This window comes from Flavobacterium sp. HJJ (assembly GCF_015351475.1).
Taxonomy (GTDB): Bacteria; Bacteroidota; Bacteroidia; order Flavobacteriales; family Flavobacteriaceae; genus Flavobacterium; species Flavobacterium marginilacus.
Genome location: NZ_JADKPR010000005.1, coordinates 115,343 through 173,013, shown reverse-complemented (window position 1 = coordinate 173,013; position 57,671 = coordinate 115,343). Strand labels below are relative to the sequence as shown.

The following is a 57,671-nucleotide window of genomic DNA, read 5'->3' as shown; positions in this document are numbered from 1 at the left end:
CTATTTACCTGTTCTGCAAAAACGTCGCCTTTAATTTTAAAAAGAGATTGTCCTTTGGTAACAAACTGGCCTTCTTTTACATAAATTGCTTCAAGGTAACCAGATACCTGAGCTTTAATATCGACGTTTACGCTTCCTTCGATACTACCTGGATATTTTTTTTCTACTTCAGCTGTAATTGACTGCGCCTGAAAAAAATCAACTTCTGGTTTTGGAGCTCCATATCCTGCTTCAGCTCCAGGATCTTTTTTTCCACACGCGGAAAGAAGTCCGAAAATTAATAAAACAACTAGCTGTTTCAGCGGTATATAATTTTGATAAAATTGTTTTGCCATTTTTCTTTTATTTAATTAAATAGATAGAATTTGATGGCAAAATAACAGTGAAAACGCTTAGGCGGATATCGAAAACTTACCCAAGCGTGTTTATTGAGGACTGAAACGAAGAATAGCACAACTCAAGATTTTACTGAATTGTTTTGTATAAAAATCGAAGAATATTTAATTTATTCTCTTGAAAAGACAGCAGTATTTTTCAACAGAAACTTATAGTCTATATTATTAACGATCCATCCAAACTTTAAAAAGTGATGCTTTTTCCCTGCTAATAATAACTTCCTGTTGTGGCGCTCTTTTTAATTCTATTTTGAGTTTAGAATTAAAGTAATTCGAAATAGACTTTATACTCTCTGCACGGATCAAAAACTGTCTGTTGGCTCTAAAGAAAATATCAGGATCCAATTCTTCATCCAATTCTTCCATGGTATGGGCAACCGGAATAATTGTCGTATCCTTTAGAAACAGATGTGAAGTTTTGAATTCTGAATACACAAAATCAATATCTGAAACATTTACACTCTTGTAACCGTCTCGATAATTGACTAAAAACCGTAACCTGTAAGAAGGTTTATTTATAAAGCCTTTTAAAATTTCGGAGATATCATTACTATTTTGAGTTTTAGGTAATGCCTTAAATTTTTCGAGAGCCGTTTTCAATTCATTCTTTTCAATAGGTTTCATCAAGTAATCAATACTATTTACTTTAAAAGCCCTAACCGCATATTCGTCATACGCTGTGGTAAATATCACGGGACAGGTAACTGCCGTTTTTTCGAAAATAGAAAAACTGATTCCATCAGCCAGACGAATATCCATTGTAATTAAATCGGGCATTTCATTAGATTCCAGCCAAGCGACAGATCCATCAACGGTATCGATAATATTAACAATCTCGCAAACCGGTTCCAGTTCGAGTAGTAATCTTTTCAGACGGCTTGCGTTGATACTCTCATCTTCTACTATTAAAATTCTCATACTATATTATATTTAAGGGTAGCTGCACGATATAAAAACCATTCGTCTCTGAAAAGACCGGTTCCCGATTAAATAAAATTTTATATCGGAATATGATGTTTTTCTGCCCGATTCCTGTTGAAGCCAGACTTTTTCCTGTAGTCATCTGTAATGCATTTTTGACAATAAGATTATTTCCCTCCGAATAAATAAAAATTGTAAGAGGTCTAGATTCTGTGGCTACGTTATGTTTTACTGCATTTTCTACTAAAAGCTGCAATGTTAAAGGAGGCAGATGAAATTCTAAATGATCTGAATTTACATCCATTTTCAATTCAATTTTACTGCCCATTCTTTTCTTTAAAAGATAAAAATAAGAGTTCAAAAAATCGATTTCTTCTTTGATCGTTATGGTATTTTTATCAAGATTAGAAATCATATAACGATAGACTTTTGTAATATTTTCTAAAAAAGAAGCCGCTTCATTTTGATCTTCGTGAATTAACTCTGTGAGCGTGCTGAAATTATTAAAAACAAAATGCGGATCGAGCTGTAAACGCAATGATTCCAGTTCAGATCTGGTTACCGCTTCCTGAAGCTGAGATGCTTTAACCTTTAACTCTGCTGCCTCTTCGGAAGTAACACGCCAGCGGTTCAGCAGAAAAATACCGGTATGTATAAAACTTATAAAAAAAGACAAAATCGCTGCCATCACGTTAGACTGCCATACCATTACAAGCTCACTTTCGTTGAGAGGCTTCCAGGAATAAAGGTATGCCCATAAAAAAGAGAATAAATAATTCAATAATATATTCCCAACAATGATAGACAAGAACTGCAGAAAAGCCCTAAAAATTGGTTTCTGATCCCAGCTGATCCAGTAATTAAGACTCCGTCCTACAAATAAACTCAACTCTGTCAAAATTGCACAATATGCTAACAACAGAAAAACATCAAATGTCCAGCCCAATACAAGCAGGGTATCTTGTTCACGATTCTTATAAGGATTCAGCAGGTAGTAAGTAGAAAGATATACCAGAAATACAATAGGTATTACTACAATCCTGTAATATTTGTAAAAGAAATTTTTTCCTGATTGTTTTCCAATGTTTGAATCCATGGGTTAATTTACTATATTTTTGCGAAAGTAGAAAATTCTAAGACAAACACTCCGCAGACTGCAATTGATTTACTTTAGATTTTTCGTTTTTCCGCCTTCGCATAACTCCCCATTTTATACAGGCAGCTCCCCAGGAAAATCCAGCACCAAAGGTAGTAATCAATATATTTTGTCCTTCTTTAAAATCATTTTTAAAATCCCAAAGACATAACGGCACTGTCGCCGATGTTGTGTTACCGTATTTTTCAATATTGACTTTTACTTTATCAAAATCGATATTTAGATTATCGCTTACCGCCTTAATAATCCTCAAATTAGCCTGATGTGGCACTACCCAATCTATATCTTCTTTAGTCCATTCATTTTCCTGCAATACTTCATTGCACACTTCACTCATTGAAGCAACTGCTTTCTTAAAAACATACGATCCGTCTTGATAGATAAAATGCTTTTTATGAAGAATACTGACCAAACTTGCAGGATTCTTAGAACCTCCTGCTGGAACGAGTAATGAATCTGTTCCGCTGCCATCTGTTTTTAATATTGTTTTTTGTATTCCATATCCTTCTACTGCCTTTTCAATAAGTACCGCACCAGCTCCGTCCCCAAAAAGAATACAGGTATTACGATCTTGATAATCTACAATCGAACTCATTTTATCAGCACCAACTATAATTATTTTTTGATAGCGTCCGCTTTCAATCATAGTAGCACCCATTTCAAGAGCAAACAAAAAGCCACTGCAAGCCACATTCATATCGAATCCAAAAGCATTAAGCAGTCCGCTTTTCTCACAAATTTTACTGGCAGTAGGTGCAAGTATATAATCTGGAGTAGCAGTAGCAAGAATTAAACCTTGAATTTCAAGCGGATCAACTTCATAACTCTGTATCAAATTTTCGATAGCCGCAACAGCCAGATAGGAAGTAGAATGATCATCATTTTTAGCTATTCGTCTTTCTTTTATTCCTGTTCTTTTTTCAATCCAGTCAGAAGTTGTATCAACCATTGCTGTAATTGCATCATTATTTAATATATAAGATGGGACAAAGCCTCCTACAGCCGTAATTGTTGCTTTCATTTTAAGTGTATTTTTTTATTTATAAGCTTTAATTTAGTGTTTAAAAGTTGCATTGAATGCTCGCTATCACACCGAATGACTAATCTGAAATGACAGATTAGTCTTTTAGATCAAATTTGATTTATACTCGCTTAAATTACTTTTGAGAAGCTGGGTATGACAACAGAGGGATTTCGAGTCCAGCGGCCATGATTCTGGTTTTACTTTTGTGAACAAGGGAATCCCAAAAGCCGTATTTTTGAGGAACCATTACAAGAATGTCTGCACCGTATGATTTTATCTCTTTATGTATCTCATCAATAACAGTATTGCTTCTTACACTTTTATAAACATATTTTATCTCCTGCAGATCTTCATTAGCAATCGATTTTAGTAATTTTTCGCTTTGCTCCTCTTTTAAAGTGCTTAATTTTTCTTCAACACTGAACAATTCAATCTCAATATCAAGACTGCCAACTAATTTATACAAACCACTGAATTTCTTTATTGTTGTCAAACTTAAAGTATCACAAGCATACAAGATTTTTTTTGCATTCTGAAAACGAGCATTCTTAGGGACAGCTAATACCGGAATTTGCAGATTTTTTATTACAGAAGTGGTAGTGTTTCCAATTAAATCCTGCTCTAGCGAACGTTCTGCCATCCCCATAATTATAAGTTCCGCATTAGTTTTATCTATAATTTCTTTAAGATAATCTTCTACAAATGAAAAACTGCAATAGGTAGTCACCTCAATAGCAAATAATTTAGAAAGATCATTTCCTAAAACTTTAAGCCTTTCCGTATTTTTATCAATTTGCTTCTGCATTGACTCAGCTGAAATCTGTGCATTTGCACTATGAATACTTAAAGAAAAAGAATTAAAAAGAATTAATTTTGCTCCTGCGGCTTTTGCCAGTCCAGCGGCATAAGTGACAGCATTATTAGCTGTTTCAGAAAAATTTGTAGCCACTATGATGTTTATTGGATGAGTCATAAAAAATACTATTAAAAGATTTAAAGAATGTAAAATTGTTCAATAAATCTCTTTAATAGTATAAAAGTTGACTGTACTGTCAATTTTAAGTTCTCAAACGGAATTATTCAATGCTGAAAAAAAATTGCCACTATTTAAAAAAATAAGCTGCTATCGATCATATTACCACTGCTGATAATGTCTTTTTTTTTGCCACAAAAAAAGTAAAAGTAGTTTTCTTTGATTGTGAAAATTTTACTTGGGCAAAATTCATTCTAAAGCGGACATTTGATTTTACATTATATTTTTAATCAAATTTGATTTTTTTGATTTGTTCAGTAAGGACTTGCTTTTCAAATTTGTTTTTGGTTAATCTAATGGCTATTTCAAAATGTTTTACTGCCATTGCTTTATTGTCATTTTTATAAAGATAACCAAGTAAGCTGTGGTAATAGTTATTTTCCAATAGATTAATTTTTTTTGCATCAATTAAAGCTTTTTCTGAGCCATAAACTTTTGAAAAAGCAAAAGTCCTGTTTAATGCAGCCATTGGAGAATATTCAAATAATAAAAGTTGGTTATATAATTTCAGAATATGTTCCCATTTATTTTCGTTTGTGTTTTTTGTGGTATGCCAATAGGCGATTCCTGCTTCAAAGTGATATTTAGAAATTTCATTTCCTTTGTAAGCATTTGTTAAGTAAATGTTTCCTTTCTCAATAAGTGCTTTATCCCATAAATCTATATTTTGATATTCAAATAAAATAATTTCATCATTTTCGTTTTTTCTTGTATCTAAGCGTGAACTTTGATAACACATCAAAGCAAGTAAAGCATTGGTTTTAGGTAAATTGGTTAGCTGATTTTCGGTAAGAATTAAAGTTAGTCTAATTGCTTCGCAACAAAGTTCTTTTCTTATAAGTTGATCTTTATTCTTAGAATAATAGCCTTCATTAAATAACAAATAGAGTGTTTCTAAAACAGTTTCTATTCGTGCTACTATTTCGGGTTCTTCAACAATCTTTATCTTAAAATTATCTTTGCGAAGAGCCGCTCTTCCTCTATGAAGTCTTTTTTTTATTGTTTCAGTTTTGCTTAAGAATGCGTTTACAATTTCTTCCACACTAAATCCGCAAAGTATTTGAAGTGCAAGTGAAATTTGTGTTTCTTTTGAATTTATAGGATTGCAAACAGCAAAAATCATCGCTAATTGACTGTCTATTATTGATTCATCGTTAAATTCAAAATCTTCATTTATTTCAGAATCTTTGCTGATAATTTGTGGCTTAACATTTTCTTCAAAAACTCTATTATGTTTTAAATAGTCTTTTGTTTTGTTCTTAGCAACTGTATATAGCCAAGCTTTTGGATTTTCAGGTATACCGTTTATAAACCAACTTTCTGAAGCCTTTAGGAAGGTGTCGCTAACAATATCTTCAGCTACTTCAATATGTTGTAAGCCAAAATGACGACATAAAACTGCCGTCATTTTTACAGATTCTTTTCTAAAAAGATTTGGGATAAGTTTGTCCTTATTCTTTTCGTTAATTATTGTCATCTGGAGTTACAATTGCTCTTACTTCTACATTTCCGCCAATTTTTAGAATTGGGCATTCTTTAGCTATTTCAATCGCATCGTCAATAGTGTCAGCTTTTACGATAATATAGCCATTTATGAATTCTTTTATTTCAGTAAATGGTCCGTCAGTAATTGTATTATCTGATCTAACCGTTTTTGCCTCTGACATAGAAAGTCTATTTCCTTTATCAGCTAATTTGTTTTGGGCAGCAATACTCCCCATCCAATTCATCCAATCTGTCATTACCTTTTTCATTTGCTCAGGTGAAGGTTTTGTGTCACTGTTTACACTGTTTCTAAAAATTAACGCAAATTCTTTCATTTTTATAATATTTTAAAGTTATATGTTCAAGACGATTAATTATTATGGATGGGGACAAAAAATGATTTTATAATGTAAAATTAATTTTTTATGCGAATAAATAATTTCATTTAATACAGATTAGGCAAATTGTGTTTTAAAACGGGCATAAGTAGGTTTTAAGAGAAAATAAAATTTAATTGATTGCTTTGAGTTTGCTTTTACAAGTTAAAAATTTATCTCTCAAAATTTGCATATCCTCACTCACTTTTTTATCTAAAATTTTTGCATAATGCTGGGTAGTCTGTATGTTTTTATGACCAAGCATTTTGCTTACAGTTTCAATAGGTACTCCATTTGTAAGGGTTACAGAGGTTGCAAAAGTATGTCTTGCCATATGGAAAGTAATTTCTTTTGAAATATCACATAAATCCCCAATTTCTTTTAAATAAGCATTCATCTTTTGATTAGTCAAAATTGGTAAGATTCTATCTTCATTTAAGCATTTTGGATGGTTGGCATATTTTTCAATGATTTCTTGGGCAATTGGCAATACCGGAATTTTTGACTTGGTATCGGTTTTTTGACGATTTTTAAAAATCCATTTTTCGCCATCAATACCTATTGCTATATGGTCTTTCTTTAGACCTTTTACGTCAACGTAAGCCAATCCAGTATAGCAGGAAAATATAAAAATGTCTTTCACTATTGTCAATCGCTCTGATGAAAATCGTTTGTTGTAAATTCTATTTAGTTCTTCTTCAGAAAGAAAATCTCGTTCCACTTCTTTCATTTTTCCTTCGTAGCGACTGCAAGGATTTTTATCTAACCAATCGTTATCTAAGCAAATCTTAATTATTTTCCTTAAATTTCGAACATATTTTACAGCAGTATTGTTGTTGCATTTTTTAACGCTTCTCAAATAGAATTCAAATTCGGTTATAAAGGCGTAATCAATTTTATTGATGCTGATGTCTGAAACATTGTATTTCCATAAAATGAATTCTTGTAGGTGTTTCAAAGATATTTTGAAGCGTTCTAATGTTCCATAAGCATAGCCATTACCAATAAGTTCTTCTATTTTATCATTGTGATTTTGATAAATTGGAATTATCATTCGCTCTCGCTGATGGGTTCCTAAAATTCTTGATTTGAAATTCTCCAGAGATAATTCTTCGTTTTTATGGATAAGTTCTATTTGAATATCAAAAACTTTAGATTTTATTAAATCGAGATAGTTGTTTATTGTTCTAGCTTCTTCTGAGTTGCCTTTCATTTTGGATAATTCCGGAGACCATTTCGATTTTTCAATGAATTTTTTGGAACTAAACTCGAAACGTTGTCCGTCAACCGTTAGTCGAATATAGATTGGTAATTGTCCTACTGCATTAGCTTTTGTGGTTTTCGCATAAATGTGTAAAGTGATTTTTGCTTTCATAATGGTGACCTTTTAATTAGTATTCAATTTAATTTTCTAAAGAATAGCAAACAAGATGTACATATTCTGAACAAGCATTAAACTGGTTGTTAGTACGACTATTTGCAAGGATTGAGACCATTTAGCGAGACCCTAAATTGTAAAATTTTCAGAGTCTCGATTTTGTTCCTTTTCCATTAAGATTGAATGAATAATTTGAGATATGCCCAAAAGCAAAAAGCCGATAAATCATAAGATTTATCGGCTTTTGAAACCATTTGTTGTTAAACTTGTGGGCTGTCAGGGACTGCAATCGAACACTTGATACCTATTTTGACATTTTTTGAAAATATAAAATAGGTTGCCTTGCGCTTCGAATCCCAGTTAGACTAACGCTCTCAATCTTTTGGCTTATGTATATGAGGCTTTAAAATAGGATGTTTTGGCTGATTTGGTGGTGTCACTCTTCTTCTTTCATCTGGTGTGCCATCTGGTGTTTTAGGTTTTGGACCTGGTTTAATTGCTTGAATTTTTTCCATGATACGTGTTTAGATTAAAATTATTTTTAACGAGACTTCTTGAAAAGCCTATATTCTAGATACAAATAACATCAATAAAAGTATCATCTTATTACGGAAAACCATAATTCACGAAAACTTATTTAAATAAAAATCATCAATAAATTCGTTAGATTTTTCAAGATTTTCCACTCAATATCTAAAAGACTTTCTATAAATTTAATAGAAATTATTATAAAAGGAAGTTTATGGAAACAAAGGAGTTTACAAGGAAAGAATTATATGATTTGGTGTGGTCAACATCACTTAGCAAGCTGACATTACAATATGCTTTTTCAAATGAAGGTTTAAAAAAACTCTGCAAGCTATTCGAAATCCCTATGCCTGATAATGGCTATTGGATGAAATTGAAGTTCAATAAAGAAATTGAGAAGCCAAAATTTAACTCACTTTTTGATGGAGAAGATAAAATCATATTAAGTATACGAGAAGATGGAAATCTCGTTAATGTAGACCAATCTCCACTTACTATAAGATCGAAAGAAATCTTAAGTGATTCTAAATCCCCTTTAATTGTTCCTGAAAAATTAAGTAATCCAGACATTTTAATTCAAAATACTAAAACATTTCACGATAAAAGAAAGAATGACCATTATTATAGGGATGAAAAAATTGATACTGTTTCCATTTTTGTAGTCCCCGATAATTATAGTAGGGCTCTAAGAATAATGGATACGTTTATAAAATTACTAAGATACAGAGGTCATTCATTTAGAAGAGATATAAATAAAAGAGGGCCACGTATTGTAGTAAACGATGTTGAATTTCATTTTGAAATAAGAGAAAAGAATAAAAGAATTCCTTCGGATAAACCTTATGGATCATCTACTTACATTCCAACAGGTATTTTAATTATAAAAATTGGGGAAAGTTATAAGGCTAAAGAATGGAGTGATGGTACTGTAAAATTAGAAAACCAGTTAGCTAAAATTGTTGCTAAGATTGAATTAGAAGCAAAGGAAGAGTTCGTATGGAGAGAAGAATGCAGGTTGCATCATGTTAAAATGGAAGAGGAGGAAAAAATAAGAAAGGAATTCCAGAAGAAAAGAGAGGTTGAACTCCAGAGAACAAAAGAATTATTTAATAATGCAATATATCACAACAAAGCCAAAATAGTTAGAGAATACTTGAATGAGTTAGAAACTAAAGCGTCATTAAACAATCAACTCACAATTGAATTACAAGATTGGTTAAAATGGGCAAAAGACAAAACAGATTGGTTTGATCCAATGATAAAAAAAGAGGATATACTATTATATGAATCCGATAAAGAAGATCTCATTCAGATTAAAAAAAAGGAAAATAATTTTTATAGATATTAAATGTTTAAGTAAAAAATGACAGGGTTTTAAATAAATTTATAATGATTTAAACGGCATTTAAATTCAATAAGAGGTTAGGATAGTGTCTACTAAGAGGGTCACGATTTTATGTTAAAAGAACACTGTCCCCCTATTTCATACACTATCTATGCTTTATCTATGCTTTATCTATGCTTTATCTATGCTTTATCTATGCTTTATCTATGCTTATGATAGGTATTTGTCAATACAGATTTTTTTTAAATTAGCCTCTCTTCAATCAAATTTTTCCAAATAATAAAACCTTTTCTATCCGTGGAATAATCGTGAAGTACTTTACTGAAATTATCGGGCGGATTTTCTATAAAAGCTTGTCTGCCGTTATTTCTAATGGTATTTAGGTAGTTGTCAATTTGTTTTAATATATCGGGAATAAATTGTCTGTCTTTGTCAAAATGCCAAATATAGGTTGCTTCTTCTGTATTTAAGGTTTCTAAAACAATATGAAATCCCGTTTTTCCCGCTAGAAGGAAAACAAATGAAAATGGATTCAAAACGAATCGGATTTTAAGAATAGTTCTCTCGTGATGCTTGGCTAAATATTGTAAATGCGTTTGGTGTTTGTAATTTTGATTCTTCAAAAAATCATTCAATAATTCATCTCCCGACTCATATAATTTTTTGTGATTTTCATTCTGCAATTGATTAATATCCAGCAAATTTTCTTGATCTATTGTGTTTGCTTTGCCTAAGAATGTCTTTGCAATGAATTTAAACTTCACTCCTTCAATCAATTTTTGAGTTATTTTTTCTAAATCGTTAGATAGCGCCAATTGTGAAATCAATTTTCCGTTTTCAAATTCAGCGTGAATTATAGCAGTAATGTTTTTAATTTTGAGTGTCTTAGAGAAATAATCTTTCAAAACTTCAAATTCTGGTCTAATTTCAAAATTTTCAATATCAAATTCAAGTTCTGTTTTCATTTCCGAAATAGCAAATTTAAAAGCAATACTTCCGTATCTAAATTCAAGTTTTTCAAAAGAAATCTTTATTTTTTGATCAATGACGAAAGAGTCTTTTGAAACAGTAATTTCCTCTTCGGGTTCATCAAATAAGGTAGCTAGTTTATCTATTTTTCTGTAATAGGTATTTCTCTTCAGAAACATTTTGTTTAAGTAATCAATCTTGATGTCTCGATAATCGTAAATAGTTGGAGCTATTTCCGATCGTTGGACTCTACCGATGTATTGAATTAATTTGCCCTCAAAAGAAAAAGGATAAACAAGAAATAGGCAATTGGTGTTTTGCAAATCGCTTCCCTCTCCAAAGAATTGACCAGTGGTGATTAATACTTGATAATTTCCTTCCTTTAGTAATTTCCATTTTGAATTTTTGGCACTTTCAGAATCTTCACCACTTAAAGTGATTACTTCGTAAGATTGTTTTAAATATAGATTTAGCGAGTCAATATGTTCTTTACGTTCTGTAATAATAACAACTTTTTTGTCAAATTTCAATTCATTAATCACATCTTCAAGAATTGATTTGTTTCGAGTAGAATCGTGAACTAGAATTTTTGATAAAGTTTCAAATTTGTCTGTTTTTGAATTGAATGGCACATCAAGTTCAGTGTTTCGAATGATAATTTTTGGTCTTTTAGATGTGCTTATTTCGTTTGATTTTATTTCAGCAATTACTTCGCCTAAATGAATAAAAATAAGTTTACTGTCATTGTATTTTCGAAATGGCGTTGCTGTTAAGCCATACAAATAAAAGGTTTGTAATTTTGAAATTGCATTTCTAAATGTTTCAGCAGGGATATGATGACATTCGTCCACAATGATAGTCCCAAAAGCATTCAAAATTTTTCCGGTATCAGGTTTCTCTAATTCTTTTGATAAACTCTGGATCATAGCAACAGTTATTTGCTTACCGATTTTGGTTTTGCCTTGACCTATTTTTCCAATTTCATTTTTTGGAATTCCAAGAAAAGTTTCAATTCTTTCAATCCATTGGTCGGCAATTTGTTTGCGATGAGTGATTATTAATGCAGGTTGCTTTTTCTCTGCAATAATTTTTAGCCCGACAATAGTTTTTCCTGAACCCGGTGGAGCAACGATAATTCCTAAATCTTTCTTTCCAATCGCATCAATCACTATTTGCTGATGTTCTAGGAGTTGTGCGTTGAATAAAAAAGAAACTTCTTTTAATTTTTTCCTTTCATCCTTAAAATCATATTCAATTTTATTTTCTCTACAAAATCGAATTATTTTACCAATAAAACCTCGAGGAATGATTACTTCGTTTTCCGTTTCTTCAACTAGTTTGAAATAACGTTGTGTCCCAAAAGTATTTTTTCCAATCTTCTTTTTGACTAAAAATTCCGTATTTAGAAAATTTAATTCTTCTTTCAGAAAATTAATTAATGCAGTTGAAATGGCAAAGCGATTAATTTTTATGTCGTTTGCTAATCTTATAGTTAATTTTTCATTGTGTAATTTTGGAACAATCGAAGCAAGAATATCTTGTTGTGCATTATAAATTTGATGCAGTTCATCAAGTTTTATTGTCGAAATTTTTTGAATATTCTTTATAAAATCCCATTGATTCGGAATTGGTTCTAGACTTTCCACATCAATAAAACAACTGTTTCCTTGTTCGTAGGTTTTCTTATATAACGGAAGAGCTATCAAATTACCAAATCCTTTTCCGGACAAAAAATCCTGATTAGGAAACATTCTATCAAAACTGGAGCTCTTGTCAAATAAAGAAAAAACTCCTGTTTGCTCTAAAATTGAAATGAAAATCTTTCTGCTTTTTATAGCTGGATAAGGTTGTTCAAAAAATATCCAAACATGACCGCCTTTACCCGAACGAGAACGTTCCAAATAGGCAGAAATTCCCTTTTCATTACAAGCATTTATAAACTTTTTGCAGTCCTCAACCCATTCGACTTTATCAAAATCGGCAACAATAAACCAAGAAGTATTGTCTTTAAGCAGCGGATAAATTCCAATATGCTGTTCGCCGTTTAAGTGTTTTTCAATTTCCCTTTCAGAAAGTAGTAAATGCTCCTTATCCAAATAATTTTGAAAAGTGCCACCATTCATTTTATGAACTCGGTAACGGTATGGGGCATAAAAATAGGCTGGCATATAGCCACTTTTGCTCCCTTTTTCCCATCGAACAGCAAACACATCTTCTCTTCCTGTAAAAACAGATTTGAATAGTTGGATATTATTTATCTCGACTGATGTTGACATAATTTTAATTAATCTATTATTAGATTAGTTGCAAATATATTAAAGGAAAAAAATAAATAATCTATTTATAATCTGAATAAATTACTTTTAAATCAAGCTTTGTAGGCATTCAGACGCTCTTGAACATAATCTTTTAATGTTTTTGGCTCAATAATTTTAACTTCTCCAAGAAGTCCTAGAATAAAACGACCAACACCTAAAAAATTGCCAACTTCACATTCCAAACGATATAAACTATCCGTTATCTTAGTGATGTATTTCTCAGACAATGGATACTCTTCTATAATCAAGTTATAGGCTACTAATGAGAGTTCCAAATTGACAGGCACTGGTTCAAAACTTTGTATTCTAAAAATATCAATGATTCCTTTTTTATGTTTAGGTTTGAATTTCCAGGAAGATTCAAGTAAAATAACTTGCTTAATTCTTGAAGTCTTAAAGACTTTATTGGTGCCATCTTCAACATCGTAACACCAAACTCCTGTATAATTAACAGTAAAATCAATAGGCTCTACAATTCTATCTCTAATGTTTTTACTATTACTGGACTTATACGATTGTAAAACTACTTGTTTTTGTTGTTTTATGGCTTGCAGTAAAGAATAAATATTCTCACTTTCTTCCTTTTTTGCAATGGCATGGATAACACGGTCAAAATCATAGAGACTATATAATTTCTTAACTAATTTGATTTTTAATTCATCATTATCATCTATGCTATGAATTGCTTTACTCAAAATAAAGGCCTCTTCTTCAGAAAAATGCAACAAATCACTAATTTCCTGAACCGTAGTGTTCTCTTTGTCAATTTTAAAATAGCCATTGTTGTTCTCAATGACAAAACCAACGTGTTTGAAAGTATCAAGATATCTATAAACCGTTCGATGTGATATTTCAAATCGCTCTGACAGTTCTGCAATGGTTCTACCATATTGGCAATCTAATAGCAGTAACACTTCCAGCATTTTTTGAAATTTAGCTTGGTCTGCCATTTTAATTGTTTTGATATTTCTTAAAGTTCTCCGCCTGTTCAAAAATTTCTTTATAAACTTCGTCTCTATCTACAGGTGGATAACCGTTTTCAGCTAAAAGTATAATTAAGCCTACTTTTAATTCGGCTTTGATGTCATCCCGTTTACTCCAGTCTGTATATTTTGCTTTGTCATCAACTACTTCTTTTACTTTTTTTGCTAAAGGAATTAATTTATCCTCGGGATATACGAAATCATACTTAACGGCCAGTGTTTTTAGGATGTCATAAAAGGCTTTTTCCTCAAAGTCAATTCCGAGGCCTTTAAAAGATTCCTTTTCTTTTTTCAAAGCATAATACAAGTCTATGATTTCATCTGTGAAGTCTTCCAATACTTCACTTCGCAATACATCACTTTCTTTTCTTTCGTTGTATTTATCAACGATGAATTGCAAGCGCTTAGAAAAGTCAATTCCAGTTATCTTATTAATTTTCTTTACATCATCAATAGCTTTAGCCAATAGTTTTTGTAGAAGCTTGATTTTGGTATTAGGCAGCTTGATTTTATCAATCTTGGCCATATAATCCTCTGAGAAAATATCCACCTCAGTTTGATTCGCTTCTCCCAGTTTAAAAATTTCTTCCACACCATTACTCTCAATGGCCTCCTGTAGCATCTGTCGCACTTTGTTGTTCATTTGCGCAGTATCCAGTGCCACTCCTTTGGTGAGTTTGAACACTATCGAGCGAACGGCTAAATAGAAATGAATTTCGTCTTTTTCCGCTTCATCGAATACACCACTACCGGAACATATATCGTAAGCTGATTTTAATCTTTTTACAATATACATGAACCTTTTTTCTAGCTCTTGGGTAAGTTGGACAAACTCTGCTGCCTGATTTAAGGTTCGTAATTGATCTATGGGTGAACCCTTGAAATAGTTTGATTTATCGAATTTATGGAACAGTTTAGCCAGTAAATCCAATTGGTCTTTAACCACTACTATGGATTGTTCAATGTCTTCAATATTTTGAGCATCGGTACTGCTGTACTGCGCCAAAGCCAAATTCATTTGTTTTTTGATTCCAATATAATCCACTACCAAGCCTTTTTCTTTACCTTCAAATTTTCGGTTAACCCTTGAAATGGTTTGGATAAGATTGTGCCTTTGTATCGGTTTGTCTATATACATCGTATCCAGGAAAGGCACGTCAAAACCAGTCAGCCACATATCGACCACAATAGCGATTTTAAAATTGGATTTTTCATTTTTAAATTGGCGGTCTAACTCCTTACGGTCTTCCTTGGTTCCTAACAGATTGTATAATACTTCTGGATCATCTTTGCCTCTGGTCATGACCATTTTTACACGTTCCATTGGTTTGATTTCCTTTTGTTCTTTTTCGGAAAGGACTATGCCATCTTCTGTAATTTTTACTTCTCCCCATTCCGGACGGAGTTCCAAAATGTTTTTGTATAATTCGTAAGCGATGGGACGGCTACTGCAAACAAACATTACTTTTCCTTTTACAGTCGCCCCTTCAGCAATTCTGTTTTCATAATGTTTTACAAAATCTTCGGCTACGGTTTTCAATCGTGTAGGATCACCAATAATGGCATTCATTTGTGCCATGGCTTTTTTACTTTCCTCCACCTGATGCTCGTTACTGCCTTCTTCGGCACAGCGGTTATAGTATTCTTCAATTTCCTGAAGTTTCCCGTTATTGAGCAGGACTTTGGCCGCACGGCCTTCATAAACAATACGCACCGTAATTTCATCGATTACAGATTCCTTCATTGTATAAGTATCTACTATGTCACCAAATACATCAATAGTAGCATCAATGGGAGTTCCTGTAAAACCTACATAAATAGCATTAGGCAGGGAATCGTGTAAATATTTAGCAAAGCCAAAAGTTTTTGAAACTCCATTCTCGGTCACTTTTATTTTCTGATCAAGATTGGTCTGACTGCGGTGTGCTTCGTCGGAAATACAGATTACATTATTTCTGTCGGTCAATAATCGGGTATCTTCCGTAAACTTATGAATGGTCGTCAGGAACACCCCTCCGCTATTTCTGCCTTGCAATAGTTCCCTTAGTTGGCTTCTGCTTTCTACACTGACAATCATTTCATCACCGATAAATCCTTTGGCATTTGTAAATTGTCCTGATAATTGGTCATCCAAATCAGTTCTGTCGGTTATCAATACAATGGTTGGACTTCCAAAATAAGTGCTTCTCATCAGCAAACGACTCAGGTACAACATCGTGTAACTTTTGCCACAACCAGTAGTACCAAAGTAAGTACCGCCTTTTCCGTCACCTTCAGGACGTTGATGTATTTTTATATTTTCAAAGAGTTTAATCGCGGCATAATATTGAGGGTAACGACAAACTATTTTTTCATTTTTCTTGGAACTGTCGGGAAGATAAATGAAATTTTGAATAATGTTTCTTAATCTATTGCGATTGAACATACCCTGGATTAGTGTAAACATGGCATCGATACCATCCACTTCATTGACCATACCTTCAATTTTACGCCAAGCATAAAAGAATTCATAAGGTGCAAAGAAAGAACCGGCTTTGGTATTCACTCCGTCACTAATGACACAAAATGCATTGTATTTGAAGAGTTCAGGAATGTCTCTTTTGTATCTTGTGGTTAACTGTACGTAAGCATCATGGATTGTTGTATTTTCCTGAATGGCAGTTTTGAATTCAAAAACCACCAGAGGCAATCCGTTGATGTACAGAATTAAATCGGGGATACGCATTTCGTACCCTTTAATTGCCAATTGATTGACAATACTATAGATGTTGTTATCCTCCTGTGAATAATCTATCAACTGAATATAAACATCCTTTTGGTTACGGTCTTCACGTTTCAATAGGAAACCATCACTTACCATTTTCATAATGGTTTTGTTGGTTTCATACAAATCAGAAGCAGGCAAACGATCTAAATCCCTTATAATGGAATCGATTTCGTTTTCGGTGATATTTTCCGCCTTGTATTGGCTTTGCAAGTAATTTTTCAAATCCTCTATAATCAAGACTTTTTCACTTACTGCATGGCCATACACAGTTGGCGGTTCTGCTAAACCATTGAATTCTGTTTTACGTACCTCCCCGCCTGCAAGATGAGTCATTTTCTCTTCTAGCAGTAATGATATAAATGCCTTTTCTAATTGTGATTCGGTAAATTTCATTTTTTCGGTATTATTTTCCAATGTCCTCCTTTATCCGGACCTATACGTTCAATAATAGAATCGTTTTTTAGAGTTCCGATGTATTTTTCGATGCTTCGTTGTGTTACTCCCAACACCTTGCCAATCTCATTTGCGGTTATGTTATTATTGAGTAATATTAGAAAGACGGTGTAAATCGACTTTTCTCCGAATTTCGTCCGAATTTCGTCCGAACTTCTTCCGTATTTCTTCCGCATTTCTTCCGTAATTACCCCGTAATTACCCCGTAAAAAGTCAATATTTTTTTCCTTCCCGAGAGTAATTCGGTCTGATAACAACCCAAATTCCTTTTGGATTTGTTCAATAGACTTTGTTGAATCTTCCATTGGACTACCGACTTGCTGGGTGGCTTGAATATTTGGATCTTTATAAACAGTAACCAGTATACCACCATCCATCGAAATAATTTCCGGTTCCGGCAAGTCCATCTCTTTACAGGCTTCATAAATCTTTAAAGTACCACGCCCCCAAGAATCAATATAACCCGCTTTGAAACAAACGTCAGCTATCAGCGGATTTCTAGGGCGTGAAATATGGTGGTGTTTTAGGCTTTCGAAGTCCATTCCTTCAGGCAGTAAACCTTCGTTCCATATATTCAATTTGTTATCATATACACGCATTTGAATCATCGAGCCCATATAGGAACGGTGTACCAAAGCATTCAAAAGCATCTCTCGTACGGCCGCCACGGGGTATTCGTCTTTTTCGATACGCAGTAAGCCTTCGAAATCGATAGGTTTGGTAAAAAACTTGTAGTTTAACTGATTGGGAACTGTTTTCAGTAATTCGATAATATTGCCTTCTTCCACTTCCTGAAAACGCAAGTCGGCATCGTTGACGCCAAAACGACCTATTTTTACTTTGATGTTGGGATAAAAACGATTAGGATCTTTACCAAACAAGATGATAGCAGCTCTTTTAAGTTTACCGTGATCGAGCAAACGAATTTTTTCCAAAAGCTCCACGGTAGAAAGTTCTCCAATATCATTGGGCATACGACCACTTTTTAAGGCATCTTTGACGAATGTCTTTATACTGTTGTCATCTATGTCATCCAGATTGGCACCTTCCTCAATGACATCATCCCAAGTTTTACCTGCTTTTTTGAGCAGAAACTCATTAAGGGTGTTACCGGTCATTTCCATCTTGGAACTGCCGGAACGGTAATAGTATCGCCCCCGGAGCGACACGGGAACCGAATACGGATTGACTCTGATTTCGATATATTTTTTACCCGCTTCATCATGCAAATTGACATCGCAAATAATGCCCAAGTTTTCTCTAATTTTATTGGGAAGCGACTCCATCAGTGCTTTGTGATTTTCCAAATGGGTTACCACACCATCATCATCCTTTCCGATGTAGATAATTCCTCCAACTGCATTGGCAAAACCGCATATCCATTTCAGATAGTCGTCATGCCAGCTTCGTTTCCATTCTATATTTTGGGATTCGCTCATTGTTTTCGTAATCGTTTTTTTTTGTATGCTATTGAAGCGAGTTGATGAAGACTTGTTCTAATTGGTGTTCGGAGATTTATTGGTTAATTTCTCTACTCCATTTTTCTTTATACTCAGCTAATTTTTCTTTTAATTTATCTGTTTCTAAAAGTCTTTGATAAATTATTATTAGAGACCCTATAAATAAAGTAGTTGGCAATAGCCATAACCATTTACAAAATTCTTTTTGCATAGTTCCCTCATCTAAAGAATTAGCATATTGAGTATATACCGCAACCATATTCCATGAACTATTTTGAAATGTAAATAGTAAAAAGAAAAAAATCAAACAAATTATAGTAACGGGAATACAATAGTATGCTTTTGATTTGTATTTGTTTAAATCAAGTTTTGCTTTTGTATTTATTAATTCCTGCCGAACCCTACTATTCTTCTCAATTTCGATATCTTTTAAATTCTTTTCGCTATCCTTACTCTGTTTTAAATTTTCAATTGCTGTCGAAGTATTAGCTTGATATTTTTCAAATTTACTTTCTAATTGTGCATTAACTTTTTGTAGTTCTTCTATATCTGATTCTAATTTTGATTTTGCAAATAATTTAGCCTTTTCTATAATATCATCCTCAGAATTACTTCTTTCCAAAATCCCTTTAAAACCTATATTAATCATTTCAGAAATAATACTGTTTTGTTGTGTGAAATCAGTGGTGATTTCAGAAATACCGTTAAGAATCAATTGTAGATTCTCATTAGAAATTCCTTTTTCACCATTATTGATGTTTAAAAAACTTACAAAACTTTTAAAATCGTCACTTGTTCTATTTAAATATCTCAATAAAATACTCATCCACTGTGACGGGAGTAAAACTATTGGAATTGATGAATTCTTAGTATAATCCCATTTTCTTAAGTACTGATCGGAAGAAATAAAATAATATTTACAGTCAAAAATATTATTGTAATGACCATTGCGCAAAAATTCAAGTAAATGGATGTTTTTAGCATCATTTATACAACCTTCCATATTGGAAGGTACATTTTTATTAAATGTTTTAAATGTATTTATTTGAGATGCTTTATCTTTAATTTGTTCATCAACATTGGCATCATTTATATCAAAATAGTCTTTAAAATCATTTTTAACTTCAAATTTATTTTTTAAATCACTCACTAAAGAATTTATATGTGATGAAAATAAATCTAATGAATCATTAACACGATTTCTTCTCCATCTATGATAATACTCAATAAAATCTTCACTCTTACTAAAATTGCTAAATACTGAAGAATTTATTCTAGCTGTACTATATTTTGATATCTGATTAATATGATAAGTAATTGTTTTTCTTAATTCTTCATCTGTGAATTTTGAAATAAATAAATTTTCTTTTGCTTCTTTAAATTTTTGCAAAAAGGTTAAAGTTCTATTTTTCCTATTCTCTCCATTTACTCCAATCGCCCTTAAGACAATATTAGTATCTAAGAAAAAATTTTTGCTTTTTAGATTTTCTAATTTAAAATTACTGCCTTTCTTATTCGTGAGAAGACAATATTCTAGAGCCAAATTTGAAATGTCAAAAATAGTCTTATTTTTATCATCATTTTCCCAATTTAAAAAGCCATTAATAATTTCTATTTCTAAAATCGTTAAATTGTAATCATTAATATTCACAAGTTCTTCAATTTTAATATTTGGATTAATTAATTTAGAGAAACTTGTAATATTAGTTTGAAATACTTCATATAAAAAGCTATAAATGACACTCCGAATATCATCAAACTCATAATTTGAATTTGCTTTGTGAAACTCTGAAATAAAATATTCTAAATTATTAGACGTTATTTTTCCTGCAATTGTTTCGTATCGCTTTGCAGTTAATGTGATTTTCAACTCTTCTACTTTACACGATGACGTACTAAAAAAAAATCCATCTGAAACAATTTCATTTATTTCTTCAACTGTAAAGTCTAAATTATATTTTTGTTTAATCAAATCAATTAGAGAATGTACACCAAGAAAGTTATTTTGATTTTCAATAAATAATGATTCAATTACTTTTCTATGAATTGTTTTTGGATTCACTTCATAATTATTATCAGCATATAAAATTGCGGCAAGCCTAAAAATTTCAGTATTCATAATCTAAGTTTTCTATATCTGTTAATTTATATTATCTCCAAAGTAAAGAGATTTGTTTATACCACATTGTAATCTTCTTTCTTGTTTAGTAACTTAATTATGATTAACTATATTTTTTAGGAACTTTACAATTGGCACGTTGTTTATTTCTTCCGTACCTAAATTTGGTTGTAAAACATCTTTCCAATATAAATTTGCATTATATGGCTTACCATCTGTTACTAAGTAATCATTACTATATCTTAAATAATCATTTATAGTTTCTTGTTGATGAGATGGTTCGAACGTAGGAACATTTACTTGGAATAAGCCAACAGAATAATCTGCTTTTTTGTAATCCGATTTTAATTGTTGATAGATTGATTTTTGAATACCTGTCTCAAAAGGGATTAAACCAAGATCATCTAATTCCATTACATCAGCAGCATCTGAATCACATATAACATGATATTTTATGTTGAAACGTGAAAATATTTTTTGAAAAAAAGGAATATTATTAACTGTGCCGCAATTCACTACAAAGATGTCCTTGTCTGTTTGGATTTCATTAAAATATCCTCTTAAAATAATCTCTTCCGTTGGTCCCTCAATTAAGACAACTTCATCTGCATAAAAAGATTCACATATAAAAGGATTAAATCTAAGAACCTCATTCATTTCCTGCTTTAATTCTTCTTTAGTCTTAATTTCTTTGGAATCCTTTAAAAACTCATCGTTTATTTGAAATAATCTTGTTCCTTCATTGTGTTTAATCATCCTTACTAATGAAGATTTGTCTTTTGTAATGTCAATCATCTGTGGTGAATGCGATGCACACAATACTTGATAAGGTGTATCTGTTTCACTTACTTTATAAATCAATGTACGAAGTTGTTTCATTAATTTAGGGTGGAGGAACAACTCAGGTTCTTCAAATAGTACAATATAATCCTTTCTATTATCTACTCTTTCAAATTCTTCGGCAACATCCTTCATTAACAACAATGAAAAAATGGCAGATCTAACTGCACCATGGCCAATTCTCTCATGACTAGTTGGAATTGTTTCATCTTTTTCTCCATTATTATTTTGTTCAAAATGAATAGCAAAACTTTTACCAATTGAATTCTCAGTCCACTTAGCTTTATCTTTTTCACTTAATTCAATTTTAGTATTTGGAAACAATGACTGGAAATATTTATTTACTTCTTCCTTGTAAGATTGAATAGATTCAGGGTTGTACAGTTTATCCTGTAATTCTTGAATTTTAGCTTGTGCCTCTTTTAACTCTTGTCGATCTTTATCTTCTAAATTAGCAGTAGCCTTTTGCTTAAGTATTTCATTAATAATTGCTTCTCCTTCTGCTTCGGTAGGCATTGCTTTTATGAAAATTGGGGTAGGTAATGCAGCTTGAAAAACAGTATCTAATCCAATACCCCCATAATTTTTTTCAACATATTTATCTTCATTATAATCCCAAGTGTAATTTTCTGTCTTTTCAAATGAAATTTTAGCACCTGATTTGGGTTTAAGGACTCGTTTGATTTTAAGCAAATTATCAGGATTAAGCCATTTTTTTAGACCTTCTTTTTTATTTGCAATCGATTCTTTTTTAAAGTCAAATTCATCTAATTGTAGGACTAATTCAAACTCAATAATATTTTCAGGATTCATTCGGTAAATATCCTCAACTGTAGCTGTAGGATTTTTATAAAAGAATTCATAAGCTTTCAAAAAGCTTGATTTACCAACATTGTTTTGTCCTAAAAGAAAGATTGTATTAGAGTTATTAAACTCAATGGTATTGTATTCTAATCCACCAGCAATACCTCTAAAATTGTTCACTCCAAAAGATATTATTTTCATTTTTTTATAATTTATAATTTTAATTATGTGTTATCAATTTCAAGCCAATATAATTACAGCATCCCTTAAGTTCCTCAAATTTTATTTAACTAATGATGCTGACTTTTTAGGCGAAGCATTAATAAGTACAATATTTTCTTGATCTAATAACTCTAATTTACTTAATGTTCTTTCAACATTTTTTATCTCTCCCTCAGTGTAGCATAAAATAACTTTGATGTCATTGGCTGATTTTGATGCCTTTTTATAAATATCTGTTTGATTTGAAAGATTTCTGCTTAATGAGGATGATTTTCCTAACTTAAATTCAACTATTGTTGAGTCATTAGCGCCATAAGAAACTTTATAGTCTGCTGGTCCTCTACCGTTGTTAACTTCAGCATTTACATCAAATGGTGTTGCGTACCATGTAAGTTTAAATATTCGCTGAATCGTATCTTCTTTTGCAATAGGGATTCCGTCACTGTAAAAAACTCTATAGCCATCATTATTCTCAATTACATCTTTTAAAAAATGTACTCTTTTTAATGCTTCATCATAACTGTTTGGAAGTACTTTATAAAAATCACTATTCTCAAACAAAATATCACCCAATGAAGATAGTGCTTCAGTAAGTTCGAAAGTAAGCTTTTTGATTCTGTCTTTAGTTAATTTAGTTACAGTGTCTTTATTATCTTCTTTTGATTTGATATAATAATCTATAATATCGGGAAATCGACTTGCTGTTTTGCTAATTGCATAAGTTCGATCCTTTTGTGTCGGTTTTTTTGGAAGTAAACTTCTGAAATATTCGTTTATTGAATTCCTTAAATCAGCATTTTTAATACTATTTGCTACAGATAAAAAATTAGAATAAAACTCTGAATTATTAATTGCAGATTCATCTTTGGTTAAAATATCCAAAGGGGTTAATATGATGAAATCTCCTCTTTCTTCCAAATACAAGTATGGTAATTGATACTTTTTAGGCATCCATCGTTTGAATCTTTTGTCAAATATTGAATTGACACTAAATTCTTGAATTTGATTTTGAGATAGATATTTTAAGGCAAAATTTTCAGTGTAGGTCAATAAGTAATCATAGATTAAATTGGTTGTAAAATCACTGATGAAGTCCCTTCCAATTCCTGGATTTAAAATAGTCAGCTTTTCAATGTGTGTTTCGGAAGTTATATCTTCATCTCCAAAAGAATTGTAAAACCCATTAAAGGATTTAATTATTTTTTTAGCAAAATCTTTACCTAATCCATGACCTTCATTTCCAAATTTAGAAACTCCTAACCAGTTTTGTTTTATTTCTGGAAATCTAAAAATACTATTTTCTATACCAGCATCCTTATCTTCAATAGCTATTTCTTTAAGAATTAATAAGTGATCTATTAAATTCTGGTGTAATTGTTTATAATTATGATCATCAGAAGCAAACAATAAGAACGGATCTATGAATAAAGGCATGTCAGCCGAAAGACAAATATTAAGTGCTCCATATTCATCCATCTTAGATTTATCGATGTTAAAATAGTCCGAAAAAAGTAACTTAAAATTTGCCATACATTCTTTATTTAGGAATTTAATTCAGTTTCAATTTTTGTCATTTTTGCTAATAATAAATTTTTCAGGTTTTCAAGTTTATCACTCATTTCAAGGCCTTTAAAATTATCTATTACATTAGTCATTTTAGAAAATTTAATCAATAAATTTTCTGATGGGATTAATACTTTTAATTCTTTGATCTGATCTGGAGATATATTTGCTTGATTTGCACTTCCAGTTGATCCATTCAAAAGTGCAGTCTGAATTTCTTTAGAGGAGACATATTGATAAACAAATTCTTTAAAATAAAAATGGATTGGTGATAATTTACAAACCCTTTGGTTTAAGAGCGAAGGAAAATTAAAGTAATATTTACCTACTTGACCTACAGCTGAATTTAATTGATTTGCTCCTGATCCCGTCATTGATATAAGTATATCTCCTTTTGAGACAATAATTCTATCTAGGTTTTTAGGTAGGTTATTATTGAAGTATTTAGTATCATCTTGAATATATACATAAGGTGCTTTTATATTTTTTATTTTTAAAATTGGATATTTTCCAATATCATAAAATTCATCACTTTTAAATGCATATCCATTTATTGTTTCAATTATACTTCCTAAATTATCATATTCCCACCCTTCAGGAATTTCCTTCTCCAATTCCTCACACCAAATCATCTCCCCTCCATTACTTTTATAAGGCCTACCATTTTCATCTGAAAACTCAAAATCAACAAACCACTGTCTGTAAATTGCTTGTGCAGTTTCTTCGAGTTTAGCAATAAGTTGGTTGTTGAGTTTGATACGGTTTTGAATAATATTGTATTCTTTTACAATTTCAAGTTGTTTTTCTGGTGAAGGAATTGGTAATTTCATTCCACAAAAATCTTCCCATTCTAAGCTACCACGGACACCGCCAACAGCATGAAAACAAGCTTCTCTATCAAATTCTGAACGGGTGAACCACATCATTAAATATTCGGGAAGCAAAATAGCTGTATCAATTATTTCAAAAATAGGATACGCTTGAGAAATAATTGCAGGAGAATCTTCAGAGAATAAAGCTACTGGCATTTTTCTATCTCGTCGAACTTGCATTGTTGAACACGCAAATTGATTCTTTTGAATTATTTTATAGTTTTCCATATCTGTACCAATAATATTGGCAACAGATTTAATGAATTGTTTAGATACGCTCAAACCAAGCAATGTGGTAACTTTTAATCCCGTATTGCGTTCATCAACCAACTGAATATAATCGCCAATAGGTTTATAATTTGATGCCATACCCCAATTCTTTGAAAACAGTTAATAAATCATTTTTAGATTGGGTTTCAAGTTGTAATAATTCGGAGAAATCTTTTTGTAAAACTTTCATTTTATCATCAAAATCAATGTTCTCATCACGGTTTACGAAAGATATATATTTACTAGGGACTAATGAGAAATCTTTTTCAGCAATATCTTTTAATGTTGCTGAGTAACAAAACTCTGGTACATTTTTATATTTCTCTAAATTAGTTTGCCAATTATGGTAGGCTTGTGTAATTTCTAGAATATCATCTTCGGAAAATTGAGTATATTTTTTCTCGAACGGAATTCCTTTTTCTCTTAAATCAATAAACAAGATTTCGTTTTCTCTATTACGATAATTTCTGGTTTCATCAGGTAAAATAACTGTTCTTGCTTTTTTGTTTTTATTCAAAATCCAAAGCGTTACACTAATATTGGTTGTATAAAACATATTTTGTGGCAAAATTACAATGGCTTCGACCAAATCGTTTTCAATCAATTTTCTACGTATTTTGTATTCTTCGCCACCGCCTGACAAGGCACCATTCGCCAAGATAAAACCGGCAACTCCGTTTTCGGAAAGTTTACTCACCATATTCAAAATCCAGGCATAATTGGCATTGCTCGTTGGTGGCACATCGTAGCCTCTCCAACGTGGGTCGTCTTTCAATTCGTCAGCAGCTCTCCAGTCTTTTTGGTTAAACGGAGGATTCGCCATGATGTAATCGGCTTTTAAATCGGGATGCTGATCTTTTCCAAAAGTATCCGCAGCAACATCACCTAAATTAGCCGAAATTCCGCGAATGGCCAGATTCATTTTGGCTAGTTTATAAGTCGTAGCCGTATATTCTTGACCATAAATGGAAATCTCTTTTTTGTTTCCGTGGTGGTTTTCAATAAACTTAATGGATTGCACAAACATACCACCCGAACCGCAAGCCGGATCATAGATAACCCCTTTGTAAGGTTCAATCATTTCGGCAATAAGATTAACGATGCTTTTTGGGGTGTAAAATTCGCCTTTCCCTTTTCCTTCGGCCAAGGCAAACTTACTCAGGAAATATTCATACACACGACCTACAATGTCGGTTTGTTTGTCCTTGATGGTGTCAATATTATTGATGGTATCCAACAAAGCCGCCAGCTTACTCACGTCCATATTCAAACGAGAGAAATAGTTGTCGGGCAAAGCGCCTTTTAGGGCAGGATTGTTCTTTTCTATGGTATGCAAAGCGGTGTCTATCTTCAAAGCAATATCACTTTGCTTGGAATTTTCAATAATAAACGACCAACGCGATTCTTCAGGTAAAAAGAAAATGTTCGACATATTGTAGAACTCCTTCATCTCCAGGTATTTTTCCTTGCCGTCGGCAATCAGTTCCTTTCTGCGTTCCACAAATTTATCGCTGGCAAACTTCAAGAAGATTAACCCAAGTACTACGTGTTTATATTCAGATGATTCTACGGTGCCTCTCAGTTTATTGGCAGAATCCCAAAGGGTTTCCTCTATGCTTTTTTCTTTTTTGGGTTTAGCTTGTTTAGCCATTTAAATGATTGTATTTTTTTGAAATTATTGGTTTTTATTTTTAACCTTAAATCCTATTTAACAACATAAAGTATTACATTAGTTACAGTTGAAAAATTAATAGTTTTTGACGCTTATTGACAAAGTTATGTTTTAGTTTTGTCATTTAACGTCAAATGTAAATAAATTTTAGTGCCTTTTAAACTAAAATGAAATTTATTAATTTGTAAATAAAGTTACATGAATTTACAGTCTTATATTAACGAATTAACATCAGAAGAAATCAATTAAAAACTCAATTAATATGCCAATAATTACGACAGTAGCAGTAACAGCATTTTTGACAGCACTAGCTCAAAAAGGAGTGGATAAAGCATTTGAAACAGGAAGTGAAAAAGTTTCAGAAGACGCTTACAATTGGATAAAATCATTGTTTTACAAAGATCATGAACCAAAGAAGATTTTGAAAGAGTTACAAGATAACCCAGAAGATGTTGAGAAACTAAGCAATGCAGCCGCAATCATTAATAACTCTATTGAAGACGACCCGAAATTCGAAGCCTATTTAAAGGAGATTATTCAAAAAATGCCTAAAGCTGTAAATGCAATTTCAAACAGTAAAAATGTTATAACCGGAAATGTAAATACTGGAGGAGGAAATTTCATCAACGGTGATAATAATAATCAAATGTCTAAATAAATGGAGTCAAGCAAAAATATTATTAATGGAACCATTGAAACAAATGGTGGTGATGTAGTTAATGGAAATAATAATACGATTGTTAATTTTATTGATAGCCTATCTTTTCTTCTTACTGAATACAGGGAGCAATTAAATCAAATCCATGTTTTGATTTTAGCATTCAAACCCAAAACAGCTCTCGGTTTACTCACCAATTTGGAAAACAGAATCAAAGAAAGTAATGCTAAAAAAGATAATAAGATAACGAGTAAATTACTTTACTTAAAAGCTCTTTGTAAAAGAGAATTGGAAGATTTTACAAAAGAAGATTCCGCACAAGATTTTATCAAAGCATATAATCTCAACATTAAGGATGAAACAATAAAATACAGAGCCTGCATCGAATACTTAAATTTAGGAGATTCCGAAAAAGCGATAAATTTAGCAGATGACATTCTAATTTCGGATGAATATAATGGTACTGCTTGGATTGTAAAAACTTTTGCATCAAATGATTTTACGCAATTTATAAAGACCGTTCCTCCAATTGTTTTAAAGGATTATAAATACCAGCATAGTATCATTTATCATATAATTAGCACACATAAAATTCGATTTTTTGGTGATTTAAAGAATTATGGACTTCACTTAACATTCGATTTTGACAGATATAAAGTTTTAAATTTTGATAACAAGCAGGCATGGATAATAGCTATCGACTTATTAATAAGCAAGGCTATAAACAGTTTGACTCTTAAATATGTTTCTGGTGAAAATTTTATTATTGAAAATGATCCTGATGTACTTTCAACTATTAGGCTTTTGAAATTTTATATTAATGCTTTGGAGTTCACCGAAATTTATGAAAGTACTAAACATCATAGATTCTATCTTAATTATCTTGAATATGCGAATACAAATGATGAAGAGTGTATAAATGATTTAACAAAAATATACGACCAATTAGAAAAACCGTATTGGTTTTATTCACACTGTTTTTGTCAAATATTAAATCATCAAAAAGAGTTTCATAAATCATTAGATTGCTTAGTCGAATATGAAAATTCAAACGGTGAATTACATGCAGAATTTTATCTTTTTAAATCGGTAGCCCTTCATTTTCTTGGAAGAGGTGAAGAAATTGAAATATTGTTTAATGACTATTTGAATTCTATTGAAATTATTGATGAACGCCACTTATTCAACTTGATAAATGTTTTCGATATTATAAAGCAGCATGTTGATGATGAAAGCAAATTTATAATCCATCTTGATAAAGCTTTAAGGAAAAAATTCATCATAGCAGATTTAAAAACTATACTGAAATCCACTGTTGAGTTAAAACATAATCTACCGTTCGATTTAGAGGAAATTTTTTCATTATTAAACTCGATTAAGGGCAATTTTTCGCTTGATTCCAATTGTAAAAACCTCATTGCTGAAAATTTAGATCGTTTAGGTAAGACCCTTGAAGCATTAAACTTTATGGATACTTACATCGATAAATCTGTAGTGTCCGAATCTCTTAGACTACACATCTTTATTCTTCACAGTCTGTTACAAAATAAAGAAGATACGCCCAAAGGCAAAGGTAAAGAGCTGTTGGAATTACTAGAATTTTGGAGAAATACAAGTGACTATATTGATGAACAGTTGTTATGTTTGGAACATGATTTATGTGCGCGATTACATGATTTAAATAAACTCGAACAAATAGACAAATTGTTATTTAGTCATTTTCCGAATAACAAAAAATATTTATATTGGTATCTCGCAACGCTTGAAATGACACATAATTGTAATGGAATAGTGAAAATTTCATCTTCAATTCCTGATGTTTTTGAGAATGATGAGATTGGTCTTTATATTGCGGGTGTCTTATTACGTAATAAAAAAAATATTGAAAAAGGATTCAAAATTTTATACAATTTGGCATTGGATAAAAATAACACTGAAGCCAGAATGAATTATTTTGGTACTTCTTTGTTGTTTGATGATTTTTTTAAAAATTTTGAAACGGTTGAATTGGGTTATTGGGTGGTATACCTTATAGATGATAGACGAGAAAAAATACAAATTACAAAGTCAACAGGGTTGCAAAAAGAATTGTTAGGCAAAAAAAATGGAGAAATTTTTAGCCAGATTCATCCAATGACTAAACAGACAAACAACATTACAATTGTTGAAATTTTTAATGACGCTTTAAATCTATTCCGAGAAATTGAAGAAGAAGCAAAAAATCCTGTCAATGATTTAGGATTATATTCATTGCAACTTCCTCCTGATATAAATGATTTTACAAAATTTCTTGTAGAGCAATTTGGCACCACTGGCTCTGAAGAAAAAATACAGAATGATAAACTTTTTGATGATTATTACAATTATCGTATTGGATATTTAGCCCTAGTAAGTGCCGTATTTAAAAGAAATTTCGTTGATGCATATTTACATTTAACAGGTAATAAGCAAAGTAAATTCATAACAGTACCGAATAATTCTTCAGTAAATATTGATACTCAAAATCAATCATTAAAATTTGCATTGGATTTTACTTCTCTCATGCTCTTCTTTTTTTTAGAAAGAGAGTTCAAATTTGAGTTCAAGCATAAATTTGTCATTTCTTACAACATGAGGTGTCAAATTGAAAGCTATATAAATTCAGAGGAACATTCCCATGAATCGACATTGAGTATGAATATTACGAGTGAAGGTGTTGAGAATTTTTTCTATCCAGAAGGAAATAAAAAGACTAGGATTGATTTTTTACAATCAATATTAAATTGGATAGATAAGAACTGCGAAATTGATTTAGTAGAAGAAAAATTAGATGTTATTTTAAAACTTCCAAAAAAAGAAAATGAATTTAAAAATGCTATTATGAACAATATGATTGATTCTTTACATCTTTCAATAAGAGAAAATCATAGATACATCAGTAGCGATATTTCCGTTTTCCAATTTAGGACTGGTTCTGATTTCAATACCAATTTTTTAAATCCAGAAAAGTATCTATTAACCTATTACCCTGAAAAATGCAATTCCAATTTTTATCGTTTCTTGTTAAAATCAAATTATTTGGGCATTAATATTAGTTATGATACCTTAAAAAAAGAATTCATAGAATACATTGGTGGTAGAGAAAATTATTACCTAATGGTTTTAGAAAACTTACAATTTTCTATAAACAACAATCCAAATGTGATTTCAACATGTATCAATTTTTTTAATTTCTTGAATAATACAGCTTTACCTTTATCGGCGATAAATAAACATGCATCTGAAGTTCTTGTAAAATCGATGGTTGGTATGGAACCAGATTTAATACTTTATTATAGAAAGATGATAAAAGATAAACTTAAAGAGAGGCTATCGATTAAATTGAAATCCTAAACAAAGTATCCCTTGAAACGTGTCAATCTAGGAGTTTTTGAAAGTCTAAGGCCAAACTTATAAAAAAAAGCTTTAACAATCAATTTCTAATATCTTTTGAAAGTGTAAGCTTCTCAAACCCATATTAAAAAATAATAAAAGAAGCGTGCTTTTTCAAACAATGCCTCTTTTAAAATTCACAAAATTCTGACCCTTTCCAGGAGGATTTTTGTGGATATCTTGAGAAATTAATAATCTAAGTTATGTGGAAACAAAAGAGCCTCACAAATATTGCAAGGCTCTTTGATTGGTTGTCTATGTTGGTATTAAGACTAAATTATTTATCCTTCAATAACTTTTCTAAATAAGCTATTTTATCTTTTTCAGCTTGCAACAAACGTTCGTAAAGTTCTAGAATTTTATCCAATGGATTGATTGAACATAGATAATTGTTGTTATTGGAACTACTATCAGTAAAAGTGTTGTTTATTATATTGAATACAGCTTCTTCGCTAAACTGTTTTATACCTTCTGTAGAGACATTTAGAACAGCTGAAATTTTTTCTAATACAATTTCATCAATTGTTTCACTTCCTTCAATATTAGAGACTGACTGCTGGCTTACACCAATAGCGTTAGCTAATGCTTCTTGTTTCATACCTCTGAGCTCTCTAATTCGGCTGATATTTCTACCAATATGTTTTGGTTTTGTTGCTGTATTCATAACTCAAAGATATTTAAAATTCTTTTAAAAAAAAGGCTTTGGTAAAAAACAAGCCCGCTTTTGTGAGATACAATTACCGTTAGTTCGGTACGGTATAATCTATTGCTTACTTGCTGTGTATTAAACAAAAATACAATTTTTCGGATAATTTATTAACTAAAAAAGTAAAATTATGAATGCAATTGAATTTTCACAGCAAAAAGAGTTGAAGGAAGTAATTACAGACCACATTAAAACATCTGCTATTTATTGTTTTGGCAGGCAGGAAACAGTTTATAGTTCGAGCAGGAAAATTTATCCTGATAAAGAACTACAAAAAGAACATAGTCATTTATACCTCTTAGTTTTTGTACATGAAACCAAAGAAAATGCGGGCAATGACATAAGTGACAAGATAAAAACAAAGACTCAGGGTTCCTTGACCGCTACTGTTCTTATACACCACGTACAGAGTCTTAAAGACCTTTGTCAAGACCAGCAGTTTTTCTTTTGGCAGATCATGCAGAATGCAGAGCTGTTATTTCAAGATATTAACAAGCCTCCTTATTTAAGTATTAGCGAAACTCCAAAAAGGAATTTAAAATCTACATCGCATTATATAGCATGGAGGAAGAATAATATTGCTACAATCTGGGGCTGGGTATATAATGATGATGATGCTTCTAGCTCGGATGAAGTAAAAATGTCTGCTCTTCATCAAATAGTGGAGCAAATCTGTTTGTCTTTGATCCGTGTCTTTATAGGCTACACTCCGAATCATTTTGCATTAGAGTATTTATTTAATCTGTGCGAATACTTTACCACCATAACTACAGACTTTTTTCCCCGACAAACCCCTGAAGACAAATCCATATTTAAACTCATTAAGCAACAGCCTAACACGCTACGCTTTAGTAAGGCTAACGATGTTGATTATTTATATTATCAGGTAGTGGAAGAAAGATGCAAAAATTTTAAAAAGCAAGCGGAAATTTTGATACAAAATGAAATCGACCGGCTGAATGAAGTTGAAAATTAACAAGAGAAAATAAAATAATTAGAAATTATGGAAAAAGATAAAATCAAATTAAACGAGCTCATAGAGAACCCAGAGCATTATTTTGTACTGATCAAGCCGACATTTGAAACAAGAAATGACATACACAATATTGAAATTAGTGTTGAAGGATATAGGGATCTGTTTTGTATGATAACGGATTTACTTAAAACAGCAAAATTTGCTTTAGACGGAATTGAGGTCAGCACTGGGAGTACTATAAATATTGAAAGATATGTTGGAAGTCTTTTGAGAATAATAGAAATGCTGATCCCATTGGAAGAAGCGGAATTACTGGATATGCTTTACCTAAAACATTTAAATGAAAAAAATCAGAGTGATTCCAATTAACCTGTTTCCATTTGTAAATTTAATAAAACGCCGACTTTGGAGGCGTTTTCCAGTCCCCTGCAAGGGCAAGTGGTTTTGAGATGCTGAATTCATTCCAAGCATCTCAAAACACAACTTGCCGTTGTCTGGTGACAACTTTTACTAAATGGATTTTTTGAAAAAGGGTTGACACCCTTTTTTTGATGTAACAGGTGAAATAGAAATTGTTTTATTAGTTTTTTTTTTTCATTTTTATTAATAGTTTTTAAAACCTAAAAAATGCTAAATAGTATTAGCAGCCTTGAAGGCTGCCGCGCCAATATTCAATATTGCTTGATAGCCAGCTGGAATTCAAGCACTTTTGAAGGGCATCATGCAATATGGCAGTTCGTCAAGAGTTCTAGTGCGAATGCATTCTTGCATACATACAAGCATACAAGCATAAAAGCATACGTTTGTACGAATAAACAGGCAAATATACTTGCATATAAACATAGTCACCGAAATATGTAAAATCTAAAAACAATACATATTTGAGCAAATATTTATATAGTTAAGTCCGATTATAAAGTTACAACCCAGTACACACACTTTTGAATACATACAGGTATATGTGGGGACGTACCTATTTATAAAACAGTCAGTACATAATTAGGATTTATTTGCGGTTTATATAAATCGTAACTCCTCCCTTTACTATCTACGCCAAATGAAGACAAACAACGCCAAAAAAGGACAGAATGGAAAGGTTATAAATTTATAGGGTTACTTTGTTTTATAAAAACAAGGCATCATGAAAAAAATAAAAAAGCCAAAGGAAAAAGAAAAGACTGAGCAAAGTGTAACGGAAAAAGCTAAACAAGAGAAACTTGATAAAAGTGATAAAAAGCTGTTTATACAGATAGACAAAAGTGGAGACCCAATTTCTAATTTTATTTCAAATTTCATAAGACAATTTAAAAACCCGACGTCTTTGGGACTGCCGAAACTTTCAGAATGGTTAAGTCTCTTCACAACAAAACGTATTCCAGAGGAAAAGGAACATACAAAACCTTCCGATATAATGGGTTCAGTAAAAACAGTTTTTAGTTCTGAAAAGAAAATATCAACAGAAGGCGGTAAAAATAATGAAGGCAAAACGATAAGTCAAGGTGTGCGCCATACTAATTTTAATAAGGTCAAAGAAAAACAGGACTTTCAGACACAAAGAAAAACTGAAAACACAAAGCCAAAATTACGTATGTAATTAGAAAATTTTATCAGGGATTTCCAAGAAAACTATCTTAAAATAATGATACAATATTGGTTTTAAAAAAAAGGAATACGGATTTATTAGCCGTATTCCTTTTTTTTAATTTAAATTATATCCAGTGATAGGGTTTGTCTTTTCTGTTTAAGTAACAGTACATTTCTTCTTTTTTGAGTTCTGGAAAGAATTTCAAGGCATCTTCAATTGCATAGTCAGGCAGAAAATAAATTTCGTCACGTATAGCTTTAATCACTTTCTCATGACCATAAAAACGGATGATTTCATCAATCTCATCCTGACTGCCACGCTCTACGATACGACCAATTACCATCTGATAGGCTTCAAGCCAATTGATTTCATCAAATCTAAATTCCCAAAAGAATTTGGGATGAAGATTGGGTATAGATTTGGTTGATATTTTCATTATTTTTTTACTTTGGTTACTATCAAATATACGTTTTTTCCATTGAACTACCTACGGAAACCTCTCTTATTGTTTCTGTTAATTGGCAAATCCTGATTTTCTAATGCAAATTTTTGCAAAGGATTTTTAGTGGCTAATTCCAATCGTTTTTGGATATCTTTCCAATTTTGCTCTTTATCTTTTAACATATCTACACCATCAAAAGTGGTAATCTTGTCATATGTATTCAGACCTATTGATGCCCAATACGGATCTTTATCATATTTTCTCTGATAGGCTTCAAGATAGAATTTTAATGGTTTTTCTTCCAGTAAGAAGTACATATCAACAAAATCTTTGTACCGCTGACCGCTTTGATGGATTGCATGGAGTTTCATTGCTCCAATGTCTTCATTAGAAATCATTCGAATTCCTTCTTTTTGTTCCACTGCATGGAGCAAAGGATACTTGTGGGTAACGATATCGACTTTTATATTTTTAATATAGGTCAGTACCGTATTGTTATGCAGCCTGCTTTCTTTTTCTTTTACATCATAAGTGCGCTGTAAATATTGCAGCATCATTTGTGGATTAAAGTCTTTTGTGGTAAATAGGTCTATATCTACTGATAACCTATGTCCTAAGCGTAGCGCCAAAGCTGTGCCTCCAACCAAAATATAATCCTTTAACATTTGATCTTTCATGAGTGTTTGGAGAAGTTCCCACATTTCTTGGTTAACTGTTTCTTTATGTAACATAATCTAAAATTTTCAGAAAAAGTAATTCTGAAAATGGAGCATGTTTACAAAGTGGCTTTTATAGGCAGTATTTGGCTTTTGTTGTCGCTATACCCGTTACTATAAAGGCGGTTTTATTTTTATCTAAAGCTTGTCAGATAAACTCTTCGGAAAACGAAAATTGACCTTTGCATTTTTTATTCGGTAATGAGAGGAGGAGCAGTTTTATTTCATCCATTCCTATCTTCCATTCCAATTATCCATCCGACCCAATCCTATTGACTTTTTTTTATTCGTTTAAAGAGCCGGAGTATGCTGGTTTTATTTCGGGGACAGCAAATCGAAATGTTTAGCAAGTGACAAGGCTTTTTGAAAAAATACTACCCGAACGGGTGGAGATTTTTTCAAAAACCTGCAAGGCCTGGCCTTGGCACTTGCGTTAAGAATATGGAGATAGCTTTGCCCCTAAATAAAACCAGTACCGACTGTTTAACTTTAATAATGGGAAAAATAATTACAGCAAAATTTAAATTTTCTACAGCGGGTTATTTCTATCTGATATGGAAACGAAAAGCCAAATACTGCCATTCGATACAACATAAATCAATAATTGGTCGAAGTGAAATATATTGCTTTTTTAATTTTAAAAATAAATTGAACCTAAGCTGAATTTATGGCAAGCAATGACAAAACTAAAAAATATAAAGGTGGCAGACATCCCAAGAAAGATCCTGCTGTGTTTCGCTATTCTATCAGTTTTACCGCTGTAGAAAATGCCCGCTTCCTCTCCCTTTTTGAACAGTCAGGAATGAATGTAAAAGCACACTATATTACTGCCTGTGTTTTTCAAAAAGCAATCAAGACAATCAAAATTGACAAGGCAACAATGGATTACTACATGCGCCTGACCACTTTATATGGTCAGTTCAGGGCTATCGGAGTGAACTATAATCAAATTGTGAAACTCCTGTATAGGAATTTCACTGAAAAAAAAGCGGCTGCCTATCTGTACAGATTGGAAATGCAAACCGCTGAATTGGTAGTGTTATGCCAAAAGATTATACAGCTTACGGACGATTTTGAAACAAAACATCTTAAGAAATAAAAGCAGATGATAGCTAAAATTGTCAGGAGAGAACAGTTTATTGAGGTATTGGGTGGATTGCTTCCCAAAGATCAAGGACAAGGCTATGAAAAAGAAGTATTTACCAAAAAGATGAAGAAAGAAAAAAATAAAACAAGGAAAATGGTAATACCCTAATTGTTTGGGACAAAAAGAGATTTAGCTTTAAATAGAGAATACTAAATATTCTCAAAATAAAGTTTTGCGTTTTGGTAGATGCAGGGATTCAAAAGGAATGCGTCTATCAAATTGCAACTACCGCTTTGGTTAACAAAGACTTTCCCGACCAAAGAAGGGAGTGTCTTTTTTAATCCAATAATTCTAAATATTTGGTTGTAATTGGTCAAATGACGACAAACACTTCCTTTGAAGGTTATTAAGGGAGAAACAATAAATCTGATTCATAATTTCAGGAGGAGTATTACAACTATTTGAAAACTTTTGTTAAGGTAAGGAGGGAAAAATGGAGGATTTAGAAAATAAAACTACTGAAAAAGAGGAAATTATCTCAAAAATTTATGATGAGATAGAAAGAGAACAAGAAGAAAAATTTGTAAATTTATTGGTTGAGATTATTGTGTCAATTACATTAAAACAAGTTTATGAAGAGAGCGATTAGATATTTGAGATTTAGTCAATTGGGACAAAGCAATGGTTCTATTGAAAGACAGGAATTATACACCGATCAATACATACAGCATCACAATATACAGTTGGTTGATACCTTTATAGACAGGGGTAAAAGTGCGAAAACTTTTGACCGCCCTGATTTTATAAAATTGCAGGCTTTTATAGCCAAGCATTATAAATCCGTAGATTATTTGCTTGTAGATCAGCTCGACCGCTTTAGCAGGGATGCTGGCGAAGCTATGAACATGGTTAAGCAATTTCAAAAAAAATATAGCATCCAAATTGTCAGTGTAACAGAAGGAATCACTTTTGATTATGATACTCCAGGGAGTTTTTTCAGGGCTGGACTACAATTACTACTTGCCGAAGAAGATAATATTAATAGAAGTATAAAAGTTCGAGGTGGACTATATACAGCCAGAGCAAAAGAAGGACGATTTTTGACAAGAGAAAAACCTTTTGGTTATAGTAAAGTCGGAGAAGGTAAACAGCGTCATCTTGAGATAAACGAAGAAGAGGCAAAAGTTGTACGTATTGTGTATGATATGTTTGTTCGTGATGTGCCTTTGTATAAAATCAAGGAGAAAGCCTATGAATTGGGTTTTGATAGAAAGGGCAATATGGCTCTTGACCGTGTACTTGCCAATCCAGTTTATGCGGGTCTTGTCAAAGTAGAAGCTTTCAAGGATTTACCAGGAGGTCTTTTTCCAGCTATACATGAAGCCATTATTGATAAAACGACGTGGCAAATGGTGCAAAGCAAAATGAAGAAGGAAGATAAAGTGAAAGTTACCGTAGATGATGATATTCCACTTAGAGGTGTTTTAAAATGTCATTGTGGAGCTCCACTTACTGGTGCGCCTTCACGTGGCAAATCGGGTAAATACTTTTACTACTACAAATGCAAACATTCCAAACATAATAATATCAGTGCTATTAAAGCTCATGAGCAGTTCTTAAATGTTTGTGACCTTATGAGTATCACTGAAACGAATATCAAAGGAATCAGAAATAGTTGTTATTCTTCAATTGAGCTTGAAATGAAAGCCAATAAGAAAAAAGCATTAGAAAAAAAACAAGAACTTGATGAAGTACAACAAAAACTCAATACAGTTGAAGAAAAGTGGTTTAAAGACGAAATAAACAAAGATACTTACGATAGATGGTATCCAGTTTACAGTTCACAAATTTTAAACCTTCAAACGGCTATTGAAAGACTTAGTACTAACCACGGAAAAGTTTTTGAATTTTTAGATGCTAATCTTGATATGTTGTCGGATATGCGTTATGTCTATACTGAATCAGATACTTTGCAGAAAAGAGAGTTTGTGAACATGGTGTTCAACAAGAACTTGTACTATCAAAACGGTATTTATCGAACACCTACAATGTTGGATATGTTATCGCATAATGCCAGTAAAATGGAGGAAAAGGGATATCTTATATACCAAAAAAAGAGGGATACTTTTTCAAGTATCCCTCACAGTGGGCGATGAGGGGTTCGAACCCCCGACCCCCTCGGTGTAAACGAGGTGCTCTGAACCAGCTGAGCTAATCGCCCTATTTTACTAGGTTGCCATCATTTCGTGATTGCGAGTGCAAATATACAACTAGAACTCGTAATTGCAAGCATTTTTTTGGAAAAATGATAAAAAAAATTAGAGATTTTTATTTATCTGCTCATTAACAGTGCTTTATTGAGTGTTCAAACTCCGCTTTTTTTTTGTTATCCTATTGATATAGCCTTACATTTGTATCATAAAAAAAATAAAATGGCACGATTCCAGGAAAATGATTTACCAAAATCAAAAATTACAGCAAGTTCATTACAAAAAGCAGTTCTTATCTTTAAATATGCCAATAATCATAAGTGGAAATTTTATGCAGGACTGGTTTTTTTACTGCTTACAAGTGTTACTGCCCTAGCCTTCCCTAAATTTATGGGAATGCTTGTAGACTGTGTTCACAAAAAAGATGCACATCTCGCTAATCAGATTGCTTTGGGATTAGGACTTGTCTTATTATTGCAGTCTTTATTTTCTTTTTTCAGACTTTCATTATTCGTTAATTTTACCGAAAACACTTTAGCAAACGTGCGATTGGCACTCTATACTAATTTGGTTAAACTGCCAATGTCATTTTTTTCCCAAAAACGTGTGGGCGAATTAAACAGCCGGATAAGTAATGATATAACCCAGATTCAGGATACTCTAACTACAACAATTGCTGAATTTTTAAGACAGATTATTTTGATTATCGGAAGTTTTGCTATGCTGGCCAGCATCAATATTAAACTGACCATTATGATGGTTTCGGTGGTGCCTTTTGTTGGTGTAGCTGCGGTTATTTTTGGGAGGTTTATTCGGAAATATTCAAAAAAAGTACAGGATCAGGTTGCCGAAAGCCAGGTTGTTGTTGAAGAAACGATGCAGGGAATTAGTATTGTTAAGGCATTTGCTAATGAATGGTATGAAATTGCCCGCTATAAAGAAAAAATCAAAGAGGTTGTTAAAATGGGAATTAAAGGTGGACAATTCAGAGGTTTTTTTGCTTCTTTTATTATTGTCTGTTTGTTTGGAACTATTGTAGGTGTAGTTTGGTACGGAGTACAATTGAGCATTGCCGGCGAAATAACCGTTGGACAATTATTTACCTTTATATTATATTCCAGTTATGTTGGGGCTTCATCAGGAGGTATAGCCGAATTATATGCTCAAATGCAGAAAGCTATTGGTGCTACTGAAAGAGTTTTTGAGCTTTTGGGTGAAACACCAGAAAAAATTAATTCTAATGTAGATATTTCTTTAATAAACAAATTAAAAGGAGATGTTAGTTTTAAAAATGTGGCTTTCAGTTATCCTTCAAGAAAAGAAGTAAAGGTTTTAAAAGATATTAATTTTTCTGCCGGATTTGGACAAAAAATTGCTCTCGTTGGACCAAGCGGAATGGGGAAATCTACAATTGCTTCTTTATTACTGCGTTTTTATGATATAGAAAGCGGGGAAATCTTAATTGACGGAAAAAATATTTATGATTATAATCTGGAAGATCTTCGCGGAAATATGAGTATTGTTCCTCAGGATGTTATTCTTTTTGGCGGAACCATAAAAGAAAATATAGCTTATGGAAAGCCAAATGCCACTGATGAAGAAATTATTACGGCAGCAAAACAAGCCAATGCTTTTGTATTTATAGAAAGTTTTCCTGAAAAATTTGATACTATTGTTGGCGAAAGAGGTATTAAGCTATCCGGCGGACAAAGACAGCGTATCGCAATTGCCAGAGCCTTGCTGAAGAATCCTTCGATATTGATTTTGGATGAAGCGACTTCTTCTTTGGATAGCGAAAGTGAAAAACTGGTTCAGGAAGCTCTTGAGGTTTTGATGGAAGGAAGAACAAGTATTATTATTGCACACAGGCTTTCAACGATTCGTTCTGCCGATCAGATTTTGGTACTTGATAATGGAAAAATCAGTGAACAGGGAACGCATCAGGAATTAATTAATCTTGAAAATGGTCTTTATAAGAATTTGAGTAATTTACAGTTTAGTAATTCATAGTTTTAAAAGCTTTTAAATGAAAAACTCCATTTGTTTTTAAAGGCAAATGGAGTTTTTTTATAAATCTCAGTTTCAATTTTTTCAATCTGACAGCTGTTTGCTGAAAACTGTTATCTGTAAAAGACTAAGCCATCTCTTTTCGTCTCTTGCGTTCAGCTTTGATCATTGAAAGTTCACGACTGGTCTGTCCTGCTACCGAAGTGTTTTCTTCAGCACGGCGGATTAAGTACGGCATCACGTCTTTTACGGGACCAAAAGGAAGATATTTAGCAATATTATAGCTGTGTGCCGCCAAATTATAACTGATATTATCGCTCATTCCGTATAATTGACCAAACCAAATTCGGTCGTCATTGGACGGAATTCTTTTGGAACTCATTATCTCCATTAGTTTATAGGTGCTCTCTTCGTTGTGTGTTCCAGCAAAAATAGACATGGTGTCCAAATGTTCTGCCATATACAGGACAGCTGCGTCATAATTTACATCAGTAGCTTCTTTGGATGAGCAGATTGGAGTTGGATAACCTCTTTCTTCGGCACGAAGATTTTCTTTTTCCATATAGGCACCGCGAACTAATTTCATTCCAATAAAAAATCTTTCAGCTTTTGCCTGTTCATGTAGTTTTTTCAAATAATCCAGACGATCCCAGCGGTACATTTGAAGCGTGTTGAAAACAATTGTTTTTTCTTTGTTGTATTTGCGCATCATTTCGGTAACCAAATCATCAGCTGCGTCCTGCATCCAGCTTTCTTCGGCATCAATCAGCAGTGCTACGTTTTTTTTGTGGGCTTCACCGCAGACTAAATCAAAACGTGCTGCTACTCTATCCCATTCAGCCTGCTCTTCGGGAGTTAATATTTGTTTCTCTCCTACTTTCTCATATAAGTCTAAACGTCCTAATCCGGTAGGCTTGAAAACAGCAAAAGGAATTGCCAGGCGTTCTTTAGCAAATTCAATTGTTTTTAGAGTCATCTGCAGCGCGGCATCAAATTGATTTTCCTCTTCTTTTCCTTCAACAGAATAATCTAATACTGAAGAAACACCTTTGGTAAACATTTTATCTACAACCGTCAGGCAGTCATTTTCGTTTACGCCTCCGCAAAAATGATCAAAAACAGTTGCACGGATCAGATTTTCGACAGGCAGATTCGCTTTTATTGCAAAGTTTGTCACCGCTGTTCCTATACGTACCAAGGGCTGGTTATTGATTAATTTAAAAAGAAAATATGCTCTTTCAAGTTCGGTATCGCTTTTTAAAGCAAACGCATTTTGTGTGTTATTGAAAATATTATCCATATTTTGTTATATTTTTTATGCAAATATAAAGAGAGTAAGCGATTATAATTAGTAAAATTTGCCTTATTTTGCGCTTTCAATTAAATTAAAATCATGCAGTCTATTCAAGCAAATAATTATCCTGTTCATTTCAATGAAACTGGGTACGAAAAACTAAATCAGCACTTAAAAGATAATAAATATTCGAACCTGTTTATAATAGTTGACAGCAATACAAATGAGTTTTGCCTGCCAAAATTACTTCCATTATTAGAAACAGATCTGACGGTTGAAATTATTGAATTTGAAGCTGGTGAAATCAATAAAAATATTGAAACCTGTATCGAAATCTGGAATGTACTGACTGAATTGGGCGCTGACAGAAAAACATTGATTATCAATATTGGCGGCGGTGTTGTAACTGATTTAGGAGGATTTGTTGCTTCAACTTTTAAAAGAGGCGTCGATTTTATCCATATTCCAACTACTTTATTATCTATGGTTGATGCTTCTGTAGGCGGTAAAAACGGGGTTGATTTGGGAAATTTAAAAAATCAGATTGGAGTTATCAATACGCCAAAAATGGTATTGGTTGATACACAGTATTTAGAAACTGTCCCTCAGAATGAAATGCGTTCAGGTCTTGCCGAAATGCTGAAACACGGATTGATTTTTGACAAACCTTACTGGGAGTCATTTTTGGACATTAAAGGAATCGACTTTGATCAGTTGGATACTTTAATACACCGTTCTGTGGAAATCAAGAACATTATCGTAATGCAGGATCCTACTGAAAAGAATATTAGAAAATCTTTGAATTTTGGACATACATTAGGTCATGCGATTGAAAGCTATTTTTTAGAAAATGAAAATAAAACCACATTGCTGCACGGTGAGGCTATTGCGGCGGGAATGATTTTAGAAAGTCATATTTCATTGCATAAAAACTTGATTTCTCATGAAGAATATAGTGAGATAAAGTCTACGCTGAAATCAATATATGATGATATTATTTTTGAAGAAGAGGATATAGAACCTATTCTGGACCTACTGATTCATGACAAAAAAAATGAGTATGGAATGATACAATTTGCATTAATTGAAGGCATCGGTAAAATAAAGATAAATCAATCTGTTGAAAACGAATTGATTCTAAACGCTTTTGAAGATTATAAATCTTAGTTTTTTTTTAATAAAAAGCGTTGCATTACGTCTATATTATTTTTTACATTTGCCTCAATGAATAAAAATCAAAATAATAAAAAATTTTCTGCTAAAAGAAACAGAAACAATAGGTCTTTTTTGAGCTTATTGAAACGTTTTTATGGTATCAAAGGGAATTTCAGTTTTGATTTATTTCAATATTTCAAGGCCGATTACGAAAAACTTCAGATTGTCTATGCAAATATTAGAGTTTGAAGTTTAATTAATTCTATTTTTTAAATACAATTAACGTAAAACTCTAAAGGACAAATGAATACGAAATATTCCGACTTAATAAATCAAACATATTACTTTCCTCAAGAAGAATTCAAATTAAATAAAGATAACCTACAGTTTCATAATATTGATTTAATGAAATTGGTCGAAACTTATGGTACCCCTTTAAAATTTACTTACCTGCCTCAAATTTCAAACAACATCAACAAAGCCAAAAGCTGGTTTCGCAAATCGATGGAAAAAAATAAATATGAGGCTAAATATTACTATTGTTACTGTACAAAAAGCTCTCATTTTGAATATGTTATGAATGAGGCTTTCAAGAATAACATTCACGTTGAAACTTCTTCAGCTTTTGATATAAACATTGTTGAAAATTTATTAGAAAACGGAAAAATAAATAAGAGTACTTTTATCATTTGTAATGGTTTTAAAAGAGACCAATATATTCATAACATTGCAAGACTAATCAATAATGGACATAAAAACACTATTCCTATTATTGATAATTATGAAGAGCTGGATTTACTGCAGGCAGAGATAAGCGGAAAATTCAAAATAGGAATCCGTATTGCTGCAGAAGAAGAACCAAAATTTGAGTTTTATACTTCGAGATTAGGAATAGGATATAAAAATATTGTTCCTTTTTACAAGAAAGAAATCAAGGAAAACAAAAAGCTGGAACTTAAAATGCTTCACTTTTTTATCAATACCGGTATTAATGACAATGCTTATTATTGGAATGAGCTTGTAAAATGTATCAAAGTATATGTTGCCTTGAAAAAAGAATGTCCAAGCCTTGACAGTTTGAATATTGGCGGTGGTTTCCCTATCAAAAATTCATTGGCTTTCGAATACGATTACCAATATATGATTGATGAAATCATTAATCAGATAAAAATTGCCTGTGACGAAGCTGAAGTGGATGTTCCGCATATTTTTACTGAATTTGGATCGTTCACTGTTGGAGAAAGCGGCGGTGCTATTTATCAGGTTTTGTATCAAAAACAGCAGAATGACAGAGAGAAATGGAACATGATTGATTCTTCTTTCATTACCACTTTACCAGATACTTGGGCAATTAACAAACGTTTTATCATGTTGGCAATCAACAGATGGAATGATACATACGAACGTGTTCTGCTGGGCGGAATGACCTGTGACAGTGATGATTATTACAATTCTGAGCAGAATATGAATGCAATATATCTGCCAAAATATAATAAAGAAAAACCATTATATCTAGGTTTTTTCAACACAGGTGCTTATCAGGAAACCATTGGTGGTTTTGGCGGACTGCAGCACTGTCTTATACCGCAGCCAAAGCATATTTTGATAGATCGTGACGAGAACGGAATATTGGCAACCGAAGTATTTTCTGAAGCTCAAACTGCTGAGGATGTACTAAAAATACTAGGTTATAATAAATAACAAATTTAAATAGGGGTATAGGAATTTTGATATTTATAAATTTCTTTTATTTGTAAATCCAAATCTCACTTACCCTTTTGAGCAGTAAACAAAAAAGAAAAAAAAGAAAAAAAGAATATGAGTAAAGGACCAATCAGTCAGTTTATTGAAAAGCATTATCTGCATTTCAATTCTGCATCTTTAGTTGATGCCGCAAAAGCTTATGAGCAGCAGTTGGCCAATGGTGCAAAAATGATGGTAACTATGGCCGGTGCTATGAGTACCGCCGAAATTGGAAAGATTTTTGCCGAAATAATTCGTCAGGATAAAGTCCAGATTATTTCTTGTACAGGAGCAAACCTTGAAGAAGATATCATGAACTTGGTGGCACATTCACATTATGAAAGAGTACCTCACTACCGTGATCTAACTCCTCAGGATGAGTGGGATTTATTGGAAAGAGGATTGAATAGAGTCACTGATACTTGTATTCCTGAGCATGAAGCATTCCGCCGTCTTCAAAAACATGTTTACAAAATTTGGAAAGATGCTGATGATAAAGGAGAAAGATATTTTCCTCATGAATTCATGTATAAAATGTTACTTTCTGGTGTTTTGGAAGAATATTATGAAATTGACTTGAAAGACAGCTGGATGTATGCGGCGGCTGAGAAAAATTTACCTATTATTGTTCCTGGATGGGAAGACAGTACAATGGGAAATATTTTCGCATCGTATGTGATTAAAGGAGAATTGAAAGCTTCTACCATGAAATCGGGTATCGAATACATGACTTTTTTATCCGATTGGTATACAAAAAATAGTTCTAATGGTGTTGGATTCTTCCAAATTGGCGGTGGTATCGCTGGTGATTTTCCTATCTGTGTTGTACCAATGTTATATCAGGATATGGAAATGCATGATGTTCCATTTTGGAGTTATTTTTGCCAAATTTCAGATTCAACAACCAGCTACGGTTCTTATTCCGGAGCAGTTCCTAATGAAAAAATCACTTGGGGTAAACTAGATATTAAAACTCCTAAATTCATTATTGAGTCTGATGCTACTATTGTGGCCCCATTAATTTTTGCATATTTGTTAGATCTATAATAATTATTTATGAAATCGCCAAGATAGAACTTGTTGCAAATACAAATGAGAATCTGGCGATACCATGTTTCAATAAAAAAAATATTAGCTGCACATGAAAAGAGTAATAGTTGATTACGCCAAATTGACCAACGAAATTTTAAATCTTTTGGTCGAAAAATTCCCTGATGGATATGATGATTCAGATATCATTCGATTTAGAAATGCTAAAAATGAATTGGTAGAAGCTGTTGAAGTTAGAACTGAAGATACAATTTATTTAGTAAAAGTAAGCACCAAATTGGCTGATAGAATTGGTAATTATGAAGATGATGATGAAATTGATGATGTTGTAGAACCAATCAGCGGTTTAGAATTAGATGTTGAAGATGAAGATGCAGATGATGACGATGATGATGAAAATTTAGATAAGCCGGATGTTGATGGTGATGATGACGATGAAGATGGTGATGACAAAGATATCGCTGATGACGATGATGATGAAGATGACGAAGATTAATTCTATAAGTTTATAAAAAAATTAAAGGAACTCGCAATTGAGTTCCTTTTTTTATTAGATTTAGATTTCTAAATATACGCCAACATGACAACAGAAATTTTACACGCCAAACTCAAGGAAAATTTTGGATTTGAAAAATTCAGACCCAATCAGGAAAACATTATTAATAGCATTCTTTCCGGAAAAGATGCTCTCGCCATCATGCCAACTGGAGGTGGAAAATCAATATGCTTTCAGCTTCCTGCCCTAATTCTTCCAGGAATTACAATTGTGATTTCGCCATTGATAGCCTTGATGAAAGATCAGGTTGACAGTTTAAAATCCAATGGAATTCCTGCTTGTTATATCAACAGCAGTCAGTCTTCAGAAGAACAGGATTTTCATATTCAAAACCTAAAAGATAAAAAAGTCAAACTCGTATATGTAGCGCCGGAAAGTCTGTCATTTTTAGAAAATGCTTTTAGCCAGATAATTGTTAGTCTCATTGCAATTGATGAAGCACATTGCATATCTGCTTGGGGTCACGATTTTCGTCCGGCTTACACCAATTTAGGTTATCTCAAAAACCGCTTTCCTTCTACTCCAATCTTAGCTTTGACTGCAACTGCTGATAAAGCAACCCGTACTGACATCTGCAAGCAATTAGAATTGAAGGAACCCGAAATTTTTGTAGCATCTTTTGACAGGAAAAATTTGAGTCTTGAAGTCAGACCGGCTTTAGACCGTGTGCAGCAGATTATTGATTTCATAAAAAATAAACCGAATGAATCGGGTATCGTATATTGCCTGAGCCGGAAGACCACAGAAGAACTTTCTGAAAAACTTCAGAAAAAAGGAATAAATGCAAAAGCTTATCATGCAGGTTTGGACAACAAAATGCGTTCTAAAACTCAGGACGAATTTATCAATGATGACTGTCAAGTCGTTTGTGCAACCATTGCTTTCGGAATGGGAATTGATAAATCTAATGTCCGCTGGGTAATTCATTATAATCTGCCAAAAAATATTGAAGGCTATTATCAGGAAATTGGAAGGGCCGGCCGTGATGGTCTGCCATCCGAAACAGTTTTGTTTGAAAGTTACGGAGACATGATTCAATTGCAAAAATTTGCTTCCGAAGGTTTAAACGCCGAAGTGCAGCTGGCGAAATTGGAACGAATGAAACAATATGCCGACGCATTGAGCTGCCGCAGAAAAATACTGCTTTCGTATTTTGGTGAATTGGTAACTGAAAATTGTGGTAATTGTGATATTTGCAAAAATCCTCCAGCTTTTTTTGAAGGAACTATTATTGCCCAAAAAGCATTGTCGGCAGTTGCACGCCTTCAGGAATCTGAAGCGCTGCCTGTAATTGTGGATTTTTTGAGAGGTTCCAAAAATGCTTCCATTTATGACAAAGGCTACCAAAATTTAAAAACCTACGGAGTTGGTGCGGACTTATCATGGTACGACTGGAATCAATATCTTATTCAATTGATCAATTTGGGATATTGCGAAATTGCTTTTCATCAACAGAATAAAATAAAATTGACCCCTTTTGCCAAAAAAGTATTATTTGACGGTGAAAAAGTAAAGCTGACGACTGTTCAAAAAATGAATAAAGAAAAAGCTGAAGCTAAAACTGTTAAAACAAAATCAGCTGTAAATTCTCTTTTTGAGTTTCTTAGAAAACTTCGTACTGAAATTGCAAAAGAAGAAGCAGTTCCAGCTTATGTAATTTTTAGTGATGCAACTTTGAAACAATTAGAAATTCACCGGCCAATGAGCGACTCTGACTTTTTAGCGATTGATGGAGTTGGAAAAGCAAAATTGGAAAAATACGGTGACGTTTTTATTAAAGCAATTATTGAATTTGAAAATATAAAAAAAATAAGAGCAAAAAAAGAAAGTTCAACTTATAAAGAAACTTTGGAACTATTTCAAAGCGGAATAAAAGTTGAAGAAATTGCAATAAAAAGAAAATTGGGAGTTGCAACTATAATTTCGCATTTAGCTAAATTATACAATGACGGTCATCCAATAAATTTGAGAGAATTTATAAATGATCAGGAAATTGCAAAAATAGCGGAAGCAAAAATAAAACTGGAATCTCCAAATGCTTTGAAACCTTATTTTGATTTTTTTGAAGAACAAATTTCGTATGACAAAATCAGGGTTGGATTAACAATACTCGAAAAAGAAAACTTAGTATTCTAATTTTATGGCAATATATTCTTTTCCATATTTTATTGATTCCAATACCAAGGTATTAATTTTGGGAACTATGCCTGGAGCTATGTCTCTTGAAAAACAAGAATATTATGCACACCGAAGAAATCATTTTTGGAAAATAATCTGTACACTATTTGATGCATTGCCAATTCCAGTAAATTTTGAAGAAAAAATTAAAATTCTTAAAGAAAATAAAATTGGGATTTGGGATGTCCTAGAAAATTGTGAAAGAAAAGGAAGTTTAGACATTCACATTAAAAATCATAAAGAAAATGATTTTGAAAATTTATTTAAGCAATTTCCAAAAATCAGAAATATTATTTTTAATGGAAAACAGAGTCATGCCTTTTTTATAAAGAAGTTTGGAAAAATTGAAGGCATCACCTATCATGTGATGCCTTCAACTAGCCCAGCTAATACTATGACTTTTGAAAATAAATTAAAAATCTGGACAGAATGTTTTAAACAAAACTAATTGTTTAAATATCTTTCTGCGAAAACTCTCTGATGATGTTTAAGATGACCAAGGAGTATAAAACCTATGGCTCTTACTGAAATTTCATGATTTGATGCAGTCCCTATTCTTCTTAGCTGTTCATCTGAAAAACTTTTGAACATCAGTAAGTTAGAATATCTTACCGCTGAAAATTCAGTTAATAAATCCTGAATACTTCTGCTTTTGGCATCAGTATTGTCAGCATAATCATTTTCTTCAAAACCAGGCAATGGTGTTTTATCATTTCGGGAAATTCTCAGAGCACGATAACTAAAAATTCTTTCAGTATCAATAATGTGCTGAATAATTTCTTTGATGGTCCATTTACCTTCGGCATAACTGTAATCAAATTTGTCCAAAGGAATATTTTGGACAAATTTGATAAAATCATGCAAACTAATTTCTAATTCTTCAAATAATTCAACATTTTCTAATGCTTGTATGTAGGTGGCATTAAATTTTGAATATTCATCTACTGGCAATTGATTGGAATTCATAATGACAATTTTTTTGAATTTAGAATTTAATTTTGCTTTAATATTTTAAGCTGAATTTCTGCTTGCATTAGTATTTCCAAAAAGTGAACGGGTCACAATTTTTTCATATACTTTTATTAAGTTCAAATCAGGGTTTTCTGCTTTGTTAAGTTCGCTGATTTTTAATAATGCATATTGCTGTATTGTTAACAGCGGCAACACAATACGCTCTCTCATCTGAATAGAAGCTATACCATCAGGATAGTTTTCCATTAACTGAGCATGACCGGCAATTTTTAATAACAATCTTTTTGTTTCCAAAAATTCATCATAAATAATCTGCCAAAATGCACCAAATTCAGGATCCTTACTCATATAAGCAGTCAATGGAAAAAATGATTTAGCCAATGACATCATACTGTTTTCAAGGAGTGTTCGGAAAAATAACGAATTATCATATAGATTTTGTGCTTTCTCCCATTGATTGGTATCTTCAAAATGTTTCAGTGCTGAGCCAACACCGAAAAATCCAGGTACATTTTGTTTTAACTGACTCCAGGAACCTACAAACGGAATTGCTCTTAAGTCAGCAAAATCAAGTGTTTCAGATTTGCTTCTTTTAGATGGACGGCTTCCTATATTTGTTTTTGCATAATATTTCAAAGTACTCATCTGTTCCAAATAAGGAATAAACTTAGGATGGTTTTTGAAATTCAAATATTTGTTATAACCCAATTCAGCCATCTGATCTAGGATTTCTTTATCTTCAGCAGATAATTCATTTTGTCCTAAATTGAAAACCTGATTAGCAACACCAGCACTCAAAAGGTTTTCTAAATTATAGCGGCAAGAATCTAAAGTTCCAAAATTTGAACTAATGGTTTGTCCTTGAATTGTAATCTGAATTTCGTTATTCTCAATATTTGGTCCAAGCGAAGCGTAAAATTTATGTGTTTTTCCGCCGCCACGTGCAGGAGGTCCACCGCGTCCATCAAAGAAAATTGCATTTATTCCATATTTTCTCGACATTTCTGTCAAAGCTTCTTTTGCTTTATAAATACTCCAGTTCGCCATCAAATAACCCCCATCTTTTGTTCCGTCAGAAAAACCTAGCATTATTGTCTGCTTATTGTTTCTGTTTGCCAGATGCTGAGCATACTCAGGGTTTGTATATAATGTCTCCATCACTAAATGGGCATTATGCAAATCATCTACCGATTCAAAGAGCGGGATGATATCTACTGTAGCATTTTCCCAATTGCATAATTTGAACAAGGCGAAAGTTTCCATGACATTAAGTGCACTTTCATTATTACTAATGATATAACGGTTGGCACCAAATTCGCCATTGTTCTGTTGAATTGTCTTAATAGATTGAATTGACTCAATAGTTGATCTTGTCATTTCATTTTCAAAATCAGCGGCATCCAGATTCCCTTTTAACGTAGACAATACTTCCAATTTTTTTTCATCTGTTAATTGGAAATAATCTTCCGGAAAAATATTTTCTTTTGATTTTGAGTAATAATCTACAATATCATAAAAAACACTTTGGTGAATTTTACTATTTTGTCTAATATCCAAAGTAGCAAAATGGAAACCAAATAAATTGATTCGGATAAGCAGCGCATCTATTTGATCAACATAAAGTGACTGATGCTGTTCAATTATTATGGTTTTTATTTTGTTCAGCTGTAGTTTAAACTCATCAAGAGTTATGAAAATATCTCCTTTAGAATAGAAAACGGAACGGTATAATTTTTGTTCAAGTTCCATTACCAATGAATCTACAACAGGGAAAGTCAGTTTTCTTTTTAAATTTCGAATTTCAAAATAATAACATTTTAAAATAGAAGTTCTTAAACGTTCAGCAACTTTTAGAGTGATTTCGGTAGTTACGAATGGATTTCCATCACGGTCACCGCCTGGCCAGAAACCAAGTTTAATCAATGGATTTTTTATAGATTCTCCTTCAAAAACATTTTTTTGCAGGTAATGAACCATTTCTCCAGAAGTGTTATAAAAAACATTTTCCAAATACCAGATTAAGCTTACTGCTTCATCAAAAGGATTGGGTTTCTCGTTTTGAATAAAAGGAGTTTTTCCTAACTGAGCAAGTAATTGTTTGATTTCCAGTAAATTATTTTTACGGATTGCCTCTGTCAAATCGTTAATAATTCCTAAAACAGCACCAGGATAAAATTGAGTTGGATGTGCAGTTAATACAGTACGTACATTGAAGTTTTCTAAAAAATCGATTAACTCTTCCTTGTTTCCTCTTACATCTGATTTTTCTTTTATATCACGCAGTGAACCTCTTCCCTCCATGTTATTTACGACAGGAAAAGCGGCGTCTTCAATTGCATCAAACAAAACAATCTGACGTTCAATGTATTGTATAAAATGAAACATCAAATTAATTTTATCTTTCTCAGAATCACTGTGCATGTATTTATCTGAAAAGAAATCAAATATTTCAGTAGGAGTCTTTTGTTTTTTGAAACCACTATCACAAAGTTCTGTGAAAATAGGTAATAAAACACCTGTATTATCCACAGAATCAAAAGGTAATGTTATAAAAACACTATTGTAAATATGGTATTTAGATAAAACATTTTCATTAAAACGTTCTATTTTTGGTAACGTATACATAATTAGACTATTAGTTTATTGGTTAATCTAACATAAAAAAACCCCAAGGTTACACTTGAGGTTATATTTACATATAGCATTCAAGATTTACATTTCTTTGAAAATGGTATGCATCAAACGCTTTTTATCATTAATGCTTTCTTCAAGAGAAATCATAGTTTCTGTTCTATAAACACCCTCGATATCATCAATCATAAAAATAACATCTTTTGCATGTTTAGTATCTTTTGCTCTTATCTTGCAAAAAATATTGAACTTACCTGTAGTTACAGAAGCTACAGTTACAAATGGAATCTCATTAATACGCTCTAAAACGAATTTTGTCTGTGAAGTATTGTTAAGAAAAACACCTACATAAGCAATAAATGAATATCCTAATTTATCATAATCAAGGACTAAAGAAGACCCCATGATGATACCTGCATCTTCCATTTTTTTTACCCTAACATGAACCGTTCCAGCTGAAATCAATAATTTTTTAGCAATGTCTGTAAACGGAACTCTTGTGTTGTCTATCAACATATCTAAAATCTGGTGATCTACTTCATCTAAACGAAACTTACTCATAATTCTTTTATTATATGGTTATTTGCTATTAAAAAAGTTAAAATTATAAATAAAAATTAAATAATCGGCAAAAAAATCATTTTTTTATCTTTCCATTAAGAAAAAATACTTTTTTATCAAAATTAAAATTGGCAATTTGTCCAATTTTTGGCAGATTATCAAAATCATCTTGATATAAAGCTCCTTTAGCATCGTACTCGAAATGACCGAAATATTTCTTTAAATCTCCTACTTCAACTATGTAAGCATTAAAATTTAATTTGTTATCGATTAACTCTTCTTTATATTGAGCCACAAAATTGGTGATTATTTCATTACCATCATAATTTATTTTGACATTTTTGTATATAAAATCAAAAAAAACAACATTATTCTGAGGAATGTTTAAATATTTATCATTTCTATTATCAACTATAACGTTTTCGTTGAGAATAATGAAACTTGTAAGCAATGACATGAATACGAATTTTCTTGTTTTTTCTCTTTCGTAATCATCAGGATAATGCCCGGCCTCGAATAATATTGTTGGAACACCTAAATATTGAAAGGTATCACCAATACAATTAATGTTAAATGAATCATCGAATCGTCCTATTTGGCCAGGAATATAATTTTGTAATACTTCAGTAATGCCAGCGATTAGATTTATAGCTTTCAAACGTGATTCATTTACCTCTCGTTCTTCATTGTAAGAAGGTGCCAAAAAAGAAACTGTTGCAGGTTTTCCAGTATCAGCAACTCCAAAAATAGTGCGCTGATCGTGAAGGTTAAAACAGTAATCCGGTTTGAAATCTTCAAATACCGCTCTTAATATCTTACTCTCCGGCTGAGTAAGATCCTGAGAGTCTCTATTCAAATCAATATTGTTTGCATTAGCTCTAGTGTATAATTTAGCTCCGTCCGGATTCAACATCGGGATACAGTAAAAAGTAAAACGATTTAAAAGGTCTTTGGCTAAATCCGATCCATTATTTAAAAGATTTATAAAATCGAATAACGCTTTGGTCGTCGTACTTTCGTTTCCATGCATTTGTGACCAAAGATAAATTTTGGTTTTACCTGATCCTTTTTGATAGCTGTATATTGGTTTTCCTAAAACCGATTCTCCAATAATAGTTACATCCTTTTTTAAAGATTCTTTGTTTAATAATGGCTCAATATTTTCTAAAGTAATATAACGCCCCTGTATTGTGTTTTCTTTATTTTGATTAAATAAAAGTTCTAAATCCATGTTTTATAATTTGATTTACAAAAGTAAACATCTTTATTTTTACATTTGTAAACTAATGATTTTTTATTTTTTTTAAGTTTGTAAACACCTATTTTAATATTGGAAATAAATATTTATAACTTGAAAAAATATTAAAGTAAGCTTTATGTGCTAATATATAAAAAACAAAATATCAATACATTGGATATTTTTATTTAAACTATTTAATTATGTATTTTATTATTCAATTTATATTTAACCTTTGGAAATTAGGTGGTTACATAAGATTTGGTTACATTTGTAAATGAGTTAATTTTAAATTGAATTCACAATGGTAAACACGGATGATTTCATAAAAAGATTAGAAATAATACTGGAGTATTACAGTCTTAATGCTTCTTCATTTGCTGATAAAATTGGAGTGCAGCGTTCCAGTTTGTCTCATTTACTTTCAGGCAGAAATAAGCCAAGTCTGGATTTTATTTTGAAAATTACTGATATTTTCCCTGATGTAGACTTGTATTGGATATTAAAGGGAGCGGGAGTTTTCCCAAAGAAAATAGAAGAAAAAGATAATTTAAATTTAGATTCTGCTGCTACAAATTTTGACACCCCTACTCCAATTGATTTATTTTCTCAAGTTTCTGTTTCGCCAGAATCTAAGTTTGATTCGAAAAAAATAAAACAGATGGAATCTTTTACTGAAAGTGAAAATCCTGATGAAGTAGAAAAAATAGTATTTTTTTATAAAAACGGAACATTCAAGATTTATTCTCCAAGTTGATTTAAAATTTCATTAGACAAATATTTTCTATGACTTTTATAAGAAGCATATTTTCAATTTTAAAAATATCCCACAATTTACGAGAATTGAATATTCTGAACCAAGAGCCAAGAAAAAAAATCTATGCGATTCTCAGCAAGTTCAATTTTAAGAAATTTTATATCCGTTTTCTGGTATTTTTCCTTTTGCTCCAATAAAATGTTTGTTCAAATGAATTAGGTCTGGTTCAATATTACCTGTAGGATAAAATGCATTTCCAAAATCTACAGTTTTCTTTTCAAAATTTATCGATACCGGTATGATTGGCACATTTGCTTTTACGGCGATGTAATAAAATCCAGTTTTGAGATGTTCTACTTTTTTGCGTGTACCTTCGGGAGAAAGTCCTAGTCTAAAAGTTTCTTTGGAATCAAATATACTGACTATAGAATCTACTTTGTTTAATCCTCCTGTTCTGTCTAGCGGAGAACCTCCTAAAGATTTAAAGAAGAAGCCAAAAGGAAAACGGAATAATTCTTTTTTTCCAACCCAATTAATATCTGCTCCTATTGCTCCTTTACAAATAATAGCAATATAAAAATCATGCCAGCTTGTATGAGGCATTACCATCAAGACGCTTTTTTTTATTTCCCTGTCAATATTGCCTTCTATTTTCCAGCCCATTATCTTTTCAAAAAACCATCTGCAGATTTGTCTCTTCATTTGTTCTTAGTTTTCACAAATTAAATAATTAAATGTCTTATTTTTGATAAAAACCAAAAAATTAATGTTTCGCAAATTATTAAGTTACATCATACCCATCAAAATTTATACAACTAAATCTAAACTAAGTAAAACTATTGAAGTTACATGGGCCAATGGCGAGCTAGTTCTTGATTCAGAAAATACCAATTATTCTTATGGCAGTCTGCAGCGTATTCTGAGAATCGGATTAAAACACTTAGGATTTGATAAAATTGTAAAAATGAATCAAATATTAGTCCTAGGCGTTGCTGGCGGCAGTGTGATTAAAACATTAGTTGACGAAATTCATTTTGAAGGACAAATTACCGGTGTTGACATCGATCCGGATATTATTAAAATTGCTAATGAATACTTCAGTCTTAATGAAATCAAAAATTTAAACATTGTGATTGATGATGCTTTTGAGTTTGTGTTGAAAACTAAAGACAGATACGATCTTATTATTATCGATATTTTTCAAGATACTAAGATGCCTAATTTTCTGTTTGAAAACTATTTTGTAAACCGAATTTGCTTTTTGCTCAATAGTAAAGGAATCGTTCTTTTTAATACGATGTGTCTGTCGCGAGAAGATAATTTAAGAAATCAAAATTTCATTAAAGACTTTTGCGACGAATCCTACAAAACACAGACCATTCCTAGAGTTGAAGTTCACAATGAATTAATTATTATCGAAAAATTAAAATAAAAAATGCTTCTTTGAACTAAATCAAAGAAGCATTTTTCTTGCTTTTTCTAAATCCTCAGCGGTATCTATTCCGATTCCGATGTGATTGGTTTCAACCATTTTGATGCGCTTTCCAAATTCTAAATAACGCAATTGTTCCAGTTTTTCGGAAGCTTCCAGAGATTTCATCGGCAAACTGTAAAAATCCAATAAAGCCTGTTTTCTAAAAGCATAAATTCCGATGTGTTTCATATAACGAACGCCTACATTTACTTCTCTTGGATATGGAATCACCGAACGCGAAAAGTACAGTGCAAAACTATCCTGATTCACGACTACTTTTACATTGTTTGGATTATTAATATCGGCTTCATCTTTGATTTCGCACATCAGCGAAGCCAAATCAACTTGTTTTGAAGTGTCATTTTTAAAAACTTCAATAACTTTTTCTAAAGGTGCTGCATCAATAAATGGTTCGTCTCCCTGCACATTTATAACAATATCAACGTCAAGATTTTCGACGGCTTCTGCAATTCGGTCACTCCCCGATTCATGTTCTTTGATGCTTTTGATCGCTTTTCCGCCATTGAAAACAATTTCGTCAAAAATCAGCTCGGAATCCGTTACGACAAAAACATCATCAAATAATTGAGTGCTTATGGCGGCTTCATAGGTTCTTAAAATAACCGTTTTGCCTCCTAAATCCTGCATCAGTTTTGCGGGAAATCGTGTAGATGCGTAACGGGCGGGAATGACTGCTATTATTTTCATTTTAAATTTATTTTAAACGTTAGCAAAAGTAACCATTCAAACTTAAGTTTAAAAGAAATTATTGATAACTGAATAATTTTGAATAAGCTTACTTACTGTGTTTATTCTATTCCTATTTTATTAGTTTTATTGGATTTGGATATAAGCTTTCTATTTTTCCATTATTGGTTTTAACAGCAAAAATTAAGGGCAAAATTATATTTAAAGTATAAAGTCCTATAAATGCATAAAATAAAATTTCATATTGCCCGTAATGTAAAATTTTACATAAAGCAAAAATAGTCATTGAAATAAAAGTAAAAACAGTCCAAATTATTTGAAAATTCAAGAGATTCGCTCCAATTTCATTCAGACCAATTATTTTATCTTTTTTTGTCTGCCATAAAATTAAGGGAAGAATGATATTTCCTAATGGAATAACGAGAAATACTATTACTGAAAGATGAAAAATCATGAGATAACTTTTATCTTCCTGTTTTCCATAATCTAAAATATCTTCAGTATTTATATTAAGAACTTCACAAATTAAATTCAGGGTTTTTCCTCGCGGTTCGCTTTCGTTATTTTCAATTCGCTGAATTGTTCTTAAGTTTACTTTTGAAG

General features: G+C 32.0%; 48 protein-coding genes and 1 tRNA gene (2 of these 49 running past the window's edge). 19 read left to right on the top strand and 30 right to left on the bottom strand.

Translation table 11 applies throughout. The features are described 5' to 3' along the window. The 9 genes from IRZ80_RS06095 to IRZ80_RS06055 all read right to left on the bottom strand — a co-directional run. Positions 1-335, bottom strand: partial view of an efflux RND transporter periplasmic adaptor subunit gene (locus tag IRZ80_RS06095; RefSeq protein ID WP_194640670.1) — the start only. The gene continues 808 nt to the left of window position 1, outside the view; 335 of the gene's 1,143 nt are visible here — the first part of the coding sequence; its start codon is at positions 333-335; its stop codon lies off the left edge, out of view. A gap of 225 nt (positions 336-560) precedes the next feature. Continuing rightward, positions 561-1,313 (bottom strand): LytR/AlgR family response regulator transcription factor, encoded by a 753-nt coding sequence (locus IRZ80_RS06090; RefSeq protein ID WP_194640669.1) that lies wholly within the window; start codon positions 1,311-1,313, stop codon positions 561-563. 1 nt (position 1,314) lies between these two features. Further along, positions 1,315-2,412, bottom strand: a complete 1,098-nt coding sequence (locus IRZ80_RS06085) for a sensor histidine kinase (RefSeq protein ID WP_194640668.1) — start codon at positions 2,410-2,412, stop codon at positions 1,315-1,317. A gap of 37 nt (positions 2,413-2,449) precedes the next feature. Continuing rightward, on the bottom strand, positions 2,450-3,493 hold the full coding sequence (locus IRZ80_RS06080; protein WP_194640667.1) for a beta-ketoacyl-ACP synthase III: 1,044 nt from the start codon (positions 3,491-3,493) through the stop codon (positions 2,450-2,452). Between the two features lie 136 nt (positions 3,494-3,629). Further along, positions 3,630-4,469 carry a universal stress protein gene (locus tag IRZ80_RS06075; protein ID WP_194640666.1) on the bottom strand — a complete coding sequence of 280 codons (840 nt, stop codon included), beginning with the start codon at positions 4,467-4,469 and terminating at the stop codon, positions 3,630-3,632. A gap of 286 nt (positions 4,470-4,755) precedes the next feature. Next, positions 4,756-6,006 (bottom strand): RNA polymerase sigma factor, encoded by a 1,251-nt coding sequence (locus IRZ80_RS06070; protein WP_228520816.1) that lies wholly within the window; start codon positions 6,004-6,006, stop codon positions 4,756-4,758. After that, complete coding sequence (locus IRZ80_RS06065; RefSeq protein ID WP_194640665.1) at positions 5,993-6,349, bottom strand: YciI family protein; 357 nt, start codon at positions 6,347-6,349, stop codon at positions 5,993-5,995. The genes IRZ80_RS06070 and IRZ80_RS06065 overlap by 14 nt, the downstream gene beginning before the upstream one ends. Before the next feature lie 175 nt (positions 6,350-6,524). Beyond that, positions 6,525-7,766 carry a site-specific integrase gene (locus tag IRZ80_RS06060; RefSeq protein ID WP_194640664.1) on the bottom strand — a complete coding sequence of 414 codons (1,242 nt, stop codon included), beginning with the start codon at positions 7,764-7,766 and terminating at the stop codon, positions 6,525-6,527. A gap of 377 nt (positions 7,767-8,143) precedes the next feature. After that, entirely contained in the window at positions 8,144-8,284 is a 141-nt protein-coding gene (locus IRZ80_RS06055; RefSeq protein ID WP_194640663.1) for a hypothetical protein, read from the bottom strand. A gap of 227 nt (positions 8,285-8,511) precedes the next feature. On the opposite strand from IRZ80_RS06055, the gene IRZ80_RS06050 reads away from it, so the two are divergent. Further along, positions 8,512-9,645 (top strand): hypothetical protein, encoded by a 1,134-nt coding sequence (locus IRZ80_RS06050; protein WP_194640662.1) that lies wholly within the window; start codon positions 8,512-8,514, stop codon positions 9,643-9,645. Between the two features lie 239 nt (positions 9,646-9,884). Here the strand turns inward: IRZ80_RS06050 and IRZ80_RS06045 are convergent, their stop codons facing one another. From IRZ80_RS06045 to IRZ80_RS06005, 9 genes are all read right to left on the bottom strand, one after another. Further along, positions 9,885-12,887: a DEAD/DEAH box helicase gene (locus IRZ80_RS06045; RefSeq protein ID WP_194640661.1), complete on the bottom strand. Its 3,003-nt coding sequence runs from the start codon at positions 12,885-12,887 to the stop codon at positions 9,885-9,887. Positions 12,888-12,979: 92 nt separating this feature from the next. After that, a complete protein-coding gene (locus IRZ80_RS06040) occupies positions 12,980-13,879 on the bottom strand; it encodes a helix-turn-helix transcriptional regulator (RefSeq protein ID WP_194640660.1) in 900 nt (299 codons plus the stop codon). A gap of 1 nt (position 13,880) precedes the next feature. Beyond that, complete coding sequence (locus IRZ80_RS06035) at positions 13,881-17,072, bottom strand: type I restriction endonuclease subunit R (protein WP_194640659.1); 3,192 nt, start codon at positions 17,070-17,072, stop codon at positions 13,881-13,883. After that, on the bottom strand, positions 17,069-18,571 hold the full coding sequence (locus IRZ80_RS06030; protein WP_194640658.1) for an ATP-binding protein: 1,503 nt from the start codon (positions 18,569-18,571) through the stop codon (positions 17,069-17,071). The genes IRZ80_RS06035 and IRZ80_RS06030 overlap by 4 nt, the downstream gene beginning before the upstream one ends. Positions 18,572-18,647: 76 nt before the next feature. Next, on the bottom strand, positions 18,648-20,711 hold the full coding sequence (locus IRZ80_RS06025; protein ID WP_194640657.1) for a hypothetical protein: 2,064 nt from the start codon (positions 20,709-20,711) through the stop codon (positions 18,648-18,650). Positions 20,712-20,804: 93 nt separating this feature from the next. Beyond that, a complete protein-coding gene (locus IRZ80_RS06020) occupies positions 20,805-22,556 on the bottom strand; it encodes an ATP-dependent nuclease (protein ID WP_194640656.1) in 1,752 nt (583 codons plus the stop codon). Positions 22,557-22,637: 81 nt separating this feature from the next. Then, positions 22,638-24,107 (bottom strand): hypothetical protein, encoded by a 1,470-nt coding sequence (locus IRZ80_RS06015; protein WP_194640655.1) that lies wholly within the window; start codon positions 24,105-24,107, stop codon positions 22,638-22,640. Positions 24,108-24,118: 11 nt separating this feature from the next. Beyond that, positions 24,119-25,381: a restriction endonuclease subunit S gene (locus tag IRZ80_RS06010; RefSeq protein ID WP_194640654.1), complete on the bottom strand. Its 1,263-nt coding sequence runs from the start codon at positions 25,379-25,381 to the stop codon at positions 24,119-24,121. Beyond that, positions 25,365-26,933: a type I restriction-modification system subunit M gene (locus IRZ80_RS06005; protein ID WP_194640653.1), complete on the bottom strand. Its 1,569-nt coding sequence runs from the start codon at positions 26,931-26,933 to the stop codon at positions 25,365-25,367. Before IRZ80_RS06005 ends, IRZ80_RS06010 begins: the two co-directional genes overlap by 17 nt. Positions 26,934-27,216: 283 nt before the next feature. Here IRZ80_RS06005 and IRZ80_RS06000 point away from each other — a divergent pair, with 283 nt between their 5' ends. Beyond that, complete coding sequence (locus IRZ80_RS06000; RefSeq protein WP_194640652.1) at positions 27,217-27,612, top strand: hypothetical protein; 396 nt, start codon at positions 27,217-27,219, stop codon at positions 27,610-27,612. Beyond that, positions 27,613-30,984: a PIN domain-containing protein gene (locus IRZ80_RS05995; RefSeq protein ID WP_194640651.1), complete on the top strand. Its 3,372-nt coding sequence runs from the start codon at positions 27,613-27,615 to the stop codon at positions 30,982-30,984. Between the two features lie 316 nt (positions 30,985-31,300). Here the strand turns inward: IRZ80_RS05995 and IRZ80_RS05990 are convergent, their stop codons facing one another. Further along, entirely contained in the window at positions 31,301-31,687 is a 387-nt protein-coding gene (locus IRZ80_RS05990; RefSeq protein ID WP_194640650.1) for a helix-turn-helix domain-containing protein, read from the bottom strand. Positions 31,688-31,859: 172 nt separating this feature from the next. Between IRZ80_RS05990 and IRZ80_RS05985 the strand changes: the two genes are divergently transcribed. The 3 genes from IRZ80_RS05985 to IRZ80_RS05975 all read left to right on the top strand — a co-directional run bounded on the left by IRZ80_RS05985 (position 31,860) and on the right by IRZ80_RS05975 (position 34,299). Further along, a complete protein-coding gene (locus IRZ80_RS05985; RefSeq protein ID WP_194640649.1) occupies positions 31,860-32,705 on the top strand; it encodes a hypothetical protein in 846 nt (281 codons plus the stop codon). A 27-nt stretch (positions 32,706-32,732) separates the two neighbouring features. Then, entirely contained in the window at positions 32,733-33,074 is a 342-nt protein-coding gene (locus tag IRZ80_RS05980; protein ID WP_194640648.1) for a hypothetical protein, read from the top strand. Between the two features lie 772 nt (positions 33,075-33,846). Continuing rightward, positions 33,847-34,299 carry a hypothetical protein gene (locus IRZ80_RS05975; RefSeq protein WP_194640647.1) on the top strand — a complete coding sequence of 151 codons (453 nt, stop codon included), beginning with the start codon at positions 33,847-33,849 and terminating at the stop codon, positions 34,297-34,299. 115 nt (positions 34,300-34,414) lie between these two features. Here the strand turns inward: IRZ80_RS05975 and IRZ80_RS05970 are convergent, their stop codons facing one another. Together IRZ80_RS05970 and IRZ80_RS05965 are read right to left on the bottom strand one after the other, a co-directional pair. Further along, a complete protein-coding gene (locus IRZ80_RS05970) occupies positions 34,415-34,726 on the bottom strand; it encodes a DUF6922 domain-containing protein (RefSeq protein WP_194640646.1) in 312 nt (103 codons plus the stop codon). 47 nt (positions 34,727-34,773) lie between these two features. Further along, entirely contained in the window at positions 34,774-35,433 is a 660-nt protein-coding gene (locus tag IRZ80_RS05965; RefSeq protein WP_255549652.1) for a nucleotidyl transferase AbiEii/AbiGii toxin family protein, read from the bottom strand. Between the two features lie 682 nt (positions 35,434-36,115). Here IRZ80_RS05965 and mobA point away from each other — a divergent pair. From mobA to IRZ80_RS05945, 4 genes are all read left to right on the top strand, one after another. Further along, a complete protein-coding gene (gene mobA, locus IRZ80_RS05960; RefSeq protein WP_194640644.1) occupies positions 36,116-36,547 on the top strand; it encodes a conjugal transfer protein MobA in 432 nt (143 codons plus the stop codon). Positions 36,548-36,553: 6 nt separating this feature from the next. After that, positions 36,554-36,703, top strand: a complete 150-nt coding sequence (locus IRZ80_RS05955; protein WP_194640643.1) for a hypothetical protein — start codon at positions 36,554-36,556, stop codon at positions 36,701-36,703. Between the two features lie 325 nt (positions 36,704-37,028). Beyond that, a complete protein-coding gene (locus tag IRZ80_RS05950) occupies positions 37,029-37,184 on the top strand; it encodes a hypothetical protein (protein WP_194640642.1) in 156 nt (51 codons plus the stop codon). Continuing rightward, positions 37,168-38,691 carry a recombinase family protein gene (locus IRZ80_RS05945; protein WP_194640641.1) on the top strand — a complete coding sequence of 508 codons (1,524 nt, stop codon included), beginning with the start codon at positions 37,168-37,170 and terminating at the stop codon, positions 38,689-38,691. The genes IRZ80_RS05950 and IRZ80_RS05945 overlap by 17 nt, the downstream gene beginning before the upstream one ends. Here IRZ80_RS05945 and IRZ80_RS05940 read toward each other — a convergent pair. Continuing rightward, a tRNA-Val gene (locus tag IRZ80_RS05940) sits at positions 38,682-38,756 on the bottom strand. The two genes, IRZ80_RS05945 and IRZ80_RS05940, sit on opposite strands and share 10 nt — an antisense overlap. A 211-nt stretch (positions 38,757-38,967) precedes the next feature. On the opposite strand from IRZ80_RS05940, the gene IRZ80_RS05935 reads away from it, so the two are divergent. Then, entirely contained in the window at positions 38,968-40,755 is a 1,788-nt protein-coding gene (locus IRZ80_RS05935) for an ABC transporter ATP-binding protein (protein ID WP_194640640.1), read from the top strand. Between the two features lie 124 nt (positions 40,756-40,879). Here IRZ80_RS05935 and IRZ80_RS05930 read toward each other — a convergent pair whose 3' ends face one another. Beyond that, entirely contained in the window at positions 40,880-42,052 is a 1,173-nt protein-coding gene (locus IRZ80_RS05930) for a proline dehydrogenase family protein (RefSeq protein WP_194640639.1), read from the bottom strand. Between the two features lie 93 nt (positions 42,053-42,145). On the opposite strand from IRZ80_RS05930, the gene aroB reads away from it, so the two are divergent. From aroB to IRZ80_RS05900, 6 genes are all read left to right on the top strand, one after another. Then, the gene (gene aroB / locus IRZ80_RS05925; RefSeq protein WP_194640638.1) at positions 42,146-43,213 is read left to right on the top strand and encodes a 3-dehydroquinate synthase; all 1,068 of its coding nucleotides are present in this window, start codon (positions 42,146-42,148) and stop codon (positions 43,211-43,213) included. Between the two features lie 291 nt (positions 43,214-43,504). Beyond that, positions 43,505-44,902 carry an arginine decarboxylase gene (locus IRZ80_RS05920; RefSeq protein ID WP_194640637.1) on the top strand — a complete coding sequence of 466 codons (1,398 nt, stop codon included), beginning with the start codon at positions 43,505-43,507 and terminating at the stop codon, positions 44,900-44,902. Positions 44,903-45,019: 117 nt separating this feature from the next. Next, a complete protein-coding gene (locus tag IRZ80_RS05915; protein WP_194640636.1) occupies positions 45,020-45,991 on the top strand; it encodes a deoxyhypusine synthase family protein in 972 nt (323 codons plus the stop codon). Between the two features lie 94 nt (positions 45,992-46,085). Beyond that, positions 46,086-46,490, top strand: a complete 405-nt coding sequence (locus tag IRZ80_RS05910; RefSeq protein ID WP_194640635.1) for a DNA primase — start codon at positions 46,086-46,088, stop codon at positions 46,488-46,490. 84 nt (positions 46,491-46,574) lie between these two features. Next, entirely contained in the window at positions 46,575-48,686 is a 2,112-nt protein-coding gene (recQ, locus tag IRZ80_RS05905) for a DNA helicase RecQ (protein WP_194640634.1), read from the top strand. Positions 48,687-48,690: 4 nt separating this feature from the next. Further along, positions 48,691-49,176, top strand: coding sequence for a DNA-deoxyinosine glycosylase (locus IRZ80_RS05900; RefSeq protein ID WP_194640633.1), 486 nt, complete (start codon positions 48,691-48,693; stop codon positions 49,174-49,176). Here the strand turns inward: IRZ80_RS05900 and IRZ80_RS05895 are convergent. The 4 genes from IRZ80_RS05895 to IRZ80_RS05880 form a co-directional block, all read right to left on the bottom strand. Next, on the bottom strand, positions 49,173-49,694 hold the full coding sequence (locus IRZ80_RS05895) for a DinB family protein (protein ID WP_194640632.1): 522 nt from the start codon (positions 49,692-49,694) through the stop codon (positions 49,173-49,175). The genes IRZ80_RS05900 and IRZ80_RS05895 overlap by 4 nt on opposite strands. Positions 49,695-49,739: 45 nt before the next feature. After that, entirely contained in the window at positions 49,740-52,325 is a 2,586-nt protein-coding gene (locus IRZ80_RS05890) for a phosphoenolpyruvate carboxylase (protein WP_194640631.1), read from the bottom strand. 87 nt (positions 52,326-52,412) lie between these two features. Further along, a complete protein-coding gene (locus IRZ80_RS05885; RefSeq protein WP_024981770.1) occupies positions 52,413-52,892 on the bottom strand; it encodes an Lrp/AsnC family transcriptional regulator in 480 nt (159 codons plus the stop codon). A gap of 76 nt (positions 52,893-52,968) precedes the next feature. Then, entirely contained in the window at positions 52,969-54,123 is a 1,155-nt protein-coding gene (locus IRZ80_RS05880) for a M14 metallopeptidase family protein (protein ID WP_194640630.1), read from the bottom strand. A 310-nt stretch (positions 54,124-54,433) separates the two neighbouring features. On the opposite strand from IRZ80_RS05880, the gene IRZ80_RS05875 reads away from it, so the two are divergent. Next, positions 54,434-54,886 carry a helix-turn-helix transcriptional regulator gene (locus IRZ80_RS05875; RefSeq protein ID WP_194640629.1) on the top strand — a complete coding sequence of 151 codons (453 nt, stop codon included), beginning with the start codon at positions 54,434-54,436 and terminating at the stop codon, positions 54,884-54,886. Positions 54,887-55,033: 147 nt separating this feature from the next. Here IRZ80_RS05875 and IRZ80_RS05870 read toward each other — a convergent pair whose 3' ends face one another. Continuing rightward, complete coding sequence (locus IRZ80_RS05870; RefSeq protein ID WP_194640628.1) at positions 55,034-55,588, bottom strand: 1-acyl-sn-glycerol-3-phosphate acyltransferase; 555 nt, start codon at positions 55,586-55,588, stop codon at positions 55,034-55,036. 64 nt (positions 55,589-55,652) lie between these two features. Here IRZ80_RS05870 and IRZ80_RS05865 point away from each other — a divergent pair, with 64 nt between their 5' ends. Beyond that, positions 55,653-56,318, top strand: a complete 666-nt coding sequence (locus IRZ80_RS05865; protein ID WP_194640627.1) for a spermidine synthase — start codon at positions 55,653-55,655, stop codon at positions 56,316-56,318. A 21-nt stretch (positions 56,319-56,339) separates the two neighbouring features. Here the strand turns inward: IRZ80_RS05865 and kdsB are convergent, their stop codons facing one another. Together kdsB and IRZ80_RS05855 are read right to left on the bottom strand one after the other, a co-directional pair. After that, positions 56,340-57,068, bottom strand: coding sequence for a 3-deoxy-manno-octulosonate cytidylyltransferase (gene kdsB / locus IRZ80_RS05860; RefSeq protein ID WP_194640626.1), 729 nt, complete (start codon positions 57,066-57,068; stop codon positions 56,340-56,342). A gap of 112 nt (positions 57,069-57,180) precedes the next feature. Further along, positions 57,181-57,671: the 3' portion of a helix-turn-helix domain-containing protein gene (locus tag IRZ80_RS05855; RefSeq protein WP_194640625.1), read on the bottom strand. The gene runs 73 nt beyond the window's last position; the window shows 491 of its 564 coding nt (coding positions 74-564); its start codon lies off the right edge, out of view; its stop codon occupies positions 57,181-57,183.

Excerpts from the sequence above, each read along its gene's own strand:
- IRZ80_RS05880 (WP_194640630.1), bottom strand. The coding sequence starts at position 54,123 with ATGGATTTAGAACTTTTATTTAATCAAAATAAAGAAAACACAATACAG.
- IRZ80_RS06060 (WP_194640664.1), bottom strand. The coding sequence starts at position 7,766 with ATGAAAGCAAAAATCACTTTACACATTTATGCGAAAACCACAAAAGCT.
- IRZ80_RS05890 (WP_194640631.1), bottom strand. The coding sequence starts at position 52,325 with ATGTATACGTTACCAAAAATAGAACGTTTTAATGAAAATGTTTTATCT.
- IRZ80_RS05975 (WP_194640647.1), top strand. The coding sequence starts at position 33,847 with ATGAAAAAAATAAAAAAGCCAAAGGAAAAAGAAAAGACTGAGCAAAGT.
- IRZ80_RS06090 (WP_194640669.1), bottom strand. The coding sequence starts at position 1,313 with ATGAGAATTTTAATAGTAGAAGATGAGAGTATCAACGCAAGCCGTCTG.
- IRZ80_RS05900 (WP_194640633.1), top strand. The coding sequence starts at position 48,691 with ATGGCAATATATTCTTTTCCATATTTTATTGATTCCAATACCAAGGTA.
- IRZ80_RS06050 (WP_194640662.1), top strand. The coding sequence starts at position 8,512 with ATGGAAACAAAGGAGTTTACAAGGAAAGAATTATATGATTTGGTGTGG.
- IRZ80_RS05965 (WP_255549652.1), bottom strand. The coding sequence starts at position 35,433 with ATGTGGGAACTTCTCCAAACACTCATGAAAGATCAAATGTTAAAGGAT.
- IRZ80_RS06015 (WP_194640655.1), bottom strand. The coding sequence starts at position 24,107 with ATGGCAAATTTTAAGTTACTTTTTTCGGACTATTTTAACATCGATAAA.
- IRZ80_RS05990 (WP_194640650.1), bottom strand. The coding sequence starts at position 31,687 with ATGAATACAGCAACAAAACCAAAACATATTGGTAGAAATATCAGCCGA.
- mobA (WP_194640644.1), top strand. The coding sequence starts at position 36,116 with ATGGCAAGCAATGACAAAACTAAAAAATATAAAGGTGGCAGACATCCC.
- IRZ80_RS05970 (WP_194640646.1), bottom strand. The coding sequence starts at position 34,726 with ATGAAAATATCAACCAAATCTATACCCAATCTTCATCCCAAATTCTTT.
- IRZ80_RS05945 (WP_194640641.1), top strand. The coding sequence starts at position 37,168 with ATGAAGAGAGCGATTAGATATTTGAGATTTAGTCAATTGGGACAAAGC.
- IRZ80_RS06030 (WP_194640658.1), bottom strand. The coding sequence starts at position 18,571 with ATGAGCGAATCCCAAAATATAGAATGGAAACGAAGCTGGCATGACGAC.
- IRZ80_RS05920 (WP_194640637.1), top strand. The coding sequence starts at position 43,505 with ATGAATACGAAATATTCCGACTTAATAAATCAAACATATTACTTTCCT.
- IRZ80_RS05955 (WP_194640643.1), top strand. The coding sequence starts at position 36,554 with ATGATAGCTAAAATTGTCAGGAGAGAACAGTTTATTGAGGTATTGGGT.
- IRZ80_RS06085 (WP_194640668.1), bottom strand. The coding sequence starts at position 2,412 with ATGGATTCAAACATTGGAAAACAATCAGGAAAAAATTTCTTTTACAAA.
- IRZ80_RS06035 (WP_194640659.1), bottom strand. The coding sequence starts at position 17,072 with ATGAAATTTACCGAATCACAATTAGAAAAGGCATTTATATCATTACTG.
- IRZ80_RS05950 (WP_194640642.1), top strand. The coding sequence starts at position 37,029 with ATGGAGGATTTAGAAAATAAAACTACTGAAAAAGAGGAAATTATCTCA.
- IRZ80_RS05930 (WP_194640639.1), bottom strand. The coding sequence starts at position 42,052 with ATGGATAATATTTTCAATAACACACAAAATGCGTTTGCTTTAAAAAGC.
- IRZ80_RS06010 (WP_194640654.1), bottom strand. The coding sequence starts at position 25,381 with ATGGCATCAAATTATAAACCTATTGGCGATTATATTCAGTTGGTTGAT.
- IRZ80_RS06025 (WP_194640657.1), bottom strand. The coding sequence starts at position 20,711 with ATGAATACTGAAATTTTTAGGCTTGCCGCAATTTTATATGCTGATAAT.
- IRZ80_RS05870 (WP_194640628.1), bottom strand. The coding sequence starts at position 55,588 with ATGAAGAGACAAATCTGCAGATGGTTTTTTGAAAAGATAATGGGCTGG.
- IRZ80_RS05915 (WP_194640636.1), top strand. The coding sequence starts at position 45,020 with ATGAGTAAAGGACCAATCAGTCAGTTTATTGAAAAGCATTATCTGCAT.
- IRZ80_RS05865 (WP_194640627.1), top strand. The coding sequence starts at position 55,653 with ATGTTTCGCAAATTATTAAGTTACATCATACCCATCAAAATTTATACA.
- IRZ80_RS06005 (WP_194640653.1), bottom strand. The coding sequence starts at position 26,933 with ATGGCTAAACAAGCTAAACCCAAAAAAGAAAAAAGCATAGAGGAAACC.
- recQ (WP_194640634.1), top strand. The coding sequence starts at position 46,575 with ATGACAACAGAAATTTTACACGCCAAACTCAAGGAAAATTTTGGATTT.
- IRZ80_RS06000 (WP_194640652.1), top strand. The coding sequence starts at position 27,217 with ATGCCAATAATTACGACAGTAGCAGTAACAGCATTTTTGACAGCACTA.
- IRZ80_RS05910 (WP_194640635.1), top strand. The coding sequence starts at position 46,086 with ATGAAAAGAGTAATAGTTGATTACGCCAAATTGACCAACGAAATTTTA.
- IRZ80_RS06065 (WP_194640665.1), bottom strand. The coding sequence starts at position 6,349 with ATGAAAGAATTTGCGTTAATTTTTAGAAACAGTGTAAACAGTGACACA.
- IRZ80_RS05980 (WP_194640648.1), top strand. The coding sequence starts at position 32,733 with ATGGAAAAAGATAAAATCAAATTAAACGAGCTCATAGAGAACCCAGAG.
- IRZ80_RS06080 (WP_194640667.1), bottom strand. The coding sequence starts at position 3,493 with ATGAAAGCAACAATTACGGCTGTAGGAGGCTTTGTCCCATCTTATATA.
- IRZ80_RS06070 (WP_228520816.1), bottom strand. The coding sequence starts at position 6,006 with ATGACAATAATTAACGAAAAGAATAAGGACAAACTTATCCCAAATCTT.
- IRZ80_RS05985 (WP_194640649.1), top strand. The coding sequence starts at position 31,860 with ATGAATGCAATTGAATTTTCACAGCAAAAAGAGTTGAAGGAAGTAATT.
- IRZ80_RS06055 (WP_194640663.1), bottom strand. The coding sequence starts at position 8,284 with ATGGAAAAAATTCAAGCAATTAAACCAGGTCCAAAACCTAAAACACCA.
- IRZ80_RS06075 (WP_194640666.1), bottom strand. The coding sequence starts at position 4,469 with ATGACTCATCCAATAAACATCATAGTGGCTACAAATTTTTCTGAAACA.
- aroB (WP_194640638.1), top strand. The coding sequence starts at position 42,146 with ATGCAGTCTATTCAAGCAAATAATTATCCTGTTCATTTCAATGAAACT.
- IRZ80_RS05875 (WP_194640629.1), top strand. The coding sequence starts at position 54,434 with ATGGTAAACACGGATGATTTCATAAAAAGATTAGAAATAATACTGGAG.
- IRZ80_RS06045 (WP_194640661.1), bottom strand. The coding sequence starts at position 12,887 with ATGTCAACATCAGTCGAGATAAATAATATCCAACTATTCAAATCTGTT.
- IRZ80_RS06020 (WP_194640656.1), bottom strand. The coding sequence starts at position 22,556 with ATGAAAATAATATCTTTTGGAGTGAACAATTTTAGAGGTATTGCTGGT.
- IRZ80_RS05885 (WP_024981770.1), bottom strand. The coding sequence starts at position 52,892 with ATGAGTAAGTTTCGTTTAGATGAAGTAGATCACCAGATTTTAGATATG.
- kdsB (WP_194640626.1), bottom strand. The coding sequence starts at position 57,068 with ATGAAAATAATAGCAGTCATTCCCGCCCGTTACGCATCTACACGATTT.
- IRZ80_RS05895 (WP_194640632.1), bottom strand. The coding sequence starts at position 49,694 with ATGAATTCCAATCAATTGCCAGTAGATGAATATTCAAAATTTAATGCC.
- IRZ80_RS05995 (WP_194640651.1), top strand. The coding sequence starts at position 27,613 with ATGGAGTCAAGCAAAAATATTATTAATGGAACCATTGAAACAAATGGT.
- IRZ80_RS05935 (WP_194640640.1), top strand. The coding sequence starts at position 38,968 with ATGGCACGATTCCAGGAAAATGATTTACCAAAATCAAAAATTACAGCA.
- IRZ80_RS06040 (WP_194640660.1), bottom strand. The coding sequence starts at position 13,879 with ATGGCAGACCAAGCTAAATTTCAAAAAATGCTGGAAGTGTTACTGCTA.